Origin of the sequence: Kytococcus aerolatus, assembly GCF_900187395.1 — a bacterium.
Taxonomy (GTDB): Bacteria; Actinomycetota; Actinomycetes; order Actinomycetales; family Dermatophilaceae; genus Kytococcus; species Kytococcus aerolatus.
Window position 1 is genome coordinate 393216 of record NZ_FYEZ01000002.1, and the last position, 55530, is coordinate 448745.

Consider the following 55530-nt stretch of genomic DNA (forward strand, 5'->3'; position numbering starts at 1 on the left):
CTGCACGAGATCGGCCACCTGGTGCCGGCCAAGGCCAGCAAGGTCCGGGTCACGCAGTACATGGTCGGCTTCGGTCCCACGGTCTGGTCACGGCAGCGGGGGGAGACCGAGTACGGGATCAAGGCGATCCCGCTGGGCGGGTACATCCGGATGATCGGGATGCTCCCGCCCCGCCCGCAGGACCCGGCGGGCACGCTGCGGCGGGGCTCCACCGGGCTGCTCGACCAGATGGCCGACGACGCCCGGGAGGCCGACCACGAGCAGGTCCGCCCCGAGGACACCGACCGCCTCTTCTACCGGCTCCCGGTGTGGCGCAAGGTCATGATCATGCTCGGGGGCCCGCTCATGAACCTCGTGCTGGCCGCGGTGCTGCTCACCGGGGTCCTCACCCTGCACGGGGTGGCCGAGCCGACCACGCGCATCGCCAGCGTCGTGGAGTGCGCCCCGGAGGACCCCGCGGCCACCGAGTGCGGCCCGCAGGACGAGCGGAGCCCCGCGGCCTTGGCCGGGCTCGAGCCCGGTGACCAGCTGATCACCGTGGGCGGGGCACCGGCCGAGAGCTGGGAGCAGGTGAGCGCCCGCATCCGCGAGGCCGGGGGCCAGGAGCTGCAGCTCACGGTGGAACGGGACGGGCGTACCGTCGAGCTCACCGCCGAGCCGGTGCTCCGGGAGCGTCCGGTCGTCGTCGACGGGCAGGTCCAGCAGCGCGACGGGAAGCCGGTCCTCGAGGAGGTCGGCTACCTGGGGGCCTCGCCGGCCCACGAGACGGTCCGGCAGACGCTCTCCGCGGTCCCCGGGGCGCTCGGGGACGGGCTGTGGGCCACCGCCAAGGTGGTGCTCACCATCCCGGCCCGGCTGGTGGACGTCGGGCAGACCGTGCTGGGGCTGGAGGAGCGCGACCCGAACGGGCCGATGTCCGTGGTCGGCGTGGGCCGGGTGACCGGCGAGGTGACCAGCTCCGAGGAGATCGGCCTGGACTGGCCCGGCCGGATCGCCTTCTGGGGCTCGATCCTCGCCTCGCTGAACATGGCCCTCTTCGTCTTCAACCTCGTGCCCCTGCTCCCGCTGGACGGCGGGCACGTGGCGGGGGCGCTGTGGGAGGGGCTCCGCCGCTGGTGGGCCCGGGTGCGAGGACTCCCGGACCCCGGGCACGTCGACGTGGCGAAGATGATGCCGCTGGCCACGGCGATGGCCCTGGTGCTCGTCGTGATGTCCGTGCTGCTCGTCTACGCCGACCTCGTGAAGCCGATCCGGCTCGGCTGAGGCAGGGGGCCCACCCGCTGCCGGCACTTGCGATACTGGGCGCATGACCGTCTCGCTCGGAATGCCCGCACCCGTCCCGCAGACCGTTGCCCCGCGCCGGAAGACCCGCAAGATCAAGGTGGGCTCCACCTGGGTGGGTGGTGACGCCCCGATCTCCGTGCAGACGATGACCACGACGAAGACCGCGGACATCAACTCCACGCTCCAGCAGATCGCCGAGCTCACGGCGGCCGGCTGCGACATCGTGCGTGTGGCCTGCCCGACCCAGGACGATGCCGACGCCCTGCCCGCGATCGCCGCGAAGAGCCAGATCCCGGTGATCGCCGACATCCACTTCCAGCCCAAGTACGTCTTCGCCGCCATCGACGCCGGGTGCGCGGCGGTGCGGGTGAACCCGGGCAACATCAAGAAGTTCGACGACAAGGTCGGGGAAATCGCCAAGGCGGCCAAGGACGCCGGGGTCTCCCTGCGCATCGGCGTCAACGCCGGCTCGCTCGACCCGCGCCTCTACGAGAAGTACGGCAAGCCCACCCCGGAGGCCCTCGTGGAGTCCGCGGTCTGGGAGGCCTCGCTCTTCGAGGAGCACGACTTCCACGACTTCAAGATCTCGGTGAAGCACAACGACCCGGTGGTCATGATCCAGGCCTACGAGATGCTGTCGGAGCGGGGGGACTGGCCGCTGCACCTCGGTGTCACCGAGGCCGGGCCGGCCTTCCAGGGCACCATCAAGTCGGCCACCGCCTTCGGGGCCCTGCTGGCCAAGGGCATCGGTGACACGATCCGGGTGAGCCTCTCGGCCCCGCCGGTCGAGGAGGTCAAGGTGGGCACGCAGATCCTGCAGTCGCTCAACCTGCGCCCCCGCAAGCTGGAGATCGTCTCCTGTCCCTCCTGCGGCCGCGCCCAGGTGGACGTCTACAAGCTCGCCGACGAGGTGACCGCCGGCCTGGAGGGCATGACCGTCCCGCTGCGGGTGGCCGTCATGGGCTGCGTCGTGAACGGTCCGGGGGAGGCCCGCGAGGCGGACCTGGGTGTGGCCTCCGGCAACGGCAAGGGCCAGATCTTCGTCAAGGGCGAGGTCATCAAGACCGTGCCGGAGAGCAAGATCGTCGAGACCCTCATCGAGGAGGCGATGCGGATCGCCGAGGAGATGGGCGAGCCGGTCGACGGCGAGGGTGGCGCCCCGGTGGTGACCGCCAAGGGCTGAGGGCCCGCCCTCGTCAAGAGTCCTGGGGTTGACAGCCCCCCCCCGTGAGTCTTGACAGCCTTTCAGGGCAAGCACACGATGTCGAGGAGGACATCATGCACGCTGTGAGCCGACGGATCGCTTGTTCTGGGGGCATTGCCGTCATGCTGGGAGCGATTGTCCCGGCGCACGCAGTGGCGGCGCCGGAGCAGTCCAGCCTTCTCCAGAAGGTGGCCCAGATGGGGGAGAGGTTTCGCTGGGAGGGCAACCGCCTTCATCTCGAGGCGAGTACCGGCGAGTTGCGGCATCGTCACGGTTTCAGCTCCGCGGAGATTCACGAGCTGCGCGCCGTGCTGCGGCGAGCGAACGACACGAGCCGTGCGAGTGCCCCGGGAATGGATGAGGTCGTGGCCGCCGGCCGACTCCTGTACCTGAGCCACTCCGATCTCACGGTCGGAACGGCAGCAGCCCTGACGGCTGCGGCCGAGGTGGGCCCCGCCGCGCTGGCCGCAGCGTGGGCAACCTTCAGTGCAGCATTCAGCGGGCCGTTGGGCTTCGCCACAGCGGTTCTCGGGGGAGCCTTTTTCGCGGACTTCGCGGTGAAGATCCTTCAGGCGGTCGCATCGGGCAAGGGGATCGGCATCTACAGCCAGTTCGGCCTGCCTCCGCTGCGAGTGGAAGTGGAGTGACGCATGGAAACCTCCCACCTGCCTCTTCCGGAACTTGTGGTTGGTGCGTTTTCACTGCTGGTCGTCCTCACCGTCCGCGGCGGGGAGCGTGACCCGCTCTACATGGGGCTGAGCGTTGCCATGATCGGGTTGATCACGGTGGTGGGTGCGGCCCGTTCGAGGCAGTTCCGTGACCCAGGCTGGCCCTGGGCCCTCAAGACATCGCTCTTCGGGGCTGCCATGGGCGTCGCCGTCTTCATCCCCACGCCGTGGATCGCGATGGCCATCATCATTGTGGCGACGACGACCTACGCGTACACGTACTTCCGTTCTGCCCGCGAGTGGGACAACGCGCACCACCAGAGCGTGGGTGTGGCACCCCAGAATCCTCGCTGATCGTTCCGAACGCGCTGGCGCCGCACCCGACCGGGTGCGGCGCCAGCGCGTTCTTCCCAGCGCCGGGTGGGGGCTCACCCCAGGGCGAGCAGCCCCAGGTTGAGCAGCAGGGTGAGCAGGATCGAGCCGACGACCGAGACGAGGATCATCGCCAGGCAGCCGGGGCCCCCGCCGAGGGGACGGATCTCCGTGTTTCCGATGCGCATGGGCACCACGCCAGGGCGTGTCTCCCAAGACTGCCGCCACCGAGGGTCCGATAGCGTGCGGGCCATCTCCTAAGCCTGCGAGGTGGCAGCGATGACGGATCAAGGCCTCCGAGGATCGCGACGGCGCGACGGATGGGTAGTGGCTCTGAGCGCGGCAGCGGTCGGAATCCTGATCGTTCTACTGCTGTTCCCGGCCTCCGGGATTGATCGGAACCCGCCCGAGTGCTACTCGATTTTCGGGTATGTGGTCCCCTGCGGCGCAGGGCTCTCAGTCGGTCTCGCTCTTGCCGGCGCAGTGGTTGCTGGCGCCGTTGCGTACGTGCTGATGCGACGTCGCAGGCGGTAAGAACGAGGCGACGGTTCTACGCGCGCAGCCACGTCATGATGGCTGCGAGGACGACGGCGCCGCGGTAGGTCACGGCGTGCTTGTCGTAGCGAGTGGCCAGCCCACGCCACTGCTTGAGCAGACAGAAGGCGCGTTCGACGACGTTGCGCTGCTTGTAGAGCGCCGGGTCGTAGGCCACCGGCCGGCCCCCGCGTGAGCCTCGCCGCTTCCGGTGTCCCTGCTGGTCGCGAGGTTCTGGGATGACAGCCACGATGCCGCGACGCCGCAGCTCTGAGCGGATAGCCCGCGAGGAGTACGCCTTGTCTGCAAGCAGGGCGTCCGGGCGGGTCCGTGGTCGCCCGGCGCCAAGGCGGGGGACTCGGATGGCGTTCAACAACGGCAGGCACATCGGAGCATCCCCGCCCTGGCCAGGTCCGACGAGCACGGCCAGTGGCCTGCCCTTGCCGTCGACGGCGTGGTGGATCTTCGTCGACAGGCCACCGCGAGAGCGGCCGACGGCATGGTCAGGCGGCTCGATTTCCTGATTCATGTGATTCGCGTCGGCCCCCTGTGCTGCGGGGAAGGGTGGTGGCGTGCTGATGCGCCCGGTTGATCGTTGAGTCCACGCTGACCGCCCAGTCGATGTCACCGGCCGCGTCGGCCTCGGCAAGCACCACGGCGAGGATCCTGTCCCAGGTCCCATCACGACTGAACCCGCGATGCCGCTTCCACACCGTCTGCCATGGGCCGAAGCGCTCAGGCAGGTCCCGCCACGCCACCCCGCACCGATAGCGGAAGATGATCCCTTCGACTACTTGCCGGTGGTCCCTGAACGGCCGAGAACGGCCGCTGACCTGCGGCATCAGCGGCGCGATCCGCGCCCACTGCTCATCACTCAACTCGGAACGACGACTCACACGCCCAGCATCGCGAGCGCGGGCGGCTCAACTTGGGAGACACGCCCTAGGGCGCTCTCGGGGACCGCGCCTCCCGAGAGCCGGTGAAGGTCACAGCTTGGTGCCGATCCGCAGGCTCCGGTCGACCGGCAGGGCGCCAGATCCCAGACTGGCTCGTGATCCCGGTCACCGGGCAGCGAGCCGGGCACACCCGGCAGGAAGGACAGGGTCATGGACAGCCGGACCACCGCGGGCCACACCACCGGGCAGGACTACCGGGAGGTGTACCGGCGCAGCACCGAGGACCCGGAGGGCTTCTGGCTCGAGGCCGCCGAGCTCATCGACTGGCACCGCCGACCCACCCGGGCCCTCGACGACAGCGCCGCGCCGCTGTACCGCTGGTTCCCCGACGGGGAGCTCAACGTCTGCTTCAACGCCCTGGACCGGCACGTGATCCACGGGCGGGCCGACCAGGTGGCCCTGGTCCACGACAGCCCGGTGACCGACTCGCGGCGGGAGTACACCTACGCCCAGCTGCTCGACGAGGTCGCCCGTTGCGCCGGGGGACTGCGCGCTCTCGGGGTCGGCAAGGGCGACACCGTGGTCATCTACATGCCGATGGTCCCCGAGGCCGTCATCGCGATGCTCGCCTGCGCCCGCCTCGGCGCGGTGCACTCGGTGGTCTTCGGCGGGTTCGCCCCGGCCGAGCTGGCCGTCCGCATCGAGGACGTCGCGCCCAAGGTCGTCGTCTCCGCCAGCTGCGGCGTGGAACGCACCCGGGTGATCCCCTACAAGCCGATGCTCGACGAGGCGATCAGCCGGTCGGCCCACACCCCCGACCACTGCCTGATCCTCCAGCGCGAGCAGCACACCGCCGAGCTGGGGGAGCGGGATGTCGACTGGGCCACGCTCATGACCCCCGGGGCGGTGGAGCCGGCCGGCTGGACCCCGGTGGCCGCCACCGACCCGCTCTACGTGCTCTACACCTCGGGCACCACCGGCCGGCCGAAGGGCATCGTTCGCGACACCGGGGGCTACGCGGTGGCGATGCGTTGGTCCATGGAGAGCCTCTACGGCATCGGGCCGGGGGACACCTGGTTTTGCGCCTCGGACGTCGGGTGGGTGGTCGGCCACTCGTACATCGTCTACGGGCCCCTGCTCACCGGCGCCACCACGGTGCTCTACGAGGGCAAGCCGGTCGGCACCCCGAACCCCGGCGCGTTCTGGCGCATCGTCGAGGAGTACGGGGCGAAGGCGCTGTTCACTGCGCCGACCGCCATCCGGGCGATCACGAAGGAGGACCCGGAGGGCGAGCACCTGGGCCGCCACGACCTCTCCACCCTGCAGCACCTCTTCCTCGCCGGCGAGCGGCTGGACCCCGACACCTGGCGCTGGGCCACCGACCAGCTCGGCGTGCCGGTGGTCGACAACTGGTGGCAGACCGAGACCGGGTGGCCGATCGCGACCAACCCGGTCGGCATCGAGCCGCTGGAGATCCGCCCCGGCTCGCCGACCGTGGCCACCCCCGGGTACCGCATCGAGGTGCTCGACGAGCGCGGGGACCAGGTGGAGCCGGGCACCGAGGGGGCGATCTGCCTGCGGCTGCCGATGCCGCCGGGCACCCTGCCGACGCTCTGGGGCGACGACGAGCGCTACGTGTCGAGCTATCTCTCGGCCTACCCGGAGCACTACCTCACCGGGGATGGCGGGATGGTCGACGCCGACGGCTACGTGTACGTCATGGGTCGCACCGACGACGTGCTCAACGTGGCGGGCCACCGCCTCTCCAGCGGGTCGATGGAGGAGGCCCTGGCCGGTCACCCGCAGGTCGCCGAGTGCGCGGTGATGGGCGTGGCCGACCCGCTCAAGGGGCAGGTCCCCCGGGCGCTGGTAGTGCTCAAGGACGGCGTCGAGCTCGACGAGGCCGGGGTCGACCAGCTCGTCCAGGAGCTCGTGCAGCGGGTCCGGGACGAGGTGGGGGCGGTGGCCGCCCTCAAGCAGGTGGACGTGGTCGGGGCTCTGCCGAAGACGCGCTCGGGCAAGATCCTGCGCAAGACGATGCGTCAGCTGGCCGACGGGGAGGACCCGGTGGTGCCCAGCACCATCGAGGACCCGGCCGTCCTGGAGGCGCTGGCGCCGGTGCTGCGCCGCTCCTGAGCACACGGCGGAGGGGCCGCACCCGGTGGGTGCGGCCCCTCTCGTCCGGGAGATCGGTGGGGAGCGGCAGGTTCAGAGCACGCGGGCCAGGAAGTCCCGGGTGCGCTCCTCCTGCGGGGCGGACAGGACGGTCCGCGGATCACCCTGCTCGACGCTCGCGCCGTCGGCCATGAAGACCAGGTGGTCGCCGACCTCGCGGGCGAAGCCCATCTCGTGGGTGACGACCATCATGTCCGGGTTCATGGACAGGGCCCGGGCGATCGCCACGCGCTGCGCCTGGCCGCCGGACAGCTCGGTGGGGTGGGCGTCGGCGCGGTGACCCAGGCCCACCCGTTCCAGGTTCTCGCGGGCAACCTTCTCCGCCTCGGCGCGTCCTCGGCCCAGCACCTTCACCTGCGCGACCGTGAGATTGCGCAGGACGTTCATGTGCGTGAACAGGTTGAAGGACTGGAAGACCATGCCGATCCGCGACCGGACGACGTCCACCTCGGTCTCCGGGTCGGTGATGTCGATCCCCTCGATCTCGATGGTGCCCGAGCTGGGCTCCTCGAGGCGGTTCACGCAGCGCAGCAGGGTGGACTTGCCCGAGCCGGACGGGCCGATGACGCAGACCACCTGGCCGGGCTCGACGTCGAGGTCGATGCCGTGGAGCACCTCCACCTCGCCATAGGCCTTGCGCAGACCGCGGATCCGGATGGCCGGGGCGTCGGGGTCGATCTGCTGCGTCGGGTGCAGCATCGTGGTGCGGGTCATCGGGACCTCCGGGACTGTCGGCGCTCCAGCCACGCGACGAGCTGCGTGAGGGGCAGGGTGATGGCCAGGTAGAGCATCGCGGCAAAGACCAGGGAGGTCGCCGTGCCGGCGCTCGGGCCCGAGGACATGAAGTCCCGGGCCGCCGTGGTGAGCTCCTTCTCCTGCACCATGAAGCCGAGCACGAAGAGCAGCGAGGTGTCCTTGATGAGCAGCACCAGCTCGTTCGTGAGCGGCGGGATGACGATCCGGATGGCCTGCGGAAAGGTGACCGTGAGCATGGTGCGCGCGGGGGACATGCCCAGCGAGCGCGCCGCCTCGATCTGTCCCTTGGGCACCGCCTGGATGCCGGCGCGCAGGGTTTCGGCCATGTAGGCGGAGGCGACGAGCATGAGGCCGCCCAGACCCGCGCCGAGCATGCCACCCGGTGGGGTCCAGCCGTTGAAGGCGATGGGGACGCCCACGCCCATGAAGAGAATGACGATCAGGGCCGGGAGCCCGCGGAAGAGCTCGACCCAGGCGGTGGCCAGCCATCGCAGCGGAGCCGCCGGGGAGAGCTTCATGAGGACCAGCGGCACGGCGAGCAGGAAGCCGCCGGCGAAGGCGATCGCGGTGTAGACGATGGTGTTCTTCGCCGCGGTGAGGACCATGTACTCCCACGAGCCCGTGAAGCCCTCGGGCTTGAAGAAGTTGTGGCCGATGGCCTTCCAGTCCGCGAGGACGACGAGGGCGAGGAGGACCGCCGTGAAGAGGGCATAGAGCACGCCCTGCGTCGCGCGGTTGCGCTGGGTGCGGGTCATGGCGTGACGGGAACCCGTGGTCACTCGGACTCGGCGAAGTAGGAGTCGTAGATCTCCTGGTACCGGCCGGAGTCACGGATCTCCTGGAGCTCGGCGTTGACGGCCTCGACCAGCTTCGTGTTGTCCTTCTTGATCGCCAGACCGTACTCCTCACCCGTGTCGTACTCGGCGACGATCGCGTACTCGCCGTCCTTGGTGTGGTCGAGGTTGACCGGGAGGTCCTGGAGGATCGCGTCGACCTGGTTGCCTTGGAGGGCCTGGAACATCTCGGCGTCGGAGGGCAGGTAGACGAGCTCGGCACCCTCGGCCTTCTTCTCGGCGTAGGCGGAGCCGGTGGAGCCCTGCTGCACCGCGATCTTCTTGCCGTTGAGGTCTCCGAGCTCCTTGACGTCCGAGTCCTTCGGGACGAGCAGGGACTGCAGCGAGTCGTAGTACCCGTCGGAGAACGCGATCTCCTTCTTGCGGTCCTCGGTGATGGTCATGCCGGATGCCGACATGTCGCACTGGCCGGAGTTGAGGGCCAGCCCGGACTGCAGGGTGTCGAAGGTGGCGTCCTTGAACTCCAGCTCCACGCCCAGCCCGTCGGCGATCTCCTGGGAGATGTCCACGTCGAAGCCCTTGTACCCGGTCGGCGAGGTCGGGTCCTCCTCCTCGAAGGGGCGGAAGGGCACGTCACCGCAGACGACGATCTTGCCCGGGTCCTTGAGGCCGAGCTCGGCGGCGGCGGGCTGGTCGCCCGAGCCGGAGGACTTCTCCGGGCTGTCGTCACCGCCACAGGAGGACAGGGTGAGGGAGGCAGCCAGGCAGAGGGCCGCCCAGGGCGCGAGGCGGGGACGCGGTGAGTTCATGCTCGGACACGAGAACCAGCCGGGATGCAGAAGGCCCCGTCGCGGAATCCGTGACCATTTCGCAACCACCCCGAGACCGTCCCGCAACGTCGCCTCGCGGTGCGCGCCGAACCTGTCGGTGACGGGGGTGCGCCGAGGACTTAGGCTTCCTCCCATGGACCAGAATGCCGCTCCCGTCCTCGACCACGCGACGATCCTCAACGACGCCACCCTGTGGTCGCGGATCGCCCAGCAGCAGTTCGACGTGCTGCTCGCCCAGGAGGTGGGCCCGGACGCGCAGATCGGGGTCGACCTGGAGGCCGGCCAGATCCAGTTCGCCTCCGAGCAGGGGGAGGTCGTCGGCGACCTGCACCTCGTCGCCTCGGTGGCGCCGGGCCCGCGCTCGCTGCTCTGGGCCTGGGCGAACGAGAACTTCGCCGAGGCCCCCGCCGCCCGCCTCTCGCACGAGCTGCGCGAGTTCGGGGAGCTCCACGGGACCCACCAGCTCACCGACGCCGAGATCGTCCTGGACGCCAGCGACGAGGAGCTCGACGACGCGGTGGTCACCGCGGCGCACGACGCCGGCACCCTCGCCAGCAAGATCACCGGAGTGCGTCCCTACTTCGTCTCCGACGCCGGGAACGGCACCTGGGTGGTCACCCTCGTCTCGGGCCTCGACCTGCCCGTCCCGGCCCTGTCCGACCTGCCCGAGCTGCTCCGCTCCGTCCTCGACGAGGGCGTCCTCACCGACCACCGCCGTGCCCTCCACCACCTGGGCATCGACGGCCCGTGGCCGGCGACCTGGGCGGCCGACGGTCGTCGGGTGCGCTTCGACGACGGGGAGCAGGTCGTGGAGGTGGAGCTCGACGAGGACGGCTGGGTCCGCGAGATCCACGACGACCTGCGCTGAGGTGTGGACCGCCCGGCGGGCGGCCCGGCGGGTCGGCCGCAGCGTCGCCCTGGGCCCGGCCGACGCCCCCGAGGTGCTGCGCCTGTGCGCGCACGACCCGGCGGCCTGCGTCTACGTGGCCTCCCGGGTGCAGGAGCAGGCCCTGCGCATCCGTGGCCACGCCCACGGGTGGCGTGACGGGGACCGGCTGACCTCGCTGGTCCTGGCCGGGGCGAACGTGGTGCCGGTGGGGCTGGACGAGCGCTCCGCCGACGGCCTCGCCGAGGCGGTGGCGCCCCGGCGGTCGACCTCCAGCTCCGTCTTCGGCGAGGCCGAGCAGGTGGAGCGTCTCTGGGGGCGGCTCCGCGAGCACTGGGGTCCGGCCCGGGACGAGCGGATGGACCAGTGGTCGATGGTGACCTCCACGCCCCCCTCCCGGCTCGGCGTGCACCTCGACCCCCGGGTGCGTCCGGCCCGTCCCTCCGAGATCGGCCTGGTGGTGCCGGCGGGAGCCGCGATGTTCACGGAGGAGATCGGCTACCCGCCCTACCAGGGGTCGGACGCGGCCTACCGGATGGGTTTCGAGCGGCTCATCGCCCAGGGGCGGTCCTTCGTGGTGGTCGAGGACGGGCAGGTCGTGTTCAAGGCCGACGTGGGCGCCGTGGCCTTCGGTGTGGCCCAGGTACAGGGGGTGTGGACCAGCCCGGAGCACCGGGGGCGGGGCCTGGCCACCGCGGCGATGGCGGGCGTGGTCGAGCACCTGCTGACCACCCCCCGCCCGGTCATCGGTCCGGCCGGGGCGCCGGTGGACCGGATCGGCACCGTGCACCTCTACGTGAACGACTACAACCTCGGGGCCCGCACCGTCTACGAGCGGATCGGGATGCGGCGGGTGGGCACCTTCGCCACCGTCATCCTCTGAGCACCGACGGCCGGTACGCTCGACCCCACGCTTCCCCCGTCCCTCCGGCGAAAGGCCACGCCATGGCGCTGCGCATGTCCACCCTGTTCCTGCGGACCCTTCGGGAGGACCCGGCGGACGCGGAGCTGCCCGGCCACCGCCTGCTCGTGCGCGCCGGCTACGTGCGCCGCGCGGCCCCGGGCATCTACACCTGGCTGCCGCTGGGCCTGCGCGTGCTGGAGAAGGTCAAGGGCATCGTCCGCGAGGAGATGGACGCGATCGGTGACCAGGAGATCGCCTTCCCCTCGCTGCTGCCCAAGGAGCCCTACGAGGCGACGAACCGGTGGACCGAGTACGGCGACAACCTCTTCCGGCTCACCGACCGCAAGGGCGCCGAGATGCTGCTGGGCCCGACGCACGAGGAGATGTTCACCCTCGCGGTGAAGGACCTGTACACCTCGTACAAGGACCTCCCGCTCTCCCTCTACCAGATGCTCCCGAAGTACCGCGACGAGGCCCGCCCCCGGGCCGGCGTGCTGCGCGGCCGCGAGTTCATCATGAAGGACGCCTACTCCTTCGACGTCGACGAGGCCGGCCTGGAGGCCGCCTACCAGCGGCACCGGGACGCCTACGTGCGGATCTTCGACCGGCTCGGCTTCGAGTACGTCGCCGTCCACGCCGACTCCGGGGCGATGGGCGGCTCGGCCTCCGAGGAGTTCCTCGCGGTGATGGAGTCCGGGGAGGACACCTTCGTGCGGGACGACTCGGGCTATGCCGCGAACGTCGAGGCGGTGCGGATGCCCGTCCAGGAGCTGCCCGCGGACGAGGCGGCCCGGGCGGCGCTGGAGGAGGGCGTCCCGGCGGCCCACGTGGAGGACACCCCGGACACCCCCACCATCGAGACCCTGGTGGCGTCGGCGAACGCCGACCACCCGCGGGCCGACGGGCGGGAGTGGACGGCGGCCGACACGCTGAAGAACGTCGTCGTGATGCTCGTGCACCCCGACGGCACCCGGGAGCCGCTGGCCATCGGGCTGCCGGGTGACCGGGAGGTCGACGCCAAGCGGCTGGAGGCCCAGGTCTCCCCGGCGGAGGTGGAGCCCTTCGAAGCGGCGGACTTCGAGCGCTACCCGGCCCTCGCGAAGGGGTACATCGGTCCCGGTGTGCTGGGGGAGGAGAGCACCACCGGGATCCGCTACCTGCTGGACCCGCTGGTCACGCCCGGGTCGACCTGGGTCACCGGCGCCGACGAGCACGGCAAGCACGTCTTCGACCTCGTGTACGGCCGGGACTTCACCGCCGACGGGACGATCCACGCCGCCACGATCCACGAGGGCGATCCCAGCCCCACCGGGCAGGGCACGCTGCGCCTGGCCCGTGGGGTCGAGATGGGGCACATCTTCCAGCTCGGCACGAAGTACGCCGAGGCGCTCGGCCTCAAGGTGCTCGACGAGAACGGCAAGCTGGTCACCGTCCACATGGGGTCCTACGGCATCGGCGTGACCCGTGCGGTGGGTGTGGTGGCCGAGACCCACCACGACGAGATCGGTCTGGTGTGGCCGCGCGAGCTGAGCCCGGTCGACCTGCACGTCGTCGCCACCGGCAAGGACGCCGGGGTGCTCGAGAAGGCCGAGGAGCTGACCACCGCCCTGGAAGCACAGGGCGTGAGCGTCCTGCTGGACGACCGGCCGAAGGTCTCCCCGGGCGTGAAGTTCAAGGACGCCGAGCTCGTCGGCGTGCCGACCATCCTCGTCGTGGGGCGTGGTCTGGCCGACGGCCTGGTGGAGATCAAGGACCGGGCCACTGGGGAGTCCCGTCAGGTGGCCGTCGACGAGGCCGTGGCCGAGGTGGTGGCCGAGATCCGCGGACGTGCCTGAGGTCGAGATCACCCTGACCCTGCTGGGCCTGATGTTCGCCGCGGGCCTGGCAGCGGGGTGGATCGACGCCGTGGTCGGCGGTGGCGGGCTGGTGCAGCTCCCGGCCCTGCTGCTGGGCATGCCCCAGGCCGCCCCGGTGCAGGTCCTCGCGACGAACAAGATCGCCTCGATCGCCGGGACCTCCGTGGCGGCGGCCACCTACTACCGCCGGGTCCGCCCCGACCTGCGGACCGCCCTGCCCCTGGCCGCTGCGGCCTTCCTGGGCTCCCTCGGGGGCGCCCAGGTGGCGGCGCTCATCCCCAAGGACGCCTTCACCCCGATCATCGTCGTGGCCCTGCTCGTGGTGGGCGCCTACACGCTCTTCAAGCCGGACCTGGGATCCGTCCAGGTGCTGCGCTTCCAGGGGCGTGGTCACCTGGGGGTGGCGATGCTCGCGGGGGTCCTCATCGGCGCCTACGACGGTGCGCTGGGCCCGGGGACGGGCAGCTTCCTGGTCTTCGCCCTGGTGGGTCTGCTGGGCTACGACTTCCTGCAGGCCAGCGCGAAGGCCAAGATGGCCAACTGGGCCACGAACGCCGCCGCCCTGTGCCTGTTCGTCCCGATGGGCGCGGTCGTGTGGAAGGTCGGTCTGGCCATGGCGGCCGGGAATCTCGTCGGGGGCTACCTGGGAGCCCGGACCGCGGTGGCCCGGGGCGGGGGCTTCGTCCGGCTGGTGTTCGTCCTCGTCGTGGGCGGCTTCCTGCTGCGCCTCGGCGGGGAGATGGTGCTCGACCTGCTCTGAGGCCGAGGGGTGGGGCCGTGGGTCCTGGCCCGGCCCCCTCCGCTCAGCCCTGCGGCGTGAGCTCGGTGGGCTGGCAGGAGCTGTCGCCCAGCCGGTTCATGACGTCCATGGTCCGGGCGTGCGACTCGGCGTGCTGGTCCGGGGTGGCCGGCTCGATGACGTGATCGGGCTGCGTGACCCAGGTGGGCTGGACGGAAGCCTGCTGCTCCCAGCCGCCCTTCCCGTCGGCGGTGAAGGTGATGCCGGCGATCGCGCCGTCCTGCACATTCGGGGGGAAGGTGTTGGTCGGCTTCTTGCGCTGTGCGGAGAGGAAGTTCCCCAGGCCGTAGAAGACGGTACGGCCCTCGATCGTCTGGCAGGGCTGCGGGACGTGTGCGTGGTGGCCGAAGATCGCGTCGACCCCCGAGTCCTCACCGAGCAGCTGCTGGGCCAGCTGGTCCTGCTCCGCGGTGGGCATGGCCACGTACTCGGTGCCCCAATGGACCACGGCGACGACCACCTCGGCCCCCTGCTCGCGGGCCTCCGCGGCCTGCTCGGCGATACCCTCCGGGCCCTGTGCGAACCACATGTGCTGCTCCATCCACGGGTGGGAGGGCAGGCTCTGGGCGAGGCCCATGTTCGCGACGTTGTACGAGTAGGTGAGCACCCCGACCTTGTGCCCGTCGGCCTCCAGGATGGTCGGGTTGTCGCCACCGTCCTCCGTGCGCCCCGCCGTGGCCGACTCGGCCGGACCGATCGGCAGCACCCCCGCCTCCTCCATGACCTCGCGGGTGCGCTCGACACCCTCGACCCCCTGGTCCAGGGTGTGGTTGTTGGAGGTGGAGCAGGCGTCGAAGCCGGCCTCGGCGAGGGCCTCGGCCTGCTCGTGCGGGGTGTTGAACACCATGATGTTCTGCTGGGCCGTCACGTCCTCGTTGGTCGGCGTGAGCGGGGTCTCCTGGTTGCAGAGCGTCAGGTCGCCGGCCTGGAGGAAGGGCGCGACCGGTTCGAGCTGGGGGGTGAAGTCATAGGCGTCCCCGGTGCCGAATCCCTTCGCGCTGCGGATCACCGCCGCGTGGGCCAGGACGTCACCGGTGGACAGGACCGTGAAGGACTCTCCCTTCCCGGCGGGCGCGCCCGTGCTCGTGCTCGAGTCGGGGCTCGAGCCGGAGGCGCTGGGCTCGCCCGAGCCGCTCGCCCCCTCCGCGGGGGAGGCGGAGCCGCCGGGGGTCTCGGCCCCCGCGCTCGACCCCGGACCGGTGGAGGTGCCGGAGGCCGCGGGGTCGGTGGCCGGGGAGGACGTGGTGGCGCTGGCCGCGGGGGAGGAGCCCTGCGCGCTGGGCTCCCCACCCCGGTCGCCGGAGCAGGCCGAGAGCAGGAGCCCGGCGGTGGCGAGGGCGGCGGCGGGTCGGACGGTGCGGGGCAGGCGGGTCATCGGGTCCAGTCCTTCGGGGTCATGGGGCGGGCGTCGCAGCGCCCCTTCCCCAGGGAGCTCATGGTGTCCACCGTGCGGCGGTAGGAGTCGGGGAGGTGATCCGGGGTGGCCGGCGCGATCACGAAGTCGGGCCGGGTCACGAAGGTGGGCTGGTACTCCAGCTCCTGCTCCCAGGTGACACCGTCCACGCCCTCCTCCGGCGTGAAGGTCCACCTCAGCAGCACCCCGTCCTGGGTGGTGATCGGCTTCGACGGGTAGCGGTTGGGGCCCTGCTCGGAGAGGAAGTTGCCCATGCTGTAGGCCACCGTCCGGCCGTCGATCGTCTCGCACGGCTGCACCACGTGGGGGTGCGAACCGGCGATCGCGTCGACCTCCCCGGAGGCGAGCACCGTCCGGGCGATCTCGCGCTGCTCGTCGTTCGGCTCCTGGTCGTACTCGGCACCCCAGTGGATCGACACCATCACCACGTCGGCCCCCATCCGGCGGGCCCGGCGGGCGTCGGCGATCATCCCCTCGGCGCCGGCACCGCGCATCATGTGGCCGTTCATCCACTCCATGCCCGGCACGGTCGTGCCACCCAGCGCATTCTTCACGTTGTAGCTGTACGCGAGCAGCCCCACCGTGGCCCCACCGGCGTCGACGAGCACCGGGTGCCCGGGGCCGGCCCCCTCGGAGGCCTGCGGCCCGACCGGGGCGATGCCGTTCTCCTCCAGGACGGCGCGGGTGTCCGCCACGCCCCGGAGCCCCTTGTCGAGGGTGTGGTTCGAGGCCGTCGAGCAGGCGTCGTACCCGGCGGCCGCCATCGCCTCGGCGATCTCGCGCGGGGCGTTGAAGACGAAGGTCCCCTTCGAGGCGGTGAGATCCTCGTTCTCGGGGGAGATCGGGGTCTCCTGGCCGCACACCGCCAGGTCGGCGCCCGCGAGCACCGGCTCCACCTCGGTCAGCATGCCGTCGAAGGCGAACCCGGGGCCGGGCTGCAGCTCGTCGGCGCGCTCCTGGAGGACGTAGTGGGTGAGCATGTCGCCCGTCGTGACCACCGAGAAGGCCCGGGGGGCCTCGTCGTCCTCGCGGCCGGAGGTGGACGGGGACGCCTCGGGGGAGCTCCCGGAGGACGGGGAGCTGCCCTGCCCCGTCGCGGAGGTCGAGGAGGGGGAGGGGGCGCTCGCCGTGGCGTCCGGGGCCCCCTCGTGCGGGGAGCTCTCGCTAGGCCTGCTCGACGACGCGCTGCTGGGAGCGTCGTGCGATGCGGCGGGTCGATCCGGTGCCGGCTCCCCGGCGCAGCCGGCCAGCGCCCCGACGAGCGCCAGCCCAAGCGCGACGCGCCCCCCTCGTGCTCGGTCCTGCATCCCCCGCACCTGCCTCACTCCTCGTCGTGCCCCGGGTCCGTGTCCTCGTCGGACTCCTTGCCGTCGGTCCCGCCCCCGGTCATGTCCTGCCCCTCACCGGCGTCGGCGTCCTGGGGGGCCTGGGCCTGCTGCGGCTTCCCGCCGGGGACGGCCGGGGCGGTGTTCTCGGTCCAGTCTAGGGTGAGCCCCCGGGCGACGCCGAGCTGCACGGTCAGCAGGTGCACCCACTGGGCGTCGTCGGCGTGGTCGGCCAGCTGCTGGCGCAGCTCCTTGCTCCACCGGTCCAGGAAGTGCAGGAAGCGCTTCGGGCGCTCCTCGAGGTCCATGACCTCCCGCGGCATCTCGTAGGCGATCTGCTGTCGGTCGCCGGCGTCCCCCGCCAGGGCGGACACCACGGTCCGCAGCTGCTCGAGGTGCTTGATGCGTCGCCGGCTCCAGTAGCGCATCTCCGCGGCCAGGCGGGTGGTGAGGACCTCCATCGCCCAGGTGACCTCGTGGAGGGTGCCGATCGTGGCGGCGGCCGGGACCGCGGCGCCGTCGGGCACGGAGGGCAGGGGGCTGAGCGGGTGCAGGGCGTGGTTGGCCCCGAGCCACCAGGCGACCATCTCGGTGACGAGCTCGGAGTGCTCGCCGGCCTCGTGGAGGCGGGGGAGGAGGAGCTCGGCCTCCCGGCGGAGCTGGTCGGCGACGTCGCGGTTCGTCCGCGACTTCTCGATCTCCTTCTCGTCGATCTCCACGCCCCCGGTGATCGTCATGAGCTCCTTCACCTGGGCCTGGAGCCCCTCGGTGACCCACCGGGTGCCGGACCCGTTGGCCAGCGAGGAACGCATCACGCGGCGTGCCGCGCCCTGCAGGTCGCGCAGGAGGGCGTCTGCGGTGGAGGCCCCCTCGGCGCCCTTCTCGCCACCCTCGCTGGGCGCGGCGTCCTCCTCCAGGCGGATCCCGCACCCGGCCAGCCCGGCCGGCGCGAGGAGTCCGAGCAGGCCGAGGCGCAGCGCGGCGCGGCGGGAGCTCCCGGTGGGAGCAGCGCCGTGGGAGGAGCGGGTGTGGCGGAGAACGGTGCGGTCGATCACGCGGGCATCTTGTCACGAGACCGCCCCTCCCACCGTCGTGGCTGGCCGGTGCGTGCCCTCCGCCGGTAGAGTCAGCGGTCCCCGTGCTCCGGGGGTGGCCCCCGCCGGCGGGCCACGACAACCGCTGGTCATTCGAGAACACCTCGGCCCCCGTCGTGCTGGTGCCGAGACCGGGAGGCACCGTGTCCACAGAGGAACGCACCGAGAAGGTCCTGGGTCTCTCCCGGGAGGCGCTCGTCCCCATCGGGCTCGAGGTCCGCGAGGTGGAGATCACCCCCGCGGGGCGGCGGACCGTGGTCCGGGTGCTCGTGGAGCGGCCCCTCCCGGACCCCGACGACGGCGTGACGCCGGTGGAGCCGGTGGACCTCGACCAGGTGGCCGACGCGACCCAGCTGGTGAGCGCCGCGATCGACGCGGACGACCCCTTCGGCGCGCAGCCCTACACGCTCGAGGTGAGCTCCCCGGGGGTCGACCGCCCCCTCACCGAGCTCGCCCACTACCGCCGCGCCGTCGGCCGCCTCGTGGAGCTCCGGGGGGTCGAGGGCACCGAGCCCCGTACCGCCCGGGTCCTGCGTGTGGAGGACGAGCTGATCGTGCTGGCCGATGACGCCGCCGAGGGCGGGGAGCGGAGCTGCACCCTCGCCGAGGCCGGGACCGGCACGGTCCAGGTCGAGTTCCGCCGCTGACCCCCAGACACCCACCCCAGGAGAAGACATGAAGATCGACATGGCCGTGCTGCGCGAGCTGGAGCGCGAGCGGGAGATCCCGCTGGACGTGCTCGTCCCCGCGCTGGAGAACGCCCTGCTGCAGGCCTACCAGCACGAGGCCGGTGGACGACGCAACGCGCGGGTGGAGCTCGACCGCCGCACCGGGGAGACCGTGGTCTGGGCGCGCGAGGACGCCCCGCTGCTGGAGGACGGCACGCGGGGGGAGGCTGGCCCCGAGTTCGACGACACCCCGAAGGACTTCGGACGCGTGGCCGCGTTCACGGTGCGCCAGGTGATCCGGCAGCGCCTGCGGGACATCGAGGACGAGGCCGTCCTGGGCGACTTCAAGGGGCGGGAGGGCGACATCGTCACCGGTGTGGTCCAGCAGAGCAACGACCCGCACGGCGTGCACGTCGACCTGGGCACTGTCGAGGGACTGCTCGGGAAGTCCGAGCAGGTGCCGCTGGAGGAGTACAACCACGGCGACCGGCTGCGCTGCTACGTCATCCATGTGAAGCGCGGGCAGAAGGGCCCGAGCATCGGTCTGAGCCGCACCCACCCCAACCTCGTGCGCAAGCTCTTCGCCCTGGAGGTCCCCGAGGTCGCCGACGGCACCGTGAAGATCGAGTCGATCGCCCGCGAGGCCGGCCACCGTTCCAAGGTCGCGGTGCGGGCCACCCGGGCAGGGCTCAACGCCAAGGGAGCCTGCATCGGCCCGATGGGTGGCCGGGTGCGCGCGGTGATGAACGAGCTGCAGGGGGAGAAGATCGACCTCGTCGACTTCGACGAGGACCCCGCGAAGTTCGTGGCGGCCGCCCTCTCGCCGGCCTCCGTGGTCTCGGTGGAGGTCGTCGACGAGAAGACCCGCTCGGCGCGCGTTCGGGTCCCGGTGCACCAGCTCTCCCTGGCGATCGGCAAGGAGGGGCAGAACGCCCGGCTGGCCGCCCGCCTCACCGGATGGCGGATCGACATCCAGCCCGACAGCTCCTCCGAGGGTGCCGCACCGGCCGCCCCGGAGGCCCCCGCTGCGGGGTGAGTCCCACGGGTGGTGCAGGCGCCGCGGTGGGGTTCTCCCGCCGAGGCGTTAGAATGAGTGGTCCGGCCTCTTCCCGAGGAGCCCGTGCGCACGTCCCGATGCGGACCTGCGTGGGGTGTCGTGGGAGGGCGCCGGCCTCGACCCTGGTCCGCCTCGCGGTGGACCCGGGGAGCGTCTCCGCCATCGGGCAGGGCGTTCCGGAGGGTCGAGCACCGTCCGGCATCCCCGTGGTGCCGGACCACGGGCGCAGGCTGCCCGGGCGTGGAGCCCATCTCCACCCCGACCCGGCGTGCGTCGAGAAGGCCGTCACCCGACGTGCCATCCCGCGAGCCCTCCGGCTCGCGGGCGCGGCCGATCTCTCCGCGGTGGAACGGTGGGCAGCAGAGCTCGCCGGCCCGGAGGACCGGACTGGAGGAACTGACATGGAAGCGGGACACACGCGATGAGCACCCGATGAGTACTCAGCGATGAGCACCCAGCACTGACAACGGCCCCGCCTGCCTGGCGAGGGCCAGACAGGAGAAACGTGGCAAAGCTCAGGGTTCATGAGCTCGCGAAGGAGCTTGGCGTCACCAGCAAGGAGCTGTTGGCCCACCTGAAGGAGCAGGGGGAGTTCGTCAAGTCGGCATCGTCGACCGTCGAGGCCCCCGTCGTGCGCAAGGTGCGCGACAACCCGCCGGCCGGCGCCCGGCCGGCCTCCTCGGACACGTCCGAGAGCGGCACCCCCCAGAAGTCGAACGCGCCGAAGCCCGGTGCCCGGCCCACCCCGGGCGCCGCGCCGAAGCCCGGCGCCCAGGCCACCCCGGGCGCTGCCCCGAAGCCGGGCGCGCAGGCCCCGACCCCGGGCCCCAAGCCCGCGGCGAAGGCACCGACCCCGGGTCCGGCCGCGCCGGCCCCGCAGGCCGAGCCCGCCCCGAAGGCGGCGCCGACCCCGAAGGCCGGCCCCACCCCGGGTGCTGCCCCGAAGCCGGGTGCGCCGGCCCCGACCCCGGGCCCGAAGGCCACCCCCCGCCAGCAGGCGGCCCGCGACGAGGCCCCGCGCGGCCCCCGCTCCGGTGCGCCGAAGCCGGGAGGCCAGCAGGCCCGCCCGGGCAACAACCCGTTCGCGCCGAGCCAGGGCATGCCCAAGCCCGGCGGCACCCGGGGCGGCAAGCCCGGTGCCCCGCGCCCGGGCAACAACCCGTTCGCGCCGAGCCAGGGCATGCCCAAGCCCGGCGGCACCCGGGGCGGCAAGCCCGGTGCCCCGCGTCCGGGTGGTACCGGCGCCGCGGGTCCGCGCCCGGGTGGTACCGGTGCCGCGGGTCCGCGTCCGGGGGGTACCGGTGCCGCCGGTCCGCGCCCCGGTGGCGGCCCGCGCCCCAACCCGAACATGATGCCGGGCAAGGCCGCCGTGCCGCGTCCGGGCGAGCGTCCGCAGCGCGGTCGTGGTCCGGGCGGTGCCCCGGGGGCCGGTGCGCGCCCCGGTGGAGGACCCCGCGGTCCCCGCGGTGGTCGCGGTGGCACCCAGGGTGCCTTCGGTCGTGGAGGCGGCAAGCGCAAGGCGCGCAAGTCGAAGCGCGCCAAGCGCGCCGAGTTCGAGCAGATGCAGGCGCCGTCGATCGGTGGTGTGCAGGTTCCCCGTGGCGACGGGTCGACCGTCGTCAAGGTGCGCCGTGGTGCCTCGCTGACCGACTTCGCGGACAAGATCAACGCTGATCCCGCGGCGCTGGTGACCGTGCTCTTCCACCTCGGTGAGATGGCCACGGCCACCCAGTCGCTCGACGAGGTGACCTTCGGGATCCTCGGCGCCGAGCTCGGGTACGACATCCAGGTGGTCTCCCCCGAGGAGGAGGAGGCCGAGCTGCTCAGCCAGTTCAACATCGACCTCGAGGCCGAGGAGGCCGCCGAGACCGAGGAGGACCTGGAGCCGCGTGCCCCGGTGGTGACCGTCATGGGTCACGTCGACCACGGAAAGACGAGCCTGCTGGACGCCATCCGCAAGTCGGAGGTCACCGGCGGCGAGGCCGGCGGCATCACCCAGCACATCGGTGCCTACCAGGTGCACACCGACCACGAGGGCGAGCGTCGCCCGATCACCTTCATCGACACCCCGGGTCACGAGGCGTTCACCGCCATGCGTGCCCGTGGTGCGAAGGTCACGGACATCGCGATCCTCGTGGTGGCCGCGGACGACGGCGTCATGCCGCAGACGATCGAGGCGCTCAACCACGCCAAGGCGGCTGAGGTGCCGATCGTGGTGGCGGTCAACAAGATCGACTCCCCGGGCGCGAACCCGGCGAAGATCCGCCAGCAGCTCACCGAGTACGAGCTGATCGCCGAGGAGTACGGCGGCGACGTGATGTTCGTCGACGTCTCGGCCAAGCAGCGGCAGAACATCGACGAGCTGCTCGAGGCGGTGCTCCTCACCGCGGACGCCGCCCTGGAGCTCACGGCGAACCCGGACAAGGACGCCCGCGGCATCGCCATCGAGGCGAACCTCGACCGTGGTCGCGGTGCGGTGGCGACCGTCCTGGTCACCTCGGGCACGCTGCGGGTCGGGGACGCGATCGTCTCCGGGTCCTCGCACGGTCGTGTGCGCGCCATGCTCGACGAGCACGGCAACAACCTCCAGGAGGCGCTGCCCTCCCGCCCCGTGCAGGTGCTGGGCATGGACACCGTCGCCCGTGCCGGTGACACCTTCGTGGTGGCCCCGGACGACCGGACGGCCCGTCAGATCGCCGAGAAGCGGGAGGCCGCCGACCGGCAGGCCTCGCTGGCCAAGGCCCGCAAGCGCATCTCCCTCGAGGACCTCAACGAGGCCCTCGCCAAGGGCAAGGTCGAGACCCTCAACCTCATCCTCAAGGGTGACGTGTCGGGTTCGGTCGAGGCCCTGGAGGACGCGCTCCTGCAGCTGGACGTCGGCGAGGAGGTGGACCTGCGCATCATCGACCGCGGTGTCGGCGCCATCACGATGAACAACATCAACCTCGCGATGGCCTCCGACGCGATCATCCTGGGCTTCAACGTCCGGGCCGAGGGTCAGAACGCGGACTACGCCGAGCGCGAGGGCGTCGAGATCCGGTACTACTCGGTCATCTACCAGGCGATCGAGGACATCGAGCAGGCCCTCAAGGGCATGCTCAAGCCGGAGTACGAGGAGGTGGAGACCGGTACCGCCGAGATCCGGGAGGTCTTCCGCTCCTCGAAGTTCGGCAACATCGCCGGTTCCATCGTCCGCTCGGGTGTCGTCACCCGCGGCGCGAAGGCCCGCATCACCCGCGAGGGCGTGGTCCTCACCGAGGGGCTCGAGCTCACCGGTCTGCGTCGCTTCAAGGACGACGTCACCGAGGTCCGCGAGGGTTTCGAGTGCGGTATCAACCTGGGCACGTTCAACGACGTCCAGGAGGGTGACCTGATCACCACCTACGAGATGCGCGAGAAGCCGCGCGACTGATCTCGTACGCACCCGGCGGGGCCGGTCCCACCCTTCGGTGGGGCCGGCCCCGCTGGGTTAGCGTTTCATCCCAGTGCGGCCGCCCGCGGTGGCCCGAACGAGAACTCCAGGAGGAGCCATGGCAGACCCCCAGCGTGCCCGGAAGATCGCCGAGCGCATCCGCGACGTCCTCGCCGAGAACCTGGCGGCGGTCGTGAAGGACCCCGACCTGGGGATGGTGACCATCACCGACACCCGCGTGACCCCTGACCTGCAGCACGCCACCGTTTTCTGGACCGTGCTCGGCTCAGACGACCAGCGGGAGCTGAGCGCCGAGCTGCTGGAGAAGAACCGCGGCAGGCTGCGCTCGATGGTCGGCAAGGCCCTCGGCATCCGGCTCACCCCGTCGCTGGAGTTCGTCCACGACGCGCTGCCGGAGGACGCCGCGCACCTGCAGGAGGTGCTGCGGAAGGCCCGTGAGGAGGACGAGCGCCGGGCGCGGGAGCACGAGGGCGCCCAGTACGCCGGCGACGAGGACCCGTACAAGAAGCCGGCGGATGACTCCGAGGAGTGAGCCTCGGGTCCGCGAGACCCCGGCGCCCGACGGGCTGCTGGTGCTGGACAAGCCGGCCGGCCCCACCTCGCACGACATCGTCTCCCGCTGCCGGTGGCTGTGCGCCACCCGGAAGGTGGGGCACGCCGGCACCCTGGACCCGATGGCCACCGGGGTGCTCCTCGTGGGTGTCGGGCGGGCGACCCGGCTGCTCACGCACCTGGTGGGTGCCGACAAGACCTACTCCGCGACCGTGCGGCTGGGGGAGGGGACGCACACGGAGGACGCCCAGGGCGACCTGTTGACCTCCCCGGGGCTCGAGCACCTGGGCGGCGCGGCCGCGCTCCGGCCCGCGAGCAGCATGCTGCAGGAGGCCGTGAGCGGCCTGACCGGCGACATCCAGCAGGCCCCCAGCGCGGTGAGCGCCATCAAGGTGGATGGGCGCCGAGCCCACGAGCGGGTGCGGGCGGGGGAGGAGGTCACCCTCGAGGCACGCCCCGTGACCGTCCACTCCTTCGACCTGCTCGACGCCCGCGCGGCCACGGGCGTCAGCGGCACCGAGGTGCTCGACCTCGACATCAAGGTCAGGGTTTCCTCGGGCACCTACGTCCGTGCCCTGGCGCGGGACCTGGGCCTCGCGCTGGGTTCCGCCGGGCACCTCGTCGCCCTCCGGCGGGAGGCCGTGGGGCCCTTCGCCCTGGCCGACGCCACGCCGGTCGGCGAGCTCGTCGAGGCCCGGGAAGGGGGTCGACCTCCGGTGGAGACCCCGGTCCTGTCGATGGGGGACGTCGCTCGCCGGACCCTCCCCTGCGTGGAGGTCTCCGAGCGCGCCGCCCGGGGGCTGCGCAACGGGTCGCCCGTCCCCTTCGGCGAGGGGCGCGGGGTGGTCGCGCAGGAGCTGTCGGAGGGACGGCCGGTGGGCCTCCTGGACGCCGCCGGGGAGCTGCTCGCCGTCGCGGTCGCGGCGGGGGAGCGCTGGCAGCCCCGCACCGTCTTCGCCGCGGCCTGAGGACGCGGGACGTAGACTGCGCGACGTGCTGAGACTGACCCACCCCGACCAGCTCCCCGAGCCGCTTCGGCAGCGGGGGACCGTCGTCACCATCGGCACCTTCGACGGGTTGCACCGCGGCCACCGTGCCCTGCTCGGCCGGGTGACGGCGCTGGCCGCCGAGCGGGACCTGGCGTCCGTGGCCCTGACCTTCCACCCCCACCCGCTCGAGGTGCTCCATCCCGAGCGCTGCCCGGAGATGATCGTGAGCACCGGGCAGCGGCTCGACCTGCTCGAGTCCGTGGGCCTCGACGTCGCCGTCGCCCAGCAGTTCACCGTCGAGCTGGCGCAGCAGTCGCCCCGCGAGTTCGTGGAGGGGACCTACGTCCGGGACCTCGGCGCGCGGGCCGTGGTCGTCGGGCGGGACTCCCGCTTCGGCCGGGGGAATGTCGGCACGGTCGACATCCTCCGTGAGCTGGGCGAGGAGCTGGGCTTCGAGACGGTGGTCCTGGACGACGTCGGGGACGAGGCCGTCGAGCGGTGGTCCTCCACCGCCGTTCGTGCCGCCCTGGCCCGGGGGGAGGTCGACGAGGCGGCCCGTCAGCTCGGCCGGCTCCACGCGCTGCGGGGCACGGTCGTCCACGGTGAGCACCGGGGACGCGAGCTGGGCTTCCCGACCGCGAACCTCTCGGCGGACACCGAGGGGCTGGTCCCCGCTGACGGTGTGTACGCCGGCTGGCTCGTGCGCTGCGACCTGCCCGCGGGGGCCGCCGACGCGCGCCTGCCGGCGGCGGTGAGCGTGGGGACCAACCCGACCTTCGACGGGCAGCGCCGCACCGTGGAGGCCCACGTCCTGGACCGGAGCGACTTGGACCTCTACGGCGAGCCGGTGAGCATCGAGCTCGTCGAGCGGTTGCGGGGCATGGAGCGCTTCGACGGCGTCCCGGCCCTCGTGGAGCAGATGGCGCTGGACGTCCAGCGCGCCCGGGAGGCGCTCGCATGAGCGGCCCCTGGCCCGAGCCGGTCCCGAGCTCCCGCCCCGAGCACTCCCGGGCCGCGGTGGGCTCGGTCCTCGAGGAGACCCCGCACGCCGAGGTGCCCCACCGGTACGCCGCGCCCGAGGGGGCCCGCAGCCCGGGGAGCTTCCCCCCGGAACCCCGGGGGGCCATGCACCTCCTGGGCCACTCGGACTGGCCCCTGCTCGGTGCCTCGCTGGCGCTGAGCCTGTTCGGCGCGGCCATGGTCTTCAGCGCCACGAATGTCGACGCCGGCGCGGCCACCGGGGTGCGGCACGTGCTCAACATGCTGGTCGGGATCGTGCTGTGCGTGGTGCTCTCGCGGCTCGACGTCTACCGGCTGCGCCCCTTCACCCCGCTGGCGGTGCTGCTGGGGTGGGCGGGGCTGGTCCTGGTGGTGCTGATCGGCACGACCATCGCCGGCGCCAAGAGCTGGATCAGCATCGGCGGGTTCACCATCCAGCCCACCGAGTTCATGAAGGTCGCCCTGTGCCTGGGCCTGGCCGCGGCGCTCAGCCACCGGTTGCGGCCGCAGGTGGCGGCCCCCGGTTTCTGGAAGGTCGTGCTGGCCTGGGCGCTGGCCCTGTTCACCATCGGCCTGGTGATGCTCCAGCCGGATCTCGGGTCGGCCCTGGTGATCGGGGCGATGGCGCTGGGGGTGGTCTCCCTGTCGGGGGTGAACCGGTGGTGGATCCTGGGCACCGTGCTGGGGGCCGTGACGGTCGCCACCGTGGCCATCCGCGGGGGATTCCTCGCCGAGCACCAGATGGCCCGCCTCACGAGCTTCCTGAACCCGGAGGACGACCCGCTCAACACGGGTTTCCAGATGATCCAGTCGCGCAACGCGATCGGCTCCGGGGGAGTCTTCGGCCAGGGCTACCTGCAGGGCGCGCAGACCCAGAGCGGGTACCTGCCCGTGGCCGACAGCGACTTCATCTTCGCGGTGATCGGCGAGGAGCTTGGGCTGGTCGGCGGGGCGGTCACGGTGGGGCTCATCGCCTTCATCGTCCTGCGGACCCTGTCCATCGCCCAGCGCACGACCGACGTCTTCCCCCGACTCGTCCTCGTGGGGGTGGCCACGTGGTTCGGCGTCCAGTCCTTCGAGAACATCGGTATGACCATGGGCACCATGCCCATGACGGGTGTGCCGCTGCCCTTCGTGAGCTACGGAGGAACCTCCATGTTCGCCTGCTGGATGGGCATCGGGCTCGTGAACGCCGTCGCCATCGCCCAGCGCAAGGAGCGTTGAGATCCACGGGGCCGGTCCTCGTTCCCGAGCGATGTGCGAGACTTGGGTCCGGTTCGTGCGCCAGCACCCCTGAGCACGCACCCGACCAGCGTTCTCCGCACGAGGTGGGGCGCGGTCGGCGGAACGGTGCCGCGCCACGCGCGAGCCGCCCGTAACCCAGACTTTCGAGGCCGCGCACGGACGCGGCGAGAACGGCCACCCGGCCGATCGCACGGAGCGGAGCGAGAACGCCACCCGCCCGGGGGTGCCGATCGGACCGGTGGGCGGAGAGGTGTCCCACGTGACCACCGACCAGTTCCAGAGCTCCGGCGGGCAGTTCGGCCTACTCTTCCAGGCCCCGGACCCCGAGGCCCTGGCGCCGCGCAGCCGTCGCCGGCAGGACGACGAGGCGGACGACTCCCCGCAGGAGACCCCCGCCCGTCGGGCCCGTCACACGGCGGACGAGGAGGAGCCGGCGCCCCGCCGCAACCGTCGCTCCCGGACCGACCGCGAGGAGGACCCGGGGGAGGGCACCGGGCGTCGCCGCCGTCGCCGGGGCGAGTCCGGTCGTCAGGAGACCGCCGAGGACGAGGGCGCAGAGGTCCGGGGCGAGGCCCGGGGCTCGGGGGACGCCGCGGACGAGGGGCGCGACCACCCGGCCACCGACGAGGGCGAGGGCTCGGAGGAGGGCTCCGGTCGTCGCTCCCGTCGCCGCCGCGGGGGGCGCGGTCGCACCCGGGGTCAGGAGGCCCCGGAGCACGCTCTGGCGGGGGAGTCCGGCGAGGGTCAGGAGGCCCCGGAGGAGCGCCCTGCCGGTCGTCAGGCCGACGGGGACGACCAGGGCGACAGCGGGGGTGAGGGCTCCGGTCCGTCCGACGAGCGCTCCAGCCGTCGTTCCCGCAAGCGTTCCCGGGGCAGCCGTCGTTCCCGCACCCGGGGCGAGGCGCGCAGCGAGGACCGTGCCGAGGAGCGCACCGGGGCGGCTGATGCCGAGAGCGAGGTGACCCGGGTCCAGGGGTCCACCCGCCTGGCGGCCAAGAAGCAGCGCCGCAAGGAGGGGCGGGACGCGGGGCGTCGCCGTGCCGTGCTCACCGAGGCCGAGTTCCTCGCCCGCCGGGAGAGCGTCGAGCGCACGATGGTGGTCCGCGAGTCCGAGAAGCACACGCAGATCGGTGTGCTCGAGGACGGCGTGCTCGTGGAGCACTACATCGACCAGCAGCACGAGACCACGATGGTCGGCAACGTCTACCTGGGGCGGGTGCAGAACGTGCTGCCCTCGATGGAGGCGGCCTTCGTCGACATCGGCAAGGGGCGCAACGGCGTGCTCTACGCCGGTGAGGTGAACTGGGACGCCGCGGGGCTGGAGAAGAACGAGCCGAAGCGGATCGAGAGCGCTCTGCAGTCCGGGCAGACGGTCCTGGTGCAGGTCACCAAGGACCCGATCGGCCACAAGGGGGCGCGCCTCACCTCGCAGATCTCGCTGCCGGGCCGCTACCTGGTCTACGTGCCGGGCAGCTCGACGACGGGCATCAGCCGGAAGCTGCCGGACACCGAGCGGACGCGCCTGAAGAAGATCCTCAAGGAGGTCGTCCCGGCCGAGGCGGGCGTCATCGTGCGCACCGCCGCCGAGGGGGCCTCGGAGGAGGAGCTGCGTGCCGACGTCCAGCGCCTGGCCGCGCAGTGGGAGCAGATCAGCTCCGCCCAGACCAAGGGCAGCGCGCCGGCCCTCGTCCACGGCGAGCCGGACCTGACCGTCCGCGTGATCCGCGACGTGTTCACCGAGGACTTCGCCCGCCTGGAGGTCTCCGGGGAGAAGGCCTGGCGCTCGGTCACCGAGTACGTCGAGGCCCTGGCCCCCGACCTGGCCCCCAAGGTGCACCGCTGGGAGGACGAGCGGGACATCTTCGCCGCCCACCGCATCGACGAGCAGCTGGCCAAGGCCATGGACCGCAAGGTCTGGCTGCCCTCCGGTGGTTCGCTGATCATCGACCGGACCGAGGCGATGACGGTCGTCGACGTGAACACCGGCAAGTTCGTCGGCGCCGGGGGCAACCTCGAGGAGACGGTCACCAAGAACAACCTGGAGGCGGCCGAGGAGATCGTCCGCCAGCTGCGCCTGCGGGACATCGGCGGCATCATCGTCGTGGACTTCATCGACATGGTCCTCGAGAGCAACCGGGATCTCGTGGTCCGGCGCCTCGTGGAGTGCCTCGCCCGCGACCGCACGAAGCACCAGGTGGCCGAGGTCACCTCCCTGGGGCTGGTGCAGATGACCCGCAAGCGCGTCGGCAGCGGGCTCGTGGAGGTCTTCGGGACCACCTGCCAGCACTGCGACGGGTTCGGCCTCGTCACGCACGACGCGCCGGTGGGGCGACAGCCCTCCGGGCGGGAGGGACGTCCGGGGCGCGGTGCGGACCGTTCCCGGGAGCGTCAGCCGTCGAGCGCCCCGGTGCTGCCGACCGCGCCCGCCTCGGGGCCCTCGGTCGCGCAGATCGCGCGGGCGGTGCACACCGCGGCGGTCCAGAAGCAGTCCGCCCACGAGGAGCCGCAGGGCAGCCCCCGGCAGGCGGCGCCGCGGGGCGCGCAGCAGCAGGAGACCGCGGCCCCCGCGGCCACGAGCCCGTCCTCCCCGGAGGTTCCGACCGAGCAGACCACCACCCGAGAGGCGGCGCCGGCCGAGACCGCCGCGGCTCCCGCGGCCACGGGGCGCATCACCGGTCGGATCGGCCGCCGGGCCAGCGTCCCGACCGAGGAGGTCGCGGACGCCGCCGGGAGCCCGACCGCGGAGCCCGAGGTCGCCCAGGGGGTCGAGACGGTCGGTGCCCAGGCGCCCTCGAGCGCGCCGCGTCGCTCCTCGCGCCGCCGGGTGGTGAGCACCGAGACGGTGACGCCCACGGCGGAGGCCCCGTCGGTCCAGCCGGTGGAGACCCAGGTCGCGGGGGGTGCTGCCTCCGCCGGGAAGGCGGCGCCGCGCCGCACCACCCGTCGCCGCGCCAGCTCCGCGCCCGGGGGCGCCGCGCAGGAAGAGTGAGGCGAGCACCGTCGGGTTTGAGTTCCCCGGCCCGGCGGTGTAGAGTCGCACGTCGGCGCGCCGACCTGAGCGCGCCCATTCCTTTCGTGGGAGGCGGTCCGGAACGGTGCCGCAGGACCCACGGAACCCAGACCAGCAGTTCGACAGACCAGAGAGTGAGCTCAACGTGTACGCGATCGTCCGCGCCGGTGGCCGCCAGGAGAAGGTTTCCGTCGGTGACGTGCTCACCGTCGACAAGGTGGCCGGTGAGCCCGGCGAGAGCATTGACCTGCAGCCGCTCCTGCTCGTCGACGGCTCCACCGTCACCGCCACCTCCGACCAGCTCGCCAAGGTGAGCGTCACCGCTGAGATCGTGGGTGCCACCAAGGGCCCCAAGATCGTCATCCAGCACTACAAGAACAAGACCGGTTACAAGCGGCGCCAGGGTCACCGTCAGCCGCTGACCGAGGTCAAGATCACCGCGATCAACGCCTGATCCGGTCCCGGAACAGCACGAGCAGCCAGGGAGAACAGACATGGCAAGCAAGAAGGGTGTGTCCTCGACCCGCAACGGTCGTGACTCGAACGCTCAGCGCCTCGGTGTGAAGCGCTACGGTGGCCAGCTGGTCAACGCCGGCGAGATCATCATCCGGCAGCGCGGTACCCACTTCCACCCGGGCGCCAACGTGGGCCGCGGCAAGGACGACACGCTGTTCGCCCTCACCGCCGGCGCCGTGGAGTTCGGCAGCAAGCGCGGCCGCAAGACCGTGTCCATCGTGGACGCGCCCGCCCCGGCCGGCGTCTGAGCAGTTCCTCGGTCAGTCCGCGAGCGCGGACCCGACCCCGCCCGATGGGGGCGATGCCACCTGAGGCATCGCCCCCATCGGCGTCCCCGCCGGCGCGTCCGGCACCCACAGTCCCCAGGAGGGTCCGATGTCCAGCAACTTCGTGGATCGCGTGGTGCTGCACGCAGCTGCCGGCAAGGGTGGTCACGGCGTGGCCTCCGTGCACCGGGAGAAGTTCAAGCCCCTCGGCGGCCCCGACGGCGGCAACGGCGGTCGCGGTGGTGACATCGTCTTGGAGGTCGACCCGCAGGTGACGACCCTGCTGGAGTACCACCGCGGCCCTCACCGCAGCGCGCCGAACGGGCAGCCGGGCGGCGGTGACGAGCGCAACGGGGCGGCCGGGGAGGACCTGGTGCTCCCGGTGCCCGAGGGCACGGTCGTCAAGGACCGCAGCGGCGAGGTGCTCGCCGACCTCGTGGGGGCCGGCACCCGCTTCGTGGTCGCGGAGGGCGGGCGCGGGGGGCTGGGGAACAAGGCGTTGGCCAGCGCCCGGCGCAAGGCACCCGGCTTCGCCCTGCTCGGGGAGCCGGGGGAGGAGCGCGAGGTCGTCCTGGAGCTCAAGACCCTGGCCGACGTGGCCCTCATCGGCTTCCCCTCGGCCGGCAAGTCCTCCCTGGTCTCGGTGCTGAGCGCCGCCCGGCCGAAGATCGCCGACTACCCCTTCACCACCCTCGTGCCGAACCTGGGTGTGGTGACGGCGGGGGACGAGCGGTTCACCATCGCCGACGTCCCGGGGCTCATCCCCGGCGCCGCCCAGGGGCGCGGGCTGGGCCTCCAGTTCCTGCGTCACGTCGAGCGCTGCTCGGTGCTGGTCCACGTCGTCGACTGCGCCACCCTCGAGCCGGGACGCGACCCGATGACGGACCTCGCGGTCATCGAGGACGAGCTGCGCCAGTACGTCCCGGACGAGGCGCTCGGCGGGCGGCCGCTGGCGGAGCGCACCCGGGTGGTGGTGCTCAACAAGGCCGACGTCCCCGAGGCCCGCGAGCTGGCCGAGATGGTCAAGCCGATGCTCGAGGAGCGGGGCGCCGAGGTGCACATCATCTCGGCGGTCGCCCACCAGGGGCTCGACGCGCTGAGGTACGCCCTGGCCGGCCACGTGGCCGCCCACCGGGACAGCCTGCCGCCGGCCGAGCCCGCTCGGGTCGTGGTCCGTCCGAAGGCCCGCGACGACGCCGGGTTCGAGATCGTCAAGGAGTCCGGGGCCGAGGGCGTGTACTACCGGATCCTGGGGGAGCGCCCGGTGCGGTGGACCCGCCAGACCGACTTCAGCAACGACGAGGCCGTCGGCTACCTCGCCGACCGGCTCCAGCGGGCCGGCGTCGAGGACGCCCTGGTGACTGCGGGCGCCGTGGCCGGCGACACGGTCGTCATCGGCCCCGGGGACGGTGTGGTCTTCGACTGGGAGCCCACCATCACCGCCGGAGCCGAGCACCTGGGCGCCCGGGGCTCCGACCTGCGTCTGGAGGAGAACGCCCGGCCCACGCGGACGGAGAAGCGGGATGCCTTCCACGCCCGGAAGGATGCGGAGTCCGCCGTCCGCCGGGAGATGGAGGACGAGCGGCGCGCGGGTGTGTGGACCGCCGACGACTGACCCACGACGCTGGGTAGGATGCCCCCATGCAGAACGTGATGATGATCCTGACCGAGGGGAAGGGCGCCGAGCACGCCGGCCCCGCCCTGCCCTTCCCGTCGATCTGGTTCGGCGTGATCGCCCTGGCCGTGATGATGGCGATGCTGCTCGTCCTGTGGCAGTTCCGTCACAACGTGCCGATGAACCCGGAGGACGAGGAGTTCGCTGCCGACCACGTGCGTCACAAGCGCACCACCGGCGCACGCCCGAGCCGCCACTGACGTGCGTCTCGGGGTGATGGGTGGGACCTTCGATCCCATCCACCACGGCCACCTCGTCGCCGCGAGCGAGGTGGCCGCGACCTTCGGGCTCGACCAGGTGCTCTTCGTCCCCACGGGGCGGCCCTGGCAGAAGTCCGACAAGGACGTCTCCCCGGCGGAGGACCGCTACCTCATGACGGTCATCGCGACCGCCTCGAACCCGCGGTTCAGCGTGAGCCGGGTGGACGTCGACCGTCCGGGTCCGACGTACACCCGGGACACCCTGCTCGACCTCTCGGAGCAGTACCCCGAGGCCGAGCTCTTCTTCATCACCGGGGCCGACGCCCTCTCCCAGATCCTGTCCTGGAAGGGCGTGGAGGAGATCTGGGATCTCGCGCACTTCATCGGGGTGAGCCGACCGGGGCACGAGCTGACCGCCACCGGGCTGCCCGCGGACACGGTGACCCTGCTCGAGATCCCGGCCATGGCCATCAGCTCCACCGACTGCCGTGAGCGGGTCACCCGGGGGCTGCCGGTCTGGTACCTGGTGCCGGACGGTGTCGTCCAGTACATCAACAAGCACGGCCTGTACACGCCACGGGAGACCGAGGGGAAGGGCGAGTCCTTCGACGCGCTCCTGCCACCCGTGTCCAGTGACGCCCCTGCAGGCGTGGCCCCGAGCAATCCCACCGACGAGGAGTCCCCCGCGTGACCGCCACCCCCGAGGCCATCGACCTGGCCCGCACCGCAGCCCGTGCTGCGGACGACAAGCTCGCCCACGACATCGTGGCCCTGGACGTCAGCGACCAGCTGGGCCTCACGGACGTGTTCGTGCTGGCCGCGGCGCCGACCGAGCGCCAGGTGGGTGCGGTGGTCGACGAGGTCCTGGACGCCTGCCGCGAGGCCGGTGTGAAGCCCCTCCGTCGGGAGGGGGAGCGCCAGCAGCGCTGGGTCCTCCTGGACTTCGGGGACATCATCGTCCACGTGCAGCACGCCGAGGAGCGAGAGTTCTACGACCTCGAGCGCCTCTGGAAGGACTGCGAGCGGATCGACCTGGAGCTGCCGGAGCACCCGGAGGGTGTCCGGGAGGCCGCCGAGGTCGTCGAGCAGCGGCCCTGGTGGGTCGTCGACGACCAGGACTGAGTGCCCCAAATCGGCGGGATCCCGCCGATTTGGCGTTTCGGGGGTGAGTATGTGTAATATTCACCGGTCGCTCCGAGAGAGCGGCTCCCGAAGACGGGGCTATGGCGCAGTTGGTAGCGCGCCTCCATGGCATGGAGGAGGTCAGGGGTTCGAATCCCCTTAGCTCCACGGACAGAACCCCCACACTCACCGAGTGTGGGGGTTCTTCGCGTGCGAGGGGCGTCTCAGCCCTCCCGGGGTGGCGGGTCGGTGCGGGGCGGGGTGCTTCGCTGCGTGCCCTGCCGGCGGGAGTGCTCGCGCATCCCGGTCCGCACCCCCTGTCGGATGAGGCGGCGTCCGATGGTTCGTCCGATGGTCGATGCGATCTGCTGCCAAGCCATGTCCCACCCTCATCACAGGTGCGATCGCCGGGGCAAGCGGTGAGCGGTCGCTGTGAGCGGTTGCACTTCGGTAATGGAGTCGCCAGAAGCGCTGTCCGGTGGGCTCGTCGGTGCCATGCTGCCCGAGTTCCCGTCCCGCGTTCTTCCGGAGGAGCCCCCATGGAGGCAGTCGTCAACAGAGTGAACGAGATCGTCTGGTCACCGGCCCTGGTGTGGCTGTGCCTGGCCGCCGGCCTGTACTTCAGCCTGCGTCTCCTGTTCGTCCAGGTGCGTCGGATCCCCGACATGGTCGGGCAGCTGCTGGCGGGGGAGTCCTCCCGGGACGGCGTCTCCTCCTTCCAGGCCCTGGCCATGAGTATCGCCGGGCGCGTCGGCACCGGGAACATCGCCGGTGTGGCCACCGCCATCGCCTTCGGTGGCCCGGGCGCGGTGTTCTGGATGTGGGTGGTCGCCTTCTTCGGCGCCGCGACCTCCTTCGTCGAGTGCACGCTCGGCCAGATCTACAAGGAGCGCGACGAGGGCGGCGAGTACCGCGGTGGCCCGGCCTACTACATCGAGAAGGGGCTGGGGCAGCGCTGGTACGGCATCCTCTTCGCGATCTGCTGTCTGGCCGCGATGGGCCTCTTCCTCCCGGGCATCCAGGCCAACTCGATCACGGGGGCCGCCCAGAACGCATGGGGCGTGGACCCGAAGATGTCGGTCATCGCGGTGCTCGTGCCGCTGACCTTCATCGTCGTCGGTGGCGTCAAGCGCATCGCTGTCTTCGCCGGGGCGGTCGTGCCCGTCATGGCGCTGGGGTACATCATCCTGGCCCTCGTCGTGGTGCTCATGAACGCCCCGCAGATCCCGGCGATGTTCCAGCTCATCATCTCCTCGGCCTTCGGTCAGCACGCCGTCTTCGGCGGTGTCCTCGGCCTGGCCGTGGAGTGGGGTGTGAAGCGCGGCGTGTACTCGAACGAGGCCGGTCAGGGCACCGGGCCCCACCCGGCGGCCGCCGCCGAGGTCTCCCACCCCGCCAAGCAGGGGCTCGCGCAGTCCTTCGCGGTGTACATCGACACCCTGCTGGTCTGCTCGGCCACGGCCTTCATGATCCTCTCCACCGGCATGTACCGCACCTACGAGGGCGGCACCGAGAGCGGGCCCGTCCTCCACGAGGGGGGTGGCGGCCTGGCGAAGACCGCCGAGGTGGGCCCGGCGTACACCCAGGCCGCCCTGGACTCCGCCTTCCCCGGGCTGGGTGCCGGCTTCGTGGCGATCGCCCTGGTCTTCTTCGCCTTCACCACGGTGGTGGCCTACTACTACATGGCCGAGACCAACCTCGCCTACCTGACCCGGGGCGTGAACCCCGCGGTGCGGTCCGTGCTGATCCGTGTCGTGCAGCTGGTGGTGCTGCTGGCGGTCATCTGGGGTGGGCTGGCCTCGGCCGAGCTCGCCTGGACCATGGGGGACATCGGCGTGGGCCTCACGGCCTGGCTGAACATCGTCGCCATCCTCATCCTGCAGGGGCCGGCGATCCGTGCCCTGAAGGACTACGAGCGGCAGCGCAAGGAGAAGGTGGACCCGCAGTTCGACCCGCGCCCGCTGAACATCCGCAACGCCCCCTTCTGGGAGGAGCGGGCCGATGCCCGCGCTCTCCACCGGGAGGAGGCGGAGCCCGTCCGCCCCTGAACGGCCTCGGGTGAGCACGGCCCCGGGACGGTCCACCACGGACCTCCCGGGGTCGTGCTGTGATGCATGGGACAATGCGCCAATGCCCGTCGCACGTGTTGTCCACCAGCCCGCGTCCACCCCGCCGCAGCAGATCCGGAACTTCTGCATCATCGCCCACATCGACCACGGCAAGTCGACCCTGGCCGACCGGATGCTGCAGATCACCGAGGTGGTCCAGCCGCGGGACATGCGTGCCCAGTACCTCGACCGCATGGACATCGAGCGGGAGCGGGGCATCACCATCAAGTCCCAGGCGGTGCGCATGCCCTGGGCGCTGGGGGAGGGGAAGGAGCAGGAGTCCTTCATCCTCAACATGATCGACACCCCCGGGCACGTCGACTTCACCTACGAGGTCTCGCGCTCGTTGGCCGCCTGCGAGGGGGCGGTGCTGCTGGTGGACGCCGCCCAGGGCATCGAGGCGCAGACGCTGGCCAATCTGTACCTGGCGATGGAGAACGATCTCACCATCATCCCGGTGCTCAACAAGATCGACCTGCCGGCGGCGCAGCCGGAGAAGTACGCCGAGGAGATCGCCGGGCTCATCGGGTGCGAGCCGGAGGACGTCCTGAAGGTCTCGGGCAAGACCGGCGAGGGCGTGGCCGAGCTGCTGGACGTCATCGTGGAGCAGGTCCCGGCGCCGGAGGGGGACGCGGACGCGCCGGCCCGGGCGATGATCTTCGACTCCGTCTACGACACCTACCGCGGCGTGGTGACCTATGTCCGGGTGGTCGACGGGCAGCTCTCGCCGCGCGAGAAGATCCAGATGATGTCCACCGGGGCCACCCACGAGCTGCTGGAGATCGGCGTGATCTCCCCGGAGCCGAAGCCCACGAAGGGGCTCGGGGTGGGCGAGACGGGCTACCTGATCACCGGGGTGAAGGACGTCCGGCAGTCGAAGGTGGGTGACACCGTCACCGCCCAGAACCGGCCCGCCGAGGAGCCGATCGGCGGGTACAAGGACCCGGCGCCGATGGTCTTCTCCGGGCTCTACCCGATCGACGGCTCGGACTACCCGGTGCTGCGTGACGCCCTGGACAAGCTCAAGCTCAACGACGCCGCGCTGGTCTACGAGCCGGAGACCTCCGTGGCCCTCGGCTTCGGGTTCCGGGTGGGCTTCCTCGGCATGCTCCACCTGGAGATCGTCCGCGAGCGGCTGGAGCGCGAGTTCAACCTGGAGCTCATCTCGACCATGCCGAACGTGGTCTACACGGTGACCATGGAGGACGGGGCCGAGATCGTCGTCACCAATCCCAGCGAGTTCCCCGCCGGCAAGGTCCGCAGCATCACCGAGCCGGTCGTCAAGGCGACGATCCTGGCGCCCAGCGAGTTCATCGGCTCGATCATGGAGCTCTGCCAGAGCCGGCGCGGCACCCTGGGTGGGATGGACTACCTCTCCGAGGAGCGGGTGGAGATGCGCTACACCCTGCCGCTGGCTGAGATCGTCTTCGACTTCTTCGACCACCTGAAGTCCCGGACCAAGGGATACGCCTCCTTCGAGTACTCCGAGGCCGGGCACCAGGAGGCCGACCTGGTGAAGGTCGACATCCTGCTGCAGGGGGACCAGGTCGACGCCTTCAGCTCGGTGGTGCACAAGGACAAGGCCTACGCCTACGGCGTGGAGATGGCCGGGAAGCTCAAGGAGCTCATCCCGCGCCAGCAGTTCGAGGTGCCGATCCAGGCTGCTGTGGGTTCACGGATCATCGCCCGCGAGACCATCCGCGCCATCCGCAAGGACGTCCTCTCCAAGTGCTACGGCGGTGACATCAGCCGCAAGCGCAAGCTGCTCGAGAAGCAGAAGGAGGGCAAGAAGCGCATGAAGATGGTGGGCACCGTGGAGATCCCGCAGGAAGCCTTCATCGCGGCGCTGAGCCAGGACGGCGAGAAGCCGAAGGACGCCAAGTGAGCGACTGCCGCGAGGGCTCGCTCGAGGGGGAGCCCGCGGTCACCCGGGACGCGGTGGGCGGTGGGCTGCGGCCGGCCGACGCCCCCCGCAAGGGGGCGGTCTCCTCGGCTGGTGCCGCCGTGGAGCACGAGGGCGTCTCCCGTGGGGATGCTGAACGGCTGCCCGACGGCCGGCTCAAGCGGGTGACGCGTTCGTACGTGATCCGTGGGGAGCGGCCCGACCCGCGTCATGCCCAGGCCTGGGAGAGGCACGCCGACCGGCTCGTCGTGGACATCCCACGCACCACCGAGCCGCTCTCGGTCGAGCCGTCCTACCGCTTCGACGCGGAGGCCGAGTTCGGTCGCCGGGCGCCGCTGGTCGTGGAGATCGGGGCCGGCTCGGGGGACGCGGTGTGCGCCCACGCCCTGGCCCACCCGGAGATGGACCACGTGGCCATCGAGGTGTGGCACCCGGGGGCGGCGCAGATCGTCTCCCAGATCGCGCACCACGGGCTGGAGAACATCCGGGTGGCCGAGGTGGACGCCGCGCGGGCCTTCGCGACGATGTTCGCCCCCGGCTCGCTCGACGAGGTGTGGACCTTCTTCCCCGACCCCTGGCCCAAGGCGAAGCACCACAAGCGGCGCCTGGTGAGCACCGCCCTGGCGGCCGACGTGGGGCGGGCCCTGCGCCCCGGCGGGGTGTGGCGCCTGGCGACCGACTGGGCCGACTACGCGTGGTGGATGCGGGACGTCGTCGACGCCAGCGAGCTGTTCGAGAACCAGCACGCCGGGGAGCGCCCGGACCCGCAGGACCCGGCCGGGGCCGAGCGCGGTGGCTTCGCGCCCCGCTGGGCCGAGCGACCGGTGACCCGCTTCGAGCGCAAGGGCCTGGGGGTCGACCGCGTGGTGCGGGACGTCGTCGGCGTCCGGGTCTGAGGGAGCCGGCCGCGGGCGGCTCTACGCTCGGCCCCGGGGGGTGCCGCCCACACACAGGACGGAGGGGCGACCCCGGGCCGGGGCCGCCCTCCACGCCGCATGGGGACCAGGACCGCTGCCAGGATGGCGGGTGTCAGGGGGAACCCGTTCTCCTGGAGGAAGAAGCCGACCAGTCCGATGCCCAGGAGCAGCAACAGGCTGAACAGGCTGAAGGTCAGCGCGTAGGCGCCCAGAAAGGTGAAGGCGAGCACCCCTGCGTAGAGCAGCGGCGGCGGGACGCGCAGCAGCTGGACGAAGATCCTGACCATGGGCAGGTTGAGAACCAGCAGCATGGCGTTGCCGACCAGCATCGAGGCGATGATCGTCCACACGAGGTCGGGGGAGCGGTCGAACAGCTGGGGTCCGGGCTGGAGCCCGTACATCTGGAAGACGTAGAGCAGGAGTGCGGTGGTCGCCGACCCGGGGATGGCCAGGGCCAGCATCGGGACCATGGCGCCCCCGACCCCGGCGTTGTTGGCGCTCTCCGGTCCTGCGACGCCCTCGATCGCGCCCTTGCCGAAGTGGCGCCGCCGGTCCGGCGAGGCGACCCGCTTCTCCACGGCGTACGACGAGAACGCCCCGAGGGTCGGGCCGAGGCCGGGGAGGAGCCCGGCGATGAACCCGATCACCGACCCGCGCGCGTACGGCCCGGCAGAGCGGCGGATGTCCTCCCCGGACATCCAGGCCCGCTGGGTCCTGAGCATGTCCGGAGGTGTCCGGCGTCGCGTGGCCAGGTGGCGCAACGCCTCCGGCACGGCGAAGAGGGCCATGGCGATGATCGCGATGTTGATGCCGTCCGAGAGCTCCAGGGAGCCCAGGGTCCACCGCTCCACGTTGTCCTGCGGGTCGAGGCCGATGATGCCCAGCACCATGCCGAACAGGACGGCGACCATCGCCTTGATCCGGGAGCCGGTCATGAGGGTGCTGGTGAGCAGGAGGGCACCGAGCAGGAGGACCGCGTACTCGGTGGCCCCGAAGGCCGTCGAGACCTCCACCAGGACGGGGGAGAGGAAGACCAGGCCGATCACGGCGATGGTTCCCCCGAGGTCGACCTTGGCCGGGGTAGGGATGGGTGCCCGCTCGAGCTGGAGGCCGTCCCGGGGGCCGACCTCCTGCACCGTCACCTCGTCGGGGAGGGGGAAGGGGAGGCCACCTGTCCCCACCGTGTACGCCTGGGCCTGCTCGAAGGAGGAGGTCATCAGATGACCCCCGCTGCGCGCAGCTCGGCCAGGTCCTCCGTGGAGTACCCGAGGTCACGGAGGACCGCGTCGGTGTGCTCGCCCAGCCGGGGTCCGGCCGTCCGGACTTCACCGGGGTGGCGCTCGAACTTGGGCACCACCCCGGGAAGGCGCATGTCGCCCAGCTCGGGGTGCTCCACCGAGACCAGCATGTCCCGGGCCGCGTAGTGCTCGTCCGCGAAGATGTCCGCGACGGTGTAGACGGCGCTGGCCGGGACGGCGTGCTCGTCGAGACGGGCGGCGACCTCGTCACGGGTGTGCCGGCGCGTCCAGGCGGAGAGGATCTCGTTGACCTCGTCGCGCCGGGCGAGCCGTTCCCGGTTGGTGCTGTACCGGGAGTCGGTGAGCATGTCCTCGCGGTCGATCGCCCGGGCGAGGCGGGCGAAGGTCCGCTCGGTGCTGGTGACGATCACCATCCACTGGCCGTCCCGGGTCTCGTAGATCCCGGCCGGGGACGACGCGGCCAGCTCGTTGCCCGTCCGCTCCCGGACCTGGCCGAGGATGTCGTACTCGGCGACGACGACCTCCAGCATGCGGAACATGGACTCGTAGAGGGCCACGTCGACATCGTCGGGTTCCCCACCTGCGACCTTCAGCTGGTAGAGCGCGGCCAGGGCGCCGATGGCGCCGTACATGCCGGCCAGGTAGTCCACCAGGGAGATGGAGGGCAGGACGGGGGGTCGGTCGGGGTATCCGGAGATGTGGGCGAACCCGCTGTAGGCGGTGGCCGGGGTCCCGAAGCCGGCCTTCGGCGCGAGGGGGCCGTCCTGCCCGAAGCCGCTCACGTGGACGGCGATGAGGTCCGGGTTGGCCTGTCGCAGGCGCTCCATCGGGATCCCCCACCGGCCCAGGGTCCCCGGCCGGAAGTTCTGCACCAGGACGTCGTGCTCGGCGACGAGCTTCAGGAGGACCTCCTGTCCACGGGGGGTCCGGAGGTCCAGGGTGACGGACCTCTTGTTCCGGGCCGAGGCCGCCCAGGTGAGCGAGGTGTCCTCGTGGAAGGGGCCGAGGGAGCGCAGGGGGTCTCCCGTGCCGGGCATCTCCACCTTGAGGACGGTGGCCCCGAGGTCGCCGAGGAGGGCGGCGGTGAAGGGGCCGGCGAAGACCGTGGCGACATCCAGGACCCGCAGGCCGGCGAGGGGGCCCTTCGGGGTGGGTGGGCGTGACATGTCTCTCCATTCTCCACAATGTGGACTACAGGTCCGGAATATGGAGAGAGTAGTGATGTGCGTCACCGACCACAAGGGTCTGGAGGAGATCAGGTGCTCTGAGTGGCGTCGGCCCCCACCACCAGGTGGGGGCCGACGCCACTCAGAGCACCGGTGGGTCCCGGTCAGATGGGGAAGGTGCCGCCCAGGTCCCCGGTGGTGGCGCGGGCTGCTGCGAGGACCCCGGTGATCGCGGTCTCCAGGTGCTCGGCCTCCTCGAAGCGGGTGAGCGTCCCGCTGACCGTGAGTGCCGCCACCACCTCGCCGGAGTCGTCCAGGACGGGGGCGGACGCCGCGGCCAGCTCGGCCTCCCGCTCGCCCAGACCCACCGCATAGCCTCGGGCGCGGACCTCCCGGAGCTGCTGGGTGAAGCGCTCCTCGTCGAAGGGGTCGCCGGCCTCCTCCGCGCTACGGCGCACCAGGTCCACGGCATCCGGCCGCCAGGCCAGCAGGGACCGGCTCGAAGAGCCCTTGTGGAGGGGCAGGTGCACGCCGACCTGTGCGGCGGAACGGACCGGCCGCGTGCTCTCCTCGAGGTGCACCGGGACCCGGTCGGAGCTCACCAGCACCTGCAGCTCGACGGTCTCGTTGATCTGGTTACGCAGATCCACCATGTGGGGTCGAGCCGCCCTCAGAGCCTCCTGGCCCACCGTCACCAGCCCCCCGAGGTGCAGGAGGGCCGGGCCCAGGGAGTACCCGTGGCCCGTGGGGGTCACCAGACCGTGGGCGGCCATCGCCTTCATGAGCCGGTACGCGGTGGGCGTCGTCATGCCCGTGATCCGTGCGGCGGTCGGCGGGTCCAGGGTCTCGGTGCGCTCGTCGTAGGCGTTGAGGATGGCCATGACCTTGTCCAGGACGCCGACGTCGGTGCTCGTCATGGAGGTCATGATGCCCGAGTGTGCCGGCCCTGCAGGGGAGGTCGCCCACCGGGTCCGTGGCTCCACCTCGGTCGTGGCCCTCGGGGGTGGGGTGCACCGGGTGCCGGCGCCGGGTGGGAGAATCCGCCCGTGCCCCAGCTCCCCGACGGTGACCCCGCCCCGAGCGACGGTGCCCTGCCCGGTGCTGCCCTGAGCCGCCTGTCCGAGGGCACCTTCTCCCTCTACCTCCACGTGCCCTACTGCTCGGTGCGGTGCGGGTACTGCGACTTCAACACGTACACGCTCACCGAGCTGGGGGACGCCACCGGCGCCTCGCTGGCCACCTGGGTGGATGCGGTGGAGGTCGAGCTGGACCTCGCCCGCCGCGTGCTCACCGCCGACGGGCGGGCCGCCCCCGTGGTGGACACGGTCTTCGTCGGGGGTGGGACGCCCTCCCTGCTCGGTGCCACGGACCTGGGGCGGGCGCTGGCCGCCGTCCGCGAGCGCTTCGCCGTGGCCCCGGACCTGGAGGTCACCAGCGAGGCGAATCCCGACCAGGTCGACGCCGCCTTCGCGCGGCAGCTGGCCGCCGCCGGATACACCCGGCTCTCGGTGGGGATGCAGTCCGCGGTGCCGCACGTCTTGGCCACCCTGGACCGGACGCACCGCCCCGAGAACGTCGAGCGGGCGGTCTCCGCGGCCCGGGCGGCGGGGCTCGCGGTGTCGGTGGACCTCATCCACGGCACGCCGGGGGAGAGCGTCGAGGACTGGCGCACGAGCCTGGAGGCGGCGATCGCGCTGGCCCCGGACCACGTCTCGGCCTATGCCCTGACCGTCGAGGAGGGCACCGCTCTGCACCGCCGTGTCGTCCGGGGCGAGCTGCCCACTCCCGACGAGGACGACCAGGCCACCAAGTACGAGCTGGCCGACGAGCTGCTCGGCGCAGCGGGCTACGCCTGGTACGAGCTGTCCAACTGGGCCCGGACCGAGCGGGGTCGCTGCCGCCACAACGAGCACTACTGGGACGGCGGGCACTGGTGGGGTGTCGGCCCCGGCGCGCACAGCCACGTCGGGGGGGTGCGCTTCTGGAACGTCAAGCACCCCCGGGCCTGGGCCGACCGACTGGGGGGCGGGGACTCCCCGGCGGCCGGGCGTGAGCTCCTCACCGCCGAGCAGGTCACCGAGGAGCGCGTCATGCTCGGGATCCGCCGCCGGGAGGGCCTGTCGGTCGAGGCCGTCCCCCGGTCCGGCCGGTCGGCGGTGGCGCCGCTCATCGCCGACGGCCTCCTGGACGGACAAGCCGCCCTCGCCGGGCAGCTGGTGCTGACGCAGCGAGGGCGGCTCCTGGCCGACCTGGTGACCTTCCGCCTGCTGGGGCTCTGAGCGGGGCCAGCGGGTCGGGGTGCCCGGCGGGTGGTTCCGGTTCAGCCGTTGAGGGCGGCCTGCATCTTCTGCATGACCTCCGACTCGGCCGGGGCGACGCCCTTCGAGGCGTTCGCGGTGGCCTCCATGGCCTCGGTCATCACGGCGCGGAAGGCCTCGAGGTCGGTCGGGTTGGCCTGCAGGATCTGCGTGGCCTCACGCAGCTCCTCGAGGATCGCCTGCTCCCGCTCGGCGGCGTCGCTGGCCTGCGGCGGGGTGGGGAAGCCGCCGTCCTGGAGGATCTCGCGGATCGACTCCGGTGCCTTGGCCAGCACCTGCGAGCCGGCCCAGCTCTCCTTGAGGGCGGCCAGGAGCCCGGGGTCGGCCGCGGTCACCAAGGCGATCGCCCCCATGGCGGCGGTCTTGACGGTCTTCTTCTGCTCGTCGGTGTACGGGGTGGGCGTGGCGTTCTGCATCTCGGTCATGGCCCCATCGTGCGCACAGATCGGGGCGCCCCACCAGCGGTGGGGCGCCCCGAGGCGCTGGGTGTGATCATGCCCTCACACGGGGCACCGTGCTCAGCGCAAGACGGGAATCTGCAGGGGGTACTCGTAGGCCTCACCGTTCGATGCCCTGATGGTCGCGTGGATGGTGCACCAGAGGTACACGATGCCGATCACCAACCAGCCCGGGATCGCGATGAGGAGACCCAGTCCGAGGGTGAGGAAGGCAAGGATGAAGAGTGCCCAGAAGGCGATCGAGACGGTCAGGTTGAAGTTGAACGACCCTGCAGCGGCTCGGCGGACGAAGGCGCTCTTGTCCTTGTAGAAGAGCCAGATGAGCAGGGGGCCGAGGAAGCCGCCGAAGCTCACCGACACGATGTTGGCGATCACCGAGGACAGGTGCGCCAGGATCGCCATGGTCCGGTCGGTGTCCGAGGCCTGGTGGCCGAACCCGCCGGCCGGGTACTGACCGGGGAACTGCGGACCGCCCGGGGCGTACCCGCCGGGCTGGCCGTGGGGCTGCTGCCCGGCGTCCGGGGTCGTCGAACCGTAGGGGCTCGAGCCGTGCGAGGTCGAGCCGTGGGGGAGGGACCCGGGTCCCTGGGGGTGCGGGTCCTGGCCGGGGGGCGGAGGAGGCGTCGTCATGGCTCCATCGTGCCCTGTCCCGGGGTGCGGACGCGTCCACCCTGCGGCGGGTTGTGGACCACCGGTGGGCGCCTCAGCCCAGCGGGAGGTCACCGACGGTCACGAAGTCGATGAGCTCCTCGACCCGCCCCAGCAGCTCCGGCTCGAGGTGGGTGTAGTCGTCCACGCTCGCGAGGATGCGCTGCCATCCGCGGGCCACGTCGGCCTGGCTGCTGTGCGGCCACCCCAGGTGCGCCAGGATCCCGTGCTTCCAGGACTGCCCCTTGGGGATCACCGGCCACTGCTCCAGCCCGAGGCGCTCCGGACGCACCGACTGCCACACGTCGACGTAGGGGTGGCCGACGATCCGCACGTGCCGGGCGTAGCGGGGGGTGCGGCGCGCCTCCTCGACGACCCGCCACTCCTTGGTGCCGGGCACGAGGTGGTCCACGAGCACCCCCATCCGCCGGTCCGCGGTCGGCCGGAAGTCCTCGATGACGCCGCGCAGGTCGTCCACCCCGTCGAGCATCTCCACGACGACGCCCTCCACGCGCAGGTCGTCGCCCCACACCTTCTCGACGAGCTCGGCGTCGTGCTTGCCCTCGACGAAGATGCGCGAGCCGACCGCCACCCGGGCGGGGGCGGCCTCGACCGCCCTCGAGCCCGAGGCGGTGCGCTCGGGGCGCCGCGGTGCCGGGTCGGCCTTCGGGGCCACGAGGCGCACCGGCTGCCCGTCCATCCAGAAGCCACCCCCGAGCGGGAAGGCACGGACCTTTCCCTGCGCGTCCTCCAGGTGGACGACGTGCTTCCCGCCGGCCTTCTCCACGGCCACCACGGCACCGACCCAGCCGGTGGCCACGTCCTCGACCACGAGATCCCGGACGGCCTCCACCTCCCGGCTCCGGCCGCGGGGCGGGCGCTTCCAGTCACCGGCGAGGACGTCGTTGCCATACCTGTCGTGCATGCGTGCAGGGTACGCGGCAGGGTCGCTAGACTTGGCACTTGGAGCCAGAGAGTGCCAGCACGCTCCCCGCAGAGCGTCCGCATCCTGCCGGCCCAGCAGTGCCGACTCGACCTGGGGAAGGAGCCCGATGTCCACCGACCGCCGCCTCCGGGTCCTGCGTGCCATCGTCGAGGACCACGTCCGCACCAGCGAGCCGGTGGGTTCCCGCGCCCTGCTCGAGCGGCACGGGCTGGGCGTCTCGGCCGCCACGGTGCGCAACGACATGGCCCAGCTCGAGGCCGAGGGTCTCATCCAGGCCCCCCACACCTCCGCCGGCCGGGTGCCCACCGACGCCGGCTACCGCCGCTTCGTCGACTCCATCGACGAGGTGCGCTCCCTGCGCCCCGCCGAGCGGCGCGCGATCAAGGACTTCCTCGCCGACCCGACCGACCTGGACGACGTGGTCGAGCGCACCGTCCGGCTCCTGGCCATGCTCACCCGGCAGGTGGCGGTCGTCCAGTACCCCTCCCTGACCCGCAGCGTGCTCCAGCACGTCGAGCTCGTCCCGATGGGGGAGCGGCTCATGATCGTGCTCATCACCGACACGGGCCGGGTCGAGCAGCGACTGGTGGACCTGCCCGAGGGCACCGACGCCGAGGACATCCGGGGGCTGCGCGACCTGGTGAACGGTGCTGCCAGCGGTCGCACCTTCACCGAGGTGCACACCGCCCTGGAGGCGCTGCGCGCCGACCGTCCCGGTGAGCACCTGCTGGGCGTGGTGTGCACGGTCGTCGAGTCCACCCTGACCGAGGAGCGGGAGGAACGCGTGGCGCTGGCCGGCACCTCGAGCCTGGTGCGGCACACGACCGACTTCGGGCCGGCCCTCGAGGAGGTCGTCCAGGCGCTGGAGGAACACGTGGTGCTCCTCCGGTTGTTGCAGCACACGCAGCCCGGCGAGGGGCTGCTCCTCGAACCCTCGGTCGCCGTCACCATCGGCACCGAGAACGACCACTCGGGCCTCACCACGGCCTCGGTGGTGAGCACCACCTACGGTGCGGACGGCGTGGGCGCCCTGGGCGTCCTCGGTCCGACGCGCATGGACTACCCGGGCACGATGGGAGCGGTCCGCGCCGTGGCGAGCTATCTCTCCGAGGTGCTCGACAACCGCTGACCCCACCGGTCCGCAGGGCGTCCGCGCCCACCCGCACAGCCCAGAACCGTCCCCGACCCGGGCACCGCAGCAGCGGTGCGGAGAGCTGATGAACGACTACTACGAGATCCTCGGTGTGTCCCGCGACGCGAGCGCGGAGGACATCAAGCGCGCCTACCGGCGCAAGGCCCGCCAGCTGCACCCCGACGTCGCCCCCGGCCGGGAGGACGAGTTCAAGCAGGTCGGCCAGGCCTACGACGTGCTGGGCGACCCGGCGAAGAAGGCGGCCTACGACCGTGGCTCGGACCCCTACGCCGACCCGACCGCCGGCTTCGGCGGAGCCGGCGGTGCGTTCACCTTCTCCGACATCATGGACGCCTTCTTCGGCGGCCAGGGCGGGGCCCCGGGGCCCCGCAGCCGCCAGCAGCCGGGGCAGGACGCCCTCGTCCGGCTCGACGTGCCGCTGCGGACCGCGGTCTTCGGCAACACCGAGGACCTCACCGTCGAGACGGCCGTGCTGTGCACCACCTGCCAGGGCGACGGCTGCGCCGAGGGTTCGGGCACCCGCACCTGCGACGTCTGCCAGGGCGTCGGGCACGTGCAGCAGGTGCAGCGCTCCTTCCTCGGCCAGGTCATGACCACCCGTCCGTGCTCGGCCTGCCAGGGGGTGGGTGAGACGATCATCGAGCCCTGTGTGGACTGCCACGGCGACGGACGGGTGCGCGAGCGCCGCACGCTCAAGGTGAAGGTCCCCGCCGGCGTGGACACCGGCACCCGCATCCAGCTGGCCGGCCAGGGCGAGGTCGGCCCCGGGGGCGGCCCCGCCGGCAGCCTGTACGTGGAGATCCACGTGGAGCCCGACTCCACCTTCGTCCGCGAGGGCGACGACCTGCACTGCTCGGTCGAGCTGCCGATGACCGCGGCGGCGCTGGGCACCACCGCCACGGTCGAGACCTTCGACGGGCCCGAGCAGGTCGAGATCCCCGCCGGCACCCAGCACGGCGAGGTCTTCACCCTCCGCGCCCAGGGCGTCGGGCACCTGCGCCGCGAGGGCCGTGGTGACCTGCACGTCCACGCCGACGTGCGCACCCCCACCCGGCTGGACGGCCGCCAGCGCGAGCTGCTCCAGGAGCTGGCCTCCCTCCGCAGCGAGGACGGGGCCACCGGCACCATCACCTCGATGGACGACCACCGCGGCTCCTTCTTCGGCCGCCTCCGCGACGCGTTCTCGGGGCGCTGATGACCCTCCCGCTCTTCCTGGCGGAGGGGGACCTCCCCGGCACCGGGCACCGGATGACCCTGGCCGGGGACGAGGGCCGGCATGCCGCCACCGTCCAACGCCTGGCGGTGGGGGAGGAGCTCCTCGTGGCGGACGGCGCCGGGCGCGCCGTCCGCGGGGAGGTCGTGGCCACCGCGAAGTCCTCGCTGGAGCTGGAGGTGCTCGAGACGCTCGCCGAGGAGGCGCCCACACCCCGCTTCGAGCTGGTGCAGGCGCTGGCCAAGGCGGGGCGGGCCGAGCAGTCGCTGGAGACCTCTGTCGAGCTCGGGGTGGACGTGGTCGTGCCCTGGCAGGCCGATCGCAGCATCTCCCGCTGGGCCGGGCCGAAGGCGGAGAAGGGGCGGGCCAAGTGGCAGCACGTGGTGCGCGCGGCCACCAAGCAGGCCCGCCGCTTCCGCGAGGCCCCGGTCGAGGAGCTCGTGACCAGCCCCGGCCTCGTCGAGCGGGTCCGGGCGGGGGCCGAGCGAGGCGAGCTGACCCTCGTCCTCCACGAGGTCGCCACCGACCCCCTGCTGCAGGTGGTCGAGCGGACGGGGGCTGCCGAGGCGTCGCTGGTCCGGCTGGTCATCGGACCCGAGGGCGGCATCAGCCCCGAGGAGATCGACGCCCTCGTCGCGGCCGGTGGGCACCCGGTCGTGCTCGGCCCCCACGTGCTCCGGACCTCCACCGCCGGTCCGGCCGCGCTGGCGGTCCTCGGCGCCCTGACCCGTTGGTGAGCCGGCGTCAGTAGGGTGAGCGGCATGAGTGCACCCCAGACCCAGGACGACTGCCTGTTCTGCCAGATCGTGACCGGGAGCATCCCGAACGACACCGTGGTCGAGACCGAGCGCGTGCTGGCCTTCCGCGACATCCAGCCGCAGGCGCCCACCCACGTGCTCGTCATCCCCAAGGACCACCACGCCACCCTGGCGGCGGTCGCGGTGGACGACCCGCAGCTGGCCTCCGAGCTGCTGGCGGTCGTGCCGCAGGTGGCGTCCGCCGAGGGGCTGGAGGTGGACGGCTACCGCGTCGTGGCGAACACCGGCACGCACGGGCAGCAGACCGTCCACCACGTGCACCTGCACGTCCTGGGCGGTCGCCAGCTGCAGTGGCCGCCCGGCTGACCGTCCGGGTGGGGTGGCCGGCCCCTCGGCCCTCTCGGCGTCGGGGGGCCCGACTAGACTGGACGGAACATGACCGAGCCTTCTCAGCCGACCACGCCGGGCCCGACCCAGGACGGGACCCGGTCCACCATCACCCTTCCCGAGGGGGTGTCGATGGTGGACCTCTGGGGGCCGCACGACCAGCTCCTGCGCACCGTCGAGCGCGCCTTCCCGGAGCTGGACCTGCTCGCCCGCGGCAACGAGGTGCACCTGACCGGCCCGGTGCACGAGGTCTCGCTCGCCGAGCGGCTGATCGGTGAGCTGCTCACCATGGTCCAGGGGGGACACCGCCTGACCACCGACGCCGTGGAGCGCTCCGTGGGCATGCTCCGGGCCCGGACCGCCGAGCGGCCCGCCGACGTCCTCACGAAGAACATCATCAGCAACCGCGGCCGGACCATCCGCCCGAAGACGCTGGGGCAGAAGCAGTACGTCGACGCGATCGACGAGAACACGGTCGTGTTCGGGATCGGGCCGGCCGGCACCGGCAAGACCTATCTCGCCATGGCCAAGGCCGTGGCCGCCCTGCAGGCCAAGGAGGTCAGCCGCATCATCCTGACCCGCCCGGCCGTCGAGGCGGGGGAGCGGCTGGGCTTCCTGCCGGGCTCGCTCAACGAGAAGATCGATCCCTACCTGCGGCCGCTCTACGACGCCCTGCACGACATGGTGGACCCCGACTCCATCCCCCGCCTCATGGCCTCCGGGACCATCGAGGTCGCCCCGCTGGCGTACATGCGCGGGCGCACCCTCAACGACGCCTTCATCATCCTCGACGAGGCGCAGAACACCTCGGCCGAGCAGATGAAGATGTTCCTCACCCGCCTCGGCTTCGGCTCGAAGATGGTGGTCACCGGGGACACCACGCAGGTGGACCTGCCCGGCGGCACCGTCTCCGGCCTGCGCGTGGTGCAGGAGATCCTCCACGAGGTCGACGACGTGCACTTCGCGCAGCTCTCGGCGGTCGACGTGGTCCGGCACCGCCTGGTCTCCCGGATCGTCGAGGCCTATGGCGACTGGGACGCCCGGACCAACCGCCCGGGGGCGCCCGGCGGCACCCGCGGGGTGTCCCGGTGACCGTCGAGGTCCTCGTCGAGGACGACCCGCGCTGCGAGGTCGAGGAGCTCGTCGCCGCCGCCGAGCACGCGCTGCGGGCGATGCACGTGCACCCGCAGGCCGAGCTCTGCCTGCGGATCGTGGACCCGGCGGCGATCGAGGTGCTCCACGAGGAGTGGATGGACCTGGCCGGCCCCACCGACGTCATGAGCTTCCCGATGGACGAGCTGCGCCCGGGGACCCCGGAGCGCCCCACCGAGCCCGGTGTCCTCGGCGACATCGTGCTCTGCCCGGCGGTGGCCGCCCAGCAGGCCGAGCGGCTCGGGCACCCGGTGCTCGACGAGATGCTCGTGCTCACGGTCCACGGCGTGCTCCACCTGCTGGGCTACGACCACGCCGAGCCGGACGAGGAGCGCGAGATGTTCACCCTGCAGCGCGACATCCTCGCCGACCACCTGGCCACGCTCGGGCGGACCACCACGGCCGCGCCCGCGCCGGGCTCGCGGGGGGCCCGCGGGTGATCGTCTGGCTCCTCGCCACGGCCGCGGTGGCCGTGGTCCTCACCCACCTGTTCACGATGGGGGAGACGGCCCTGCAGCGGGTCTCCCGCCGCCACGCCGAGACCCTCCTCCAGGAGGGCCGCAAGGGGTCCGACGCCCTGGTCCGCGTCCTCGACGACGTCGCCTGGCACATGTCGAGCATCACCCTCCTGCGGGTGCTCGGGGAGAACGTCGTGGCCGTCCTGCTCGCGCTGGCCGTGGTGGAGTGGGCCGACTCGGTCTGGGCCGCCCTGCTCGTGGCGATCCTCGGGGCGACGCTCATCTCCTACGTCCTGCTGGGGGTCTCCCCGCGCACCCTCGGCCGTCAGCACTCGGTGCCGATCGCGCTCCGCGCCGCGCCCTGGGTGGTGCGGGCCCGGCAGCTCCTCGGGCCGCTGGCCCAGGGACTGATCCTGCTGGGCAACGTGCTCACCCCGGGCAAGGGCTTCCGGCACGGCCCCTTCGAGAACGAGGCCGAGTTCCGGGACATGGTCGACCTCGCCGGTGAGAGCTCGGTCATCGAGGCCGACGAGCGGGAGATGATCCAGTCGATCTTCGACCTCGACGACACCACCGCCCGCCGGGTCATGGTGCCGCGCACCGACATGGTCGTCATCGAGGAGCACAAGCAGCTGCGCAAGGTGATGAACCTGTGCCTGCGCTCCGGCTTCTCCCGGATCCCCGTGGTGGGCGAGGGCGGCACGGACGACATCCTCGGCGTGGCCCACCTCAAGGACGTGGCGCGCCGGATGAACTCCTCCGACCCGGCCCGCGACGAGGTGACGGTGGCCGACGTGATGCGTCCGGCGACCTTCGTCCCGGACTCCAAGCCGCTGGGCGACCTCCTCCGGGACATGCAGGTCACCCAGACCCACCTGGTCGTCATCATCGACGAGTACGGCGGGACCGCCGGCCTGCTGACCATCGAGGACATCCTCGAGGAGATCGTCGGGGAGATCCACGACGAGTACGACCGCGAGCACGTCGAGTCCACCCAGCTGGAGGACGGCACCTGGCGGGTGGAGGCGTCGATGGACGTGCACGACCTGGCCGACATGTTCGACCTGAGCTTCGCCGACTCGGTGACCGAGGACGTGGAGACCGTCGGGGGACTGCTCGCCAAGCTGGTCGACCGGGTGCCGATCGTGGGCTCCACCGGTGAGGTCGCCGGCCTGCGGCTCACCGCCGAGCGGCTCTCCGGGCGCCGGCACCGCGTGTCCACGGTCATCGTGGAGTGGATCGGTGCGGCGAGCCGTGAGCCGGACGAGCCGGAGGTGGTGGACGATGGGTTCGTCGAGGGCGCGCCGGCCCACCCGCCGGTGCTCGAGCCCCTCGACGCCGACGACGGCCTCGACGACATCCGCCCGGTGGACTCCGGGGCGACGCCCCTGGGGGCGTTCGACGCCCAGGATCCGACCGGCCCCAGCCCGCACCGCCAGGAGGACAGATGACCATCGCACCGGGTTTCGCCGAGGACTACCGGGCCGGCTTCGTGTGCTTCGTCGGCCGCCCCAACGCGGGCAAGTCCACGCTGACGAACGCGCTGGTGGGCGAGAAGATCGCCATCACCTCCAGCAAGCCGCAGACCACCCGCCACCCGGTGCGCGGGATCCTCTCCGACGAGCACGCCCAGCTCGTCGTGGTCGACACCCCCGGTCTGCACAAGCCCCGGACCCTGCTCGGCGAGCGGCTCAACGACACCGTCCGCGAGACCCTGCTCGACGTGGACGTGGTGGCCTTCTGCCTGCCGGCCGACCAGCGGCCCGGGCCCGGCGACCAGTTCATCGCCCGCGAGCTCGACGAGCTGCGCCGGGCCCGCCGCACCCCGGTGATCGCGGTGGCCACCAAGGCCGACCTGGTCAGCCGCGACCAGCTCGCCGAGCACCTCATCGCCATCGACCAGCTGGGGGACTTCGACGAGATCGTGCCGGTCTCGGCCAAGGACGGGATGCAGCTGGACGTGGTGCGCCGCCTCATCACCGAGCGGCTGCCGCTGTCCCCGCCCCTGTACCCCGACGACGTGCTGACCGACGAGCCGACCGAGGTCATGGTGGCCGAGCTGGTGCGCGAGGCCGCGCTGGAGGGGGTGCGCGACGAGATGCCGCACAGCCTGGCCGTGGTGGTGGAGGAGATGCTGCCGCGCGAGGACCGGCCGGCCGACAAGCCCCTCCTGGACGTGCGCGTGAACGTCTTCGTGGAGCGCCCGAGCCAGAAGGCGATCATCATCGGCAAGGGAGGCTCGCGCCTGCGCGAGGTGGGGACGACGGCCCGCCGCGGCATCGAGGAGTACCTCGGCCAGCGCGTCCACCTCGACCTGCACGTCAAGGTGGCCAAGGACTGGCAGCGCGACCCCAAGCAGCTGCAGCGCCTCGGTTTCTGAGGCCCGATGCCGCTCTACCGTGACGCGGCCGTGGTGCTGCGCACCCACCCCCTGGGGGAGGCCGACCGGATCATCACCCTGCTGGGGCACCAGCGGGGGAAGGTCCGTGCCGTGGCCAAGGGGGTGCGGCGCACGAAGTCGCGCTTCGGGGCGCGCCTCGAGCCGGCGATGGTCGTGGACGTCCAGTGCTACGAGGGGCGGAGCCTGGACACGATCACGCAGGCGGAGTCCCTGGCCAGCTATGGGGAGCCCATCGCGCGCGACTACTCCCGGTGGGTGTGTGCCCAGGTGATGTGCGAGACCGCCGAGAGCCTGCTCGACGAGGGGGAGGCCAACCCGGCCCAGTTCCGGCTGCTCGTGGGCGCGCTCTCGGCGTTGGCCCAGCCGGTGTGGCCGGCCGACCTGCTGCTGGCCGGCTACCTGTCCCGGGCCCTGTCCATCGCGGGCTGGCCGCTGGTGACCTCCGAGTGCGCGGTCTGCGGGGCCGGCGGTCCGCACCGGGCGGTCCACGTGGCCTCCGGGGGGACCGTCTGCCCGTCCTGCCGTCGTGCCGGTGCCACCGCCCCGCACCCGGAGTCGATCGCCCTGCTCGACGACCTGGTCCGCAACGACTGGGGGAGCGTGCGGGCGGCCCTCGGTCTGCCGTCCGCGCCCGCCCGCCGGCGGGAGGTCCAAGAGATCGTCCTGGCGCACCTCCAGTGGCACACCGAGCGGCAGGTCCGATCCGTCCGCCAGCTCGACCTGGACGACCTGCTGGCCACCGACCCGACCACCTCCCACCCCCACCCGACCCCCTCGGGGAGCACCACAGGAGCCACGGCATGACCGCCCGCTACGACGACCCCTTCCCGCACCCCTCGGGAGCCCGGCCCCCGCAGCTCGCGGCGGCCGAGCTGCCGCAGCACGTGGCCGTCGTGATGGACGGCAACGGGCGCTGGGCGAACGAGCGCGGGCTGCCGCGCACCGCCGGGCACGAGGCCGGGGAGGGGGCGCTGCTCGACGTGGTGGCCGGGGCGATCGAGGCCGGGGTGCCGCACCTCTCGGCCTATGCCTTCTCCACCGAGAACTGGCGGCGTTCCCCCGAGGAGGTGCGCTTCCTCATGGGCTTCAACCGGACCGTCATCCGCCGCCGCCGCGACCAGCTCCACGCCTGGGGTGTGCGGATGCGCTGGGTGGGCCGTCGGCCCCGGCTGTGGCGGGGGGTCATCAAGGAGCTCGAGGCCGCCGAGGAGATGACCCGCAGCAACGACCGGCTCACCCTCTACTTCTGCGTCAACTACGGCGGCCGGGCCGAGCTGGTCGACGCGATGCGGGGGATCGCCCGCGAGGTGCAGGCCGGCCGCCTCACCCCGGACGGGATCAGCACGGCGACCGTGGCCCGTCACCTCTACGCCCCGGAGATGCCGGACGTGGACCTCTTCCTGCGCTCCTCCGGCGAGCACCGCACGAGCAACTTCCTGCTCTGGCAGAGCGCGTACGCCGAGATGGACTTCCCGGAGACGCTGTGGCCGGACTTCGACCGCCGCCACCTGTGGGCCGCGCTGGAGCGCTACGCCGGGCGGGACCGCCGCTTCGGCGGCGCGGTGGACGCCCCGGTCAGCAGCGCCTGAGCGGCGCCCGCCACGCCGGCGGGAGCGCGGTCAGGCGGCGCAGTCGAGGCAGCGGCCGAAGATCTCGGCGGTGTGCTCGACCTCGCTGAAGCCGTGGTCCGCGGCCACCCGGGCGGTCCACGCCTCCACCTCGGGCCCGTCGATCTCCTCGGTGCGTCCGCACTCCCGGCACACCAGGTGGTGGTGGTGGCGCGGCGTCTCGCAGGCGCGGTACAGGGTCTCCCCGGCCTCGGTGACGATCGAGTCCACCTCGCCCGCCTCGTCGAAGCTCTGCAGGGCCCGGTACACGGTCGCCAGCCCGACCTTGTGGCCACCGCTCACCATCGAGGCGTGCAGCTGCTGGGCCGCCACGAAGTCCGACCGGCCGGCGAGGGCCTCCCGGATGGCGAGCTGCTGGCGCGTGCGTCGCACGGGGGACTGCGAAGTCATCGGGTCTCCTCGGGCCCCGGCGCCGGGTCAGACGCGGTGCTCGTCGTAGTGGTCGCCGTGGGGATGGTGCAGGTGGCCACCGTGACGGTAGTCGACGTGGTCGCCGTGCCGGACCATGGGGTGACCGCACTCGGGGTGGTGCTCGTGGGTGTGGTGCTCGTCGGTGTGGGAACGGCGATGGCGCCCCACCCGGGCCCGGTGCAGGGCGGCGCCGAGCAGGGCCACCAGCAGGTACAGGGCGAGGGTGACCAGGACGATCGTGCCGCCGGAGGGCAGGTCGAGCTGGTAGCTGATCGCCACCCCGCCCACCGAGGAGAGGGCCCCCAGGCCGATGGCGATGAGCCAGGCCGCGGTGAAGCCGTGCACGAGCCGCTGGGCCGCGGCGTTGGGGACCACCATGAGCGCCGACACCAGGAGCAGGCCCACCACCCGCATGGACATGACGATCGTGGCGGCCACCAGGACCGAGAGCAGCATGTTGAGGAAGGTCACCGGGAGGCCCTGCGAGCGGCTGAACAGCTCGTCCTGGGCCACCGCGAAGAGGCGGTGGCGCAGGAGGAGCACGAGCGCCACGGCGACGCCCCCGATGACGGAGAAGGTGACGAGGTCCTGGCTGGTGGTGGTGGAGATGGCGCCGAAGAGCACGTTCTGCAGGGAGGTGTCCCCTCCGGCCGCGGTGCTCGAGAGCAGCACGACGCCCAGGGCGATCCCGGCGTAGAAGAGCAGGGCGATGGCGACGTCGCT

At 72.1% G+C, this 55530-nt stretch carries 54 protein-coding genes, 1 tRNA gene and 1 pseudogene (2 of these 56 running past the window's edge); 39 read left to right on the top strand and 17 right to left on the bottom strand.

Annotation, left to right across the window (positions count from 1 at the left end):
- The 4 genes in view from CFT82_RS08875 to CFT82_RS08890 are tightly spaced (at most 44 nt apart) and all read left to right on the top strand, a layout consistent with a single transcriptional unit that may run on beyond the window.
- Positions 1-1263 carry the 3' portion of a M50 family metallopeptidase gene (locus CFT82_RS08875; RefSeq protein ID WP_088818696.1) on the top strand. It extends 60 nt beyond the left edge of the window, so the window shows 1263 of its 1323 coding nt (coding positions 61-1323); its start codon lies off the left edge, out of view; it ends in the stop codon at positions 1261-1263.
- Between the two features lie 43 nt (positions 1264-1306).
- Positions 1307-2467 (top strand): flavodoxin-dependent (E)-4-hydroxy-3-methylbut-2-enyl-diphosphate synthase, encoded by a 1161-nt coding sequence (ispG, locus tag CFT82_RS08880; RefSeq protein ID WP_088818697.1) that lies wholly within the window; start codon positions 1307-1309, stop codon positions 2465-2467.
- A gap of 44 nt (positions 2468-2511) precedes the next feature.
- Complete coding sequence (locus CFT82_RS08885) at positions 2512-3135, top strand: hypothetical protein (protein WP_143469586.1); 624 nt, start codon at positions 2512-2514, stop codon at positions 3133-3135.
- A 3-nt stretch (positions 3136-3138) separates the two neighbouring features.
- Complete coding sequence (locus CFT82_RS08890; RefSeq protein ID WP_088818699.1) at positions 3139-3510, top strand: hypothetical protein; 372 nt, start codon at positions 3139-3141, stop codon at positions 3508-3510.
- Between the two features lie 74 nt (positions 3511-3584).
- Here CFT82_RS08890 and CFT82_RS12225 read toward each other — a convergent pair whose 3' ends face one another.
- Both CFT82_RS12225 and CFT82_RS08895 read right to left on the bottom strand, forming a co-directional pair.
- Positions 3585-3716, bottom strand: a complete 132-nt coding sequence (locus tag CFT82_RS12225) for a hypothetical protein (protein WP_268807424.1) — start codon at positions 3714-3716, stop codon at positions 3585-3587.
- Between the two features lie 362 nt (positions 3717-4078).
- A protein-coding gene (locus tag CFT82_RS08895; protein WP_088818700.1) for an IS5 family transposase occupies positions 4079-4958 on the bottom strand; the annotation gives its coding sequence in 2 pieces (ribosomal slippage) (positions 4079-4609 and positions 4611-4958; 879 coding nt in all).
- A 210-nt stretch (positions 4959-5168) separates the two neighbouring features.
- Between CFT82_RS08895 and CFT82_RS08900 the strand changes: the two genes are divergently transcribed.
- A complete protein-coding gene (locus tag CFT82_RS08900; protein WP_088818701.1) occupies positions 5169-7094 on the top strand; it encodes a propionyl-CoA synthetase in 1926 nt (641 codons plus the stop codon).
- Between the two features lie 72 nt (positions 7095-7166).
- On the opposite strand, the gene CFT82_RS08905 is transcribed toward CFT82_RS08900, so the two are convergent.
- From CFT82_RS08905 to CFT82_RS08915, 3 genes are read right to left on the bottom strand one after another with little or no spacing between them, the layout of a single operon-like run.
- A complete protein-coding gene (locus CFT82_RS08905; protein ID WP_234994371.1) occupies positions 7167-7847 on the bottom strand; it encodes an amino acid ABC transporter ATP-binding protein in 681 nt (226 codons plus the stop codon).
- A complete protein-coding gene (locus CFT82_RS08910; RefSeq protein ID WP_088818867.1) occupies positions 7844-8644 on the bottom strand; it encodes an amino acid ABC transporter permease in 801 nt (266 codons plus the stop codon). Before CFT82_RS08910 ends, CFT82_RS08905 begins: the two co-directional genes overlap by 4 nt.
- Positions 8645-8664: 20 nt before the next feature.
- The gene (locus CFT82_RS08915) at positions 8665-9492 is read right to left on the bottom strand and encodes a transporter substrate-binding domain-containing protein (protein WP_088818702.1); all 828 of its coding nucleotides are present in this window, start codon (positions 9490-9492) and stop codon (positions 8665-8667) included.
- Positions 9493-9646: 154 nt separating this feature from the next.
- Between CFT82_RS08915 and CFT82_RS12105 the strand changes: the two genes are divergently transcribed.
- The 4 genes from CFT82_RS12105 to CFT82_RS08930 all read left to right on the top strand — a co-directional run bounded on the left by CFT82_RS12105 (position 9647) and on the right by CFT82_RS08930 (position 13919).
- Entirely contained in the window at positions 9647-10381 is a 735-nt protein-coding gene (locus CFT82_RS12105; protein ID WP_234994372.1) for a DUF6882 domain-containing protein, read from the top strand.
- Position 10382: 1 nt separating this feature from the next.
- A complete protein-coding gene (locus CFT82_RS12110) occupies positions 10383-11282 on the top strand; it encodes a GNAT family N-acetyltransferase (protein WP_234994373.1) in 900 nt (299 codons plus the stop codon).
- A 62-nt stretch (positions 11283-11344) separates the two neighbouring features.
- Entirely contained in the window at positions 11345-13138 is a 1794-nt protein-coding gene (locus CFT82_RS08925) for a proline--tRNA ligase (protein ID WP_088818703.1), read from the top strand.
- Complete coding sequence (locus CFT82_RS08930) at positions 13131-13919, top strand: TSUP family transporter (protein ID WP_234994374.1); 789 nt, start codon at positions 13131-13133, stop codon at positions 13917-13919. Before CFT82_RS08925 ends, CFT82_RS08930 begins: the two co-directional genes overlap by 8 nt.
- A gap of 43 nt (positions 13920-13962) precedes the next feature.
- On the opposite strand, the gene CFT82_RS08935 is transcribed toward CFT82_RS08930, so the two are convergent.
- From CFT82_RS08935 to CFT82_RS08945, 3 genes are read right to left on the bottom strand one after another with little or no spacing between them, the layout of a single operon-like run.
- Positions 13963-15333: a CapA family protein gene (locus tag CFT82_RS08935; RefSeq protein ID WP_088818704.1), complete on the bottom strand. Its 1371-nt coding sequence runs from the start codon at positions 15331-15333 to the stop codon at positions 13963-13965.
- On the bottom strand, positions 15330-16679 hold the full coding sequence (locus tag CFT82_RS08940) for a CapA family protein (RefSeq protein WP_088818705.1): 1350 nt from the start codon (positions 16677-16679) through the stop codon (positions 15330-15332). The genes CFT82_RS08935 and CFT82_RS08940 overlap by 4 nt, the downstream gene beginning before the upstream one ends.
- A 14-nt stretch (positions 16680-16693) precedes the next feature.
- Complete coding sequence (locus CFT82_RS08945; protein WP_088818706.1) at positions 16694-17752, bottom strand: hypothetical protein; 1059 nt, start codon at positions 17750-17752, stop codon at positions 16694-16696.
- A gap of 182 nt (positions 17753-17934) precedes the next feature.
- On the opposite strand from CFT82_RS08945, the gene CFT82_RS08950 reads away from it, so the two are divergent.
- The 16 genes from CFT82_RS08950 to CFT82_RS09025 all read left to right on the top strand — a co-directional run bounded on the left by CFT82_RS08950 (position 17935) and on the right by CFT82_RS09025 (position 33691).
- Positions 17935-18438 carry a ribosome maturation factor RimP gene (locus CFT82_RS08950; RefSeq protein WP_088818707.1) on the top strand — a complete coding sequence of 168 codons (504 nt, stop codon included), beginning with the start codon at positions 17935-17937 and terminating at the stop codon, positions 18436-18438.
- Positions 18439-18466: 28 nt separating this feature from the next.
- Complete coding sequence (gene nusA, locus CFT82_RS08955; RefSeq protein WP_088818708.1) at positions 18467-19495, top strand: transcription termination factor NusA; 1029 nt, start codon at positions 18467-18469, stop codon at positions 19493-19495.
- A gap of 98 nt (positions 19496-19593) precedes the next feature.
- Positions 19594-19941 carry a YlxR family protein gene (locus CFT82_RS08960; protein WP_088818709.1) on the top strand — a complete coding sequence of 116 codons (348 nt, stop codon included), beginning with the start codon at positions 19594-19596 and terminating at the stop codon, positions 19939-19941.
- Positions 19942-20021: 80 nt separating this feature from the next.
- The gene (infB, locus tag CFT82_RS08965) at positions 20022-22928 is read left to right on the top strand and encodes a translation initiation factor IF-2 (protein ID WP_088818710.1); all 2907 of its coding nucleotides are present in this window, start codon (positions 20022-20024) and stop codon (positions 22926-22928) included.
- Between the two features lie 118 nt (positions 22929-23046).
- A complete protein-coding gene (gene rbfA, locus CFT82_RS08970) occupies positions 23047-23481 on the top strand; it encodes a 30S ribosome-binding factor RbfA (protein ID WP_088818711.1) in 435 nt (144 codons plus the stop codon).
- Positions 23465-24469 carry a tRNA pseudouridine(55) synthase TruB gene (gene truB, locus CFT82_RS08975; RefSeq protein WP_088818712.1) on the top strand — a complete coding sequence of 335 codons (1005 nt, stop codon included), beginning with the start codon at positions 23465-23467 and terminating at the stop codon, positions 24467-24469. Before rbfA ends, truB begins: the two co-directional genes overlap by 17 nt.
- Positions 24470-24494: 25 nt before the next feature.
- Complete coding sequence (locus CFT82_RS08980) at positions 24495-25451, top strand: bifunctional riboflavin kinase/FAD synthetase (protein ID WP_234994376.1); 957 nt, start codon at positions 24495-24497, stop codon at positions 25449-25451.
- A complete protein-coding gene (locus CFT82_RS08985) occupies positions 25448-26713 on the top strand; it encodes an FtsW/RodA/SpoVE family cell cycle protein (protein ID WP_088818713.1) in 1266 nt (421 codons plus the stop codon). The genes CFT82_RS08980 and CFT82_RS08985 overlap by 4 nt, the downstream gene beginning before the upstream one ends.
- Before the next feature lie 280 nt (positions 26714-26993).
- Positions 26994-29723: an Rne/Rng family ribonuclease gene (locus CFT82_RS08990; protein ID WP_327078688.1), complete on the top strand. Its 2730-nt coding sequence runs from the start codon at positions 26994-26996 to the stop codon at positions 29721-29723.
- A 166-nt stretch (positions 29724-29889) separates the two neighbouring features.
- On the top strand, positions 29890-30198 hold the full coding sequence (gene rplU, locus CFT82_RS08995; RefSeq protein WP_088818714.1) for a 50S ribosomal protein L21: 309 nt from the start codon (positions 29890-29892) through the stop codon (positions 30196-30198).
- A 40-nt stretch (positions 30199-30238) separates the two neighbouring features.
- A complete protein-coding gene (gene rpmA, locus CFT82_RS09000) occupies positions 30239-30508 on the top strand; it encodes a 50S ribosomal protein L27 (protein ID WP_088818715.1) in 270 nt (89 codons plus the stop codon).
- Between the two features lie 127 nt (positions 30509-30635).
- A complete protein-coding gene (obgE, locus tag CFT82_RS09005) occupies positions 30636-32141 on the top strand; it encodes a GTPase ObgE (RefSeq protein ID WP_088818717.1) in 1506 nt (501 codons plus the stop codon).
- Positions 32142-32167: 26 nt separating this feature from the next.
- Positions 32168-32401 (top strand): hypothetical protein, encoded by a 234-nt coding sequence (locus CFT82_RS09010; RefSeq protein WP_088818718.1) that lies wholly within the window; start codon positions 32168-32170, stop codon positions 32399-32401.
- Between the two features lie 16 nt (positions 32402-32417).
- A complete protein-coding gene (gene nadD, locus CFT82_RS09015; protein WP_234994377.1) occupies positions 32418-33092 on the top strand; it encodes a nicotinate-nucleotide adenylyltransferase in 675 nt (224 codons plus the stop codon).
- Positions 33089-33523 carry a ribosome silencing factor gene (rsfS, locus tag CFT82_RS09020; protein ID WP_088818721.1) on the top strand — a complete coding sequence of 145 codons (435 nt, stop codon included), beginning with the start codon at positions 33089-33091 and terminating at the stop codon, positions 33521-33523. Before nadD ends, rsfS begins: the two co-directional genes overlap by 4 nt.
- A 95-nt stretch (positions 33524-33618) precedes the next feature.
- Positions 33619-33691: transfer RNA gene (locus CFT82_RS09025), tRNA-Ala, on the top strand.
- A 56-nt stretch (positions 33692-33747) separates the two neighbouring features.
- Here the strand turns inward: CFT82_RS09025 and CFT82_RS11760 are convergent.
- Positions 33748-33903, bottom strand: a complete 156-nt coding sequence (locus tag CFT82_RS11760; RefSeq protein WP_159461897.1) for a hypothetical protein — start codon at positions 33901-33903, stop codon at positions 33748-33750.
- A 159-nt stretch (positions 33904-34062) separates the two neighbouring features.
- Between CFT82_RS11760 and CFT82_RS09030 the strand changes: the two genes are divergently transcribed.
- The 3 genes from CFT82_RS09030 to trmB all read left to right on the top strand — a co-directional run bounded on the left by CFT82_RS09030 (position 34063) and on the right by trmB (position 38430).
- Entirely contained in the window at positions 34063-35571 is a 1509-nt protein-coding gene (locus tag CFT82_RS09030) for an alanine/glycine:cation symporter family protein (protein ID WP_159461898.1), read from the top strand.
- Positions 35572-35653: 82 nt separating this feature from the next.
- A complete protein-coding gene (lepA, locus tag CFT82_RS09035) occupies positions 35654-37516 on the top strand; it encodes a translation elongation factor 4 (protein WP_088818725.1) in 1863 nt (620 codons plus the stop codon).
- Positions 37513-38430, top strand: coding sequence for a tRNA (guanosine(46)-N7)-methyltransferase TrmB (gene trmB / locus CFT82_RS09040; protein WP_088818727.1), 918 nt, complete (start codon positions 37513-37515; stop codon positions 38428-38430). The genes lepA and trmB overlap by 4 nt, the downstream gene beginning before the upstream one ends.
- Positions 38431-38561: 131 nt before the next feature.
- On the opposite strand, the pseudogene CFT82_RS12115 reads toward trmB, so the two are convergent.
- The 3 genes and pseudogenes from CFT82_RS12115 to CFT82_RS09055 form a co-directional block, all read right to left on the bottom strand.
- Positions 38562-39668: pseudogene (locus tag CFT82_RS12115) on the bottom strand (tripartite tricarboxylate transporter permease); the annotation flags it as partial.
- On the bottom strand, positions 39668-40876 hold the full coding sequence (locus tag CFT82_RS09050; protein WP_088818730.1) for a CaiB/BaiF CoA transferase family protein: 1209 nt from the start codon (positions 40874-40876) through the stop codon (positions 39668-39670). The pseudogene CFT82_RS12115 and the gene CFT82_RS09050, both read right to left, overlap by 1 nt.
- A 164-nt stretch (positions 40877-41040) precedes the next feature.
- The gene (locus CFT82_RS09055; RefSeq protein ID WP_088818732.1) at positions 41041-41802 is read right to left on the bottom strand and encodes an IclR family transcriptional regulator; all 762 of its coding nucleotides are present in this window, start codon (positions 41800-41802) and stop codon (positions 41041-41043) included.
- A gap of 120 nt (positions 41803-41922) precedes the next feature.
- On the opposite strand from CFT82_RS09055, the gene hemW reads away from it, so the two are divergent.
- Positions 41923-43155: a radical SAM family heme chaperone HemW gene (hemW, locus tag CFT82_RS09060; protein ID WP_088818734.1), complete on the top strand. Its 1233-nt coding sequence runs from the start codon at positions 41923-41925 to the stop codon at positions 43153-43155.
- 41 nt (positions 43156-43196) lie between these two features.
- Here the strand turns inward: hemW and CFT82_RS09065 are convergent, their stop codons facing one another.
- From CFT82_RS09065 to CFT82_RS09075, 3 genes are all read right to left on the bottom strand, one after another.
- Entirely contained in the window at positions 43197-43619 is a 423-nt protein-coding gene (locus CFT82_RS09065) for a hypothetical protein (protein ID WP_088818735.1), read from the bottom strand.
- Between the two features lie 93 nt (positions 43620-43712).
- Complete coding sequence (locus CFT82_RS12120) at positions 43713-44282, bottom strand: DUF4870 domain-containing protein (RefSeq protein ID WP_234994378.1); 570 nt, start codon at positions 44280-44282, stop codon at positions 43713-43715.
- A gap of 73 nt (positions 44283-44355) precedes the next feature.
- Entirely contained in the window at positions 44356-45225 is an 870-nt protein-coding gene (locus tag CFT82_RS09075; RefSeq protein ID WP_088818736.1) for a DUF3097 domain-containing protein, read from the bottom strand.
- 127 nt (positions 45226-45352) lie between these two features.
- Between CFT82_RS09075 and hrcA the strand changes: the two genes are divergently transcribed.
- From hrcA to CFT82_RS09125, 10 genes are all read left to right on the top strand, one after another.
- Entirely contained in the window at positions 45353-46375 is a 1023-nt protein-coding gene (gene hrcA, locus CFT82_RS09080; RefSeq protein ID WP_088818737.1) for a heat-inducible transcriptional repressor HrcA, read from the top strand.
- 88 nt (positions 46376-46463) lie between these two features.
- A complete protein-coding gene (gene dnaJ, locus CFT82_RS09085) occupies positions 46464-47594 on the top strand; it encodes a molecular chaperone DnaJ (protein WP_088818739.1) in 1131 nt (376 codons plus the stop codon).
- On the top strand, positions 47594-48349 hold the full coding sequence (locus CFT82_RS09090) for a 16S rRNA (uracil(1498)-N(3))-methyltransferase (RefSeq protein ID WP_088818741.1): 756 nt from the start codon (positions 47594-47596) through the stop codon (positions 48347-48349). Before dnaJ ends, CFT82_RS09090 begins: the two co-directional genes overlap by 1 nt.
- A gap of 24 nt (positions 48350-48373) precedes the next feature.
- The gene (locus tag CFT82_RS09095) at positions 48374-48736 is read left to right on the top strand and encodes a histidine triad nucleotide-binding protein (protein WP_088818743.1); all 363 of its coding nucleotides are present in this window, start codon (positions 48374-48376) and stop codon (positions 48734-48736) included.
- Positions 48737-48805: 69 nt separating this feature from the next.
- On the top strand, positions 48806-49849 hold the full coding sequence (locus CFT82_RS09100; protein ID WP_088818744.1) for a PhoH family protein: 1044 nt from the start codon (positions 48806-48808) through the stop codon (positions 49847-49849).
- Positions 49846-50349, top strand: coding sequence for an rRNA maturation RNase YbeY (ybeY, locus tag CFT82_RS09105; RefSeq protein WP_088818745.1), 504 nt, complete (start codon positions 49846-49848; stop codon positions 50347-50349). The genes CFT82_RS09100 and ybeY overlap by 4 nt, the downstream gene beginning before the upstream one ends.
- Positions 50346-51818: a hemolysin family protein gene (locus CFT82_RS09110; RefSeq protein ID WP_088818747.1), complete on the top strand. Its 1473-nt coding sequence runs from the start codon at positions 50346-50348 to the stop codon at positions 51816-51818. The genes ybeY and CFT82_RS09110 overlap by 4 nt, the downstream gene beginning before the upstream one ends.
- Positions 51815-52747, top strand: a complete 933-nt coding sequence (gene era, locus CFT82_RS09115; RefSeq protein ID WP_088818749.1) for a GTPase Era — start codon at positions 51815-51817, stop codon at positions 52745-52747. Before CFT82_RS09110 ends, era begins: the two co-directional genes overlap by 4 nt.
- A 6-nt stretch (positions 52748-52753) precedes the next feature.
- Positions 52754-53572: a DNA repair protein RecO gene (gene recO, locus CFT82_RS09120; protein ID WP_088818750.1), complete on the top strand. Its 819-nt coding sequence runs from the start codon at positions 52754-52756 to the stop codon at positions 53570-53572.
- Positions 53569-54357, top strand: coding sequence for an isoprenyl transferase (locus CFT82_RS09125; protein WP_088818752.1), 789 nt, complete (start codon positions 53569-53571; stop codon positions 54355-54357). The genes recO and CFT82_RS09125 overlap by 4 nt, the downstream gene beginning before the upstream one ends.
- 30 nt (positions 54358-54387) lie before the next feature.
- Here the strand turns inward: CFT82_RS09125 and CFT82_RS09130 are convergent, their stop codons facing one another.
- Both CFT82_RS09130 and CFT82_RS09135 read right to left on the bottom strand, forming a co-directional pair.
- On the bottom strand, positions 54388-54786 hold the full coding sequence (locus CFT82_RS09130; RefSeq protein WP_088818753.1) for a Fur family transcriptional regulator: 399 nt from the start codon (positions 54784-54786) through the stop codon (positions 54388-54390).
- A 27-nt stretch (positions 54787-54813) separates the two neighbouring features.
- Positions 54814-55530: the 3' portion of a metal ABC transporter permease gene (locus CFT82_RS09135; protein ID WP_088818754.1), read on the bottom strand. 267 nt of this gene lie beyond the right edge of the window; the window shows 717 of its 984 coding nt (coding positions 268-984); its start codon lies off the right edge, out of view; the stop codon is at positions 54814-54816.

Excerpts from the sequence above, each read along its gene's own strand:
- CFT82_RS11760 (WP_159461897.1), bottom strand. The coding sequence starts at position 33,903 with ATGGCTTGGCAGCAGATCGCATCGACCATCGGACGAACCATCGGACGC.
- CFT82_RS09030 (WP_159461898.1), top strand. The coding sequence starts at position 34,063 with ATGGAGGCAGTCGTCAACAGAGTGAACGAGATCGTCTGGTCACCGGCC.
- CFT82_RS09065 (WP_088818735.1), bottom strand. The coding sequence starts at position 43,619 with ATGACCGAGATGCAGAACGCCACGCCCACCCCGTACACCGACGAGCAG.
- hrcA (WP_088818737.1), top strand. The coding sequence starts at position 45,353 with ATGTCCACCGACCGCCGCCTCCGGGTCCTGCGTGCCATCGTCGAGGAC.
- CFT82_RS08910 (WP_088818867.1), bottom strand. The coding sequence starts at position 8,644 with ATGACCCGCACCCAGCGCAACCGCGCGACGCAGGGCGTGCTCTATGCC.
- CFT82_RS08890 (WP_088818699.1), top strand. The coding sequence starts at position 3,139 with ATGGAAACCTCCCACCTGCCTCTTCCGGAACTTGTGGTTGGTGCGTTT.
- truB (WP_088818712.1), top strand. The coding sequence starts at position 23,465 with ATGACTCCGAGGAGTGAGCCTCGGGTCCGCGAGACCCCGGCGCCCGAC.
- nadD (WP_234994377.1), top strand. The coding sequence starts at position 32,418 with ATGGGTGGGACCTTCGATCCCATCCACCACGGCCACCTCGTCGCCGCG.
- CFT82_RS08915 (WP_088818702.1), bottom strand. The coding sequence starts at position 9,492 with ATGAACTCACCGCGTCCCCGCCTCGCGCCCTGGGCGGCCCTCTGCCTG.
- CFT82_RS08905 (WP_234994371.1), bottom strand. The coding sequence starts at position 7,847 with ATGACCCGCACCACGATGCTGCACCCGACGCAGCAGATCGACCCCGAC.
- rbfA (WP_088818711.1), top strand. The coding sequence starts at position 23,047 with ATGGCAGACCCCCAGCGTGCCCGGAAGATCGCCGAGCGCATCCGCGAC.
- CFT82_RS08935 (WP_088818704.1), bottom strand. The coding sequence starts at position 15,333 with ATGACCCGCCTGCCCCGCACCGTCCGACCCGCCGCCGCCCTCGCCACC.
- recO (WP_088818750.1), top strand. The coding sequence starts at position 52,754 with ATGCCGCTCTACCGTGACGCGGCCGTGGTGCTGCGCACCCACCCCCTG.
- era (WP_088818749.1), top strand. The coding sequence starts at position 51,815 with ATGACCATCGCACCGGGTTTCGCCGAGGACTACCGGGCCGGCTTCGTG.
- nusA (WP_088818708.1), top strand. The coding sequence starts at position 18,467 with ATGAAGATCGACATGGCCGTGCTGCGCGAGCTGGAGCGCGAGCGGGAG.
- rpmA (WP_088818715.1), top strand. The coding sequence starts at position 30,239 with ATGGCAAGCAAGAAGGGTGTGTCCTCGACCCGCAACGGTCGTGACTCG.
- CFT82_RS08900 (WP_088818701.1), top strand. The coding sequence starts at position 5,169 with ATGGACAGCCGGACCACCGCGGGCCACACCACCGGGCAGGACTACCGG.
- CFT82_RS08960 (WP_088818709.1), top strand. The coding sequence starts at position 19,594 with ATGCGGACCTGCGTGGGGTGTCGTGGGAGGGCGCCGGCCTCGACCCTG.
- CFT82_RS12225 (WP_268807424.1), bottom strand. The coding sequence starts at position 3,716 with ATGCGCATCGGAAACACGGAGATCCGTCCCCTCGGCGGGGGCCCCGGC.
- ispG (WP_088818697.1), top strand. The coding sequence starts at position 1,307 with ATGACCGTCTCGCTCGGAATGCCCGCACCCGTCCCGCAGACCGTTGCC.
- lepA (WP_088818725.1), top strand. The coding sequence starts at position 35,654 with ATGCCCGTCGCACGTGTTGTCCACCAGCCCGCGTCCACCCCGCCGCAG.
- CFT82_RS09090 (WP_088818741.1), top strand. The coding sequence starts at position 47,594 with ATGACCCTCCCGCTCTTCCTGGCGGAGGGGGACCTCCCCGGCACCGGG.
- CFT82_RS09130 (WP_088818753.1), bottom strand. The coding sequence starts at position 54,786 with ATGACTTCGCAGTCCCCCGTGCGACGCACGCGCCAGCAGCTCGCCATC.
- CFT82_RS09075 (WP_088818736.1), bottom strand. The coding sequence starts at position 45,225 with ATGCACGACAGGTATGGCAACGACGTCCTCGCCGGTGACTGGAAGCGC.
- dnaJ (WP_088818739.1), top strand. The coding sequence starts at position 46,464 with ATGAACGACTACTACGAGATCCTCGGTGTGTCCCGCGACGCGAGCGCG.
- CFT82_RS08985 (WP_088818713.1), top strand. The coding sequence starts at position 25,448 with ATGAGCGGCCCCTGGCCCGAGCCGGTCCCGAGCTCCCGCCCCGAGCAC.
- CFT82_RS09095 (WP_088818743.1), top strand. The coding sequence starts at position 48,374 with ATGAGTGCACCCCAGACCCAGGACGACTGCCTGTTCTGCCAGATCGTG.
- CFT82_RS09125 (WP_088818752.1), top strand. The coding sequence starts at position 53,569 with ATGACCGCCCGCTACGACGACCCCTTCCCGCACCCCTCGGGAGCCCGG.
- CFT82_RS12120 (WP_234994378.1), bottom strand. The coding sequence starts at position 44,282 with ATGACGACGCCTCCTCCGCCCCCCGGCCAGGACCCGCACCCCCAGGGA.
- CFT82_RS09050 (WP_088818730.1), bottom strand. The coding sequence starts at position 40,876 with ATGTCACGCCCACCCACCCCGAAGGGCCCCCTCGCCGGCCTGCGGGTC.
- CFT82_RS08925 (WP_088818703.1), top strand. The coding sequence starts at position 11,345 with ATGGCGCTGCGCATGTCCACCCTGTTCCTGCGGACCCTTCGGGAGGAC.
- CFT82_RS09010 (WP_088818718.1), top strand. The coding sequence starts at position 32,168 with ATGCAGAACGTGATGATGATCCTGACCGAGGGGAAGGGCGCCGAGCAC.
- CFT82_RS09055 (WP_088818732.1), bottom strand. The coding sequence starts at position 41,802 with ATGACCTCCATGACGAGCACCGACGTCGGCGTCCTGGACAAGGTCATG.
- CFT82_RS08940 (WP_088818705.1), bottom strand. The coding sequence starts at position 16,679 with ATGCAGGACCGAGCACGAGGGGGGCGCGTCGCGCTTGGGCTGGCGCTC.
- obgE (WP_088818717.1), top strand. The coding sequence starts at position 30,636 with ATGTCCAGCAACTTCGTGGATCGCGTGGTGCTGCACGCAGCTGCCGGC.
- CFT82_RS12105 (WP_234994372.1), top strand. The coding sequence starts at position 9,647 with ATGGACCAGAATGCCGCTCCCGTCCTCGACCACGCGACGATCCTCAAC.
- CFT82_RS09100 (WP_088818744.1), top strand. The coding sequence starts at position 48,806 with ATGACCGAGCCTTCTCAGCCGACCACGCCGGGCCCGACCCAGGACGGG.